Source organism: Lysinibacillus zambalensis (assembly GCF_040183165.1).
Lineage (GTDB): Bacteria > Bacillota > Bacilli > Bacillales_A > Planococcaceae > Lysinibacillus > Lysinibacillus zambalensis.
On the sequence record NZ_JBEGDG010000002.1, the window covers coordinates 115,344 to 173,014 of the forward strand.

58 protein-coding genes and 3 pseudogenes (2 of these 61 cut by a window edge) are annotated in these 57,671 nt (G+C 34.8%); 4 read left to right on the forward strand and 57 right to left on the reverse strand.

Features of this window, described 5'->3' with window-relative positions:
• The 14 genes from ABNX05_RS03420 to ABNX05_RS03485 all read right to left on the reverse strand — a co-directional run.
• Positions 1 to 293 carry the 5' portion of a TetR/AcrR family transcriptional regulator gene (locus ABNX05_RS03420; protein ID WP_349658426.1) on the reverse strand. Its footprint begins 301 nt before the window's first position, so the window shows 293 of its 594 coding nt (coding positions 1-293); the start codon lies at positions 291 to 293; the stop codon falls past the left edge of the window.
• Between the two features lie 280 nt (positions 294 to 573).
• Entirely contained in the window at positions 574 to 990 is a 417-nt protein-coding gene (gene yiaA / locus ABNX05_RS03425; protein WP_432760125.1) for an inner membrane protein YiaA, read from the reverse strand.
• A 446-nt stretch (positions 991 to 1,436) separates the two neighbouring features.
• Positions 1,437 to 1,655: a hypothetical protein gene (locus ABNX05_RS03430; RefSeq protein WP_349658428.1), complete on the reverse strand. Its 219-nt coding sequence runs from the start codon at positions 1,653 to 1,655 to the stop codon at positions 1,437 to 1,439.
• 369 nt (positions 1,656 to 2,024) lie between these two features.
• Positions 2,025 to 2,594 carry a hypothetical protein gene (locus ABNX05_RS03435; protein ID WP_349658429.1) on the reverse strand — a complete coding sequence of 190 codons (570 nt, stop codon included), beginning with the start codon at positions 2,592 to 2,594 and terminating at the stop codon, positions 2,025 to 2,027.
• Positions 2,595 to 2,725: 131 nt separating this feature from the next.
• Entirely contained in the window at positions 2,726 to 3,985 is a 1,260-nt protein-coding gene (locus ABNX05_RS03440) for a DUF4179 domain-containing protein (RefSeq protein WP_349658430.1), read from the reverse strand.
• A complete protein-coding gene (locus ABNX05_RS03445) occupies positions 3,982 to 4,482 on the reverse strand; it encodes a sigma-70 family RNA polymerase sigma factor (RefSeq protein WP_349658431.1) in 501 nt (166 codons plus the stop codon). Before ABNX05_RS03445 ends, ABNX05_RS03440 begins: the two co-directional genes overlap by 4 nt.
• A gap of 330 nt (positions 4,483 to 4,812) precedes the next feature.
• Positions 4,813 to 5,979: a hypothetical protein gene (locus tag ABNX05_RS03450; protein WP_349658432.1), complete on the reverse strand. Its 1,167-nt coding sequence runs from the start codon at positions 5,977 to 5,979 to the stop codon at positions 4,813 to 4,815.
• Between the two features lie 12 nt (positions 5,980 to 5,991).
• Entirely contained in the window at positions 5,992 to 6,810 is an 819-nt protein-coding gene (locus ABNX05_RS03455) for a hypothetical protein (protein ID WP_349658433.1), read from the reverse strand.
• On the reverse strand, positions 6,807 to 7,496 hold the full coding sequence (locus tag ABNX05_RS03460; protein WP_349658434.1) for an ABC transporter ATP-binding protein: 690 nt from the start codon (positions 7,494 to 7,496) through the stop codon (positions 6,807 to 6,809). The genes ABNX05_RS03455 and ABNX05_RS03460 overlap by 4 nt, the downstream gene beginning before the upstream one ends.
• Positions 7,493 to 7,882, reverse strand: a complete 390-nt coding sequence (locus ABNX05_RS03465) for a GntR family transcriptional regulator (RefSeq protein ID WP_349658435.1) — start codon at positions 7,880 to 7,882, stop codon at positions 7,493 to 7,495. The genes ABNX05_RS03460 and ABNX05_RS03465 overlap by 4 nt, the downstream gene beginning before the upstream one ends.
• Positions 7,883 to 8,255: 373 nt before the next feature.
• Positions 8,256 to 8,729: a GNAT family N-acetyltransferase gene (locus ABNX05_RS03470; protein ID WP_349658436.1), complete on the reverse strand. Its 474-nt coding sequence runs from the start codon at positions 8,727 to 8,729 to the stop codon at positions 8,256 to 8,258.
• A gap of 506 nt (positions 8,730 to 9,235) precedes the next feature.
• Complete coding sequence (locus ABNX05_RS03475; RefSeq protein ID WP_349658437.1) at positions 9,236 to 11,062, reverse strand: ABC transporter ATP-binding protein; 1,827 nt, start codon at positions 11,060 to 11,062, stop codon at positions 9,236 to 9,238.
• A complete protein-coding gene (locus ABNX05_RS03480; RefSeq protein WP_349658438.1) occupies positions 11,055 to 12,818 on the reverse strand; it encodes an ABC transporter ATP-binding protein in 1,764 nt (587 codons plus the stop codon). The genes ABNX05_RS03475 and ABNX05_RS03480 overlap by 8 nt, the downstream gene beginning before the upstream one ends.
• Positions 12,819 to 12,890: 72 nt before the next feature.
• Positions 12,891 to 13,334, reverse strand: a complete 444-nt coding sequence (locus tag ABNX05_RS03485; protein ID WP_349658439.1) for a MarR family winged helix-turn-helix transcriptional regulator — start codon at positions 13,332 to 13,334, stop codon at positions 12,891 to 12,893.
• A 382-nt stretch (positions 13,335 to 13,716) separates the two neighbouring features.
• On the opposite strand from ABNX05_RS03485, the gene ABNX05_RS03490 reads away from it, so the two are divergent.
• A complete protein-coding gene (locus ABNX05_RS03490; RefSeq protein ID WP_349658440.1) occupies positions 13,717 to 14,229 on the forward strand; it encodes a peroxiredoxin family protein in 513 nt (170 codons plus the stop codon).
• Between the two features lie 198 nt (positions 14,230 to 14,427).
• Here ABNX05_RS03490 and ABNX05_RS03495 read toward each other — a convergent pair whose 3' ends face one another.
• The 8 genes and pseudogenes from ABNX05_RS03495 to ABNX05_RS03530 all read right to left on the reverse strand — a co-directional run bounded on the left by ABNX05_RS03495 (position 14,428) and on the right by ABNX05_RS03530 (position 22,260).
• Entirely contained in the window at positions 14,428 to 15,270 is an 843-nt protein-coding gene (locus tag ABNX05_RS03495) for a nucleotidyltransferase (RefSeq protein ID WP_349658441.1), read from the reverse strand.
• A 296-nt stretch (positions 15,271 to 15,566) separates the two neighbouring features.
• Complete coding sequence (locus ABNX05_RS03500; RefSeq protein ID WP_349658442.1) at positions 15,567 to 17,696, reverse strand: type IA DNA topoisomerase; 2,130 nt, start codon at positions 17,694 to 17,696, stop codon at positions 15,567 to 15,569.
• A 175-nt stretch (positions 17,697 to 17,871) separates the two neighbouring features.
• Positions 17,872 to 18,215 (reverse strand): annotated as a pseudogene (locus ABNX05_RS03505) (IS110 family transposase); the annotation flags it as partial.
• A 662-nt stretch (positions 18,216 to 18,877) separates the two neighbouring features.
• Positions 18,878 to 19,516 (reverse strand): class I SAM-dependent methyltransferase, encoded by a 639-nt coding sequence (locus tag ABNX05_RS03510; protein WP_349658443.1) that lies wholly within the window; start codon positions 19,514 to 19,516, stop codon positions 18,878 to 18,880.
• Positions 19,517 to 19,644: 128 nt separating this feature from the next.
• Positions 19,645 to 19,854, reverse strand: coding sequence for a DMT family transporter (locus tag ABNX05_RS03515; RefSeq protein WP_432760119.1), 210 nt, complete (start codon positions 19,852 to 19,854; stop codon positions 19,645 to 19,647).
• A gap of 91 nt (positions 19,855 to 19,945) precedes the next feature.
• A complete protein-coding gene (locus ABNX05_RS03520) occupies positions 19,946 to 20,698 on the reverse strand; it encodes a hypothetical protein (protein ID WP_349658444.1) in 753 nt (250 codons plus the stop codon).
• Between the two features lie 47 nt (positions 20,699 to 20,745).
• Positions 20,746 to 21,318 (reverse strand): TetR/AcrR family transcriptional regulator, encoded by a 573-nt coding sequence (locus ABNX05_RS03525; RefSeq protein WP_349658445.1) that lies wholly within the window; start codon positions 21,316 to 21,318, stop codon positions 20,746 to 20,748.
• A 396-nt stretch (positions 21,319 to 21,714) separates the two neighbouring features.
• On the reverse strand, positions 21,715 to 22,260 hold the full coding sequence (locus ABNX05_RS03530) for a TetR/AcrR family transcriptional regulator (protein WP_349658446.1): 546 nt from the start codon (positions 22,258 to 22,260) through the stop codon (positions 21,715 to 21,717).
• 240 nt (positions 22,261 to 22,500) lie between these two features.
• On the opposite strand from ABNX05_RS03530, the gene ABNX05_RS03535 reads away from it, so the two are divergent.
• Positions 22,501 to 24,678 (forward strand): MMPL family transporter, encoded by a 2,178-nt coding sequence (locus tag ABNX05_RS03535; protein WP_349658447.1) that lies wholly within the window; start codon positions 22,501 to 22,503, stop codon positions 24,676 to 24,678.
• Here ABNX05_RS03535 and ABNX05_RS03540 read toward each other — a convergent pair whose 3' ends face one another.
• The 26 genes and pseudogenes from ABNX05_RS03540 to ABNX05_RS03665 form a co-directional block, all read right to left on the reverse strand.
• Positions 24,679 to 24,810: a GNAT family N-acetyltransferase gene (locus tag ABNX05_RS03540; protein ID WP_349658448.1), complete on the reverse strand. Its 132-nt coding sequence runs from the start codon at positions 24,808 to 24,810 to the stop codon at positions 24,679 to 24,681.
• 334 nt (positions 24,811 to 25,144) lie between these two features.
• A complete protein-coding gene (locus ABNX05_RS03545; RefSeq protein ID WP_349658449.1) occupies positions 25,145 to 26,500 on the reverse strand; it encodes an NAD(P)-binding domain-containing protein in 1,356 nt (451 codons plus the stop codon).
• A gap of 137 nt (positions 26,501 to 26,637) precedes the next feature.
• Positions 26,638 to 26,838: a hypothetical protein gene (locus tag ABNX05_RS03550; RefSeq protein ID WP_349658450.1), complete on the reverse strand. Its 201-nt coding sequence runs from the start codon at positions 26,836 to 26,838 to the stop codon at positions 26,638 to 26,640.
• A gap of 104 nt (positions 26,839 to 26,942) precedes the next feature.
• Positions 26,943 to 27,224 carry a Fe-S cluster assembly protein HesB gene (locus ABNX05_RS03555; RefSeq protein ID WP_036116964.1) on the reverse strand — a complete coding sequence of 94 codons (282 nt, stop codon included), beginning with the start codon at positions 27,222 to 27,224 and terminating at the stop codon, positions 26,943 to 26,945.
• Positions 27,221 to 28,990, reverse strand: coding sequence for an arsenical pump-driving ATPase (gene arsA, locus ABNX05_RS03560; RefSeq protein WP_349658451.1), 1,770 nt, complete (start codon positions 28,988 to 28,990; stop codon positions 27,221 to 27,223). The genes ABNX05_RS03555 and arsA overlap by 4 nt, the downstream gene beginning before the upstream one ends.
• Before the next feature lies 1 nt (position 28,991).
• On the reverse strand, positions 28,992 to 29,321 hold the full coding sequence (gene arsD / locus ABNX05_RS03565; RefSeq protein ID WP_349658452.1) for an arsenite efflux transporter metallochaperone ArsD: 330 nt from the start codon (positions 29,319 to 29,321) through the stop codon (positions 28,992 to 28,994).
• 20 nt (positions 29,322 to 29,341) lie between these two features.
• Positions 29,342 to 29,704, reverse strand: a pseudogene (locus tag ABNX05_RS03570) (arsenate reductase/protein-tyrosine-phosphatase family protein).
• Between the two features lie 62 nt (positions 29,705 to 29,766).
• Positions 29,767 to 30,825 carry an ACR3 family arsenite efflux transporter gene (gene arsB / locus ABNX05_RS03575; RefSeq protein ID WP_349658454.1) on the reverse strand — a complete coding sequence of 353 codons (1,059 nt, stop codon included), beginning with the start codon at positions 30,823 to 30,825 and terminating at the stop codon, positions 29,767 to 29,769.
• Entirely contained in the window at positions 30,825 to 31,151 is a 327-nt protein-coding gene (locus ABNX05_RS03580) for an ArsR/SmtB family transcription factor (RefSeq protein ID WP_349658455.1), read from the reverse strand. Before ABNX05_RS03580 ends, arsB begins: the two co-directional genes overlap by 1 nt.
• Positions 31,152 to 31,509: 358 nt before the next feature.
• A pseudogene (locus ABNX05_RS03585) lies at positions 31,510 to 31,611 on the reverse strand (aldo/keto reductase); the annotation flags it as partial.
• Between the two features lie 492 nt (positions 31,612 to 32,103).
• The gene (locus ABNX05_RS03590) at positions 32,104 to 32,430 is read right to left on the reverse strand and encodes a putative quinol monooxygenase (protein ID WP_349658456.1); all 327 of its coding nucleotides are present in this window, start codon (positions 32,428 to 32,430) and stop codon (positions 32,104 to 32,106) included.
• 35 nt (positions 32,431 to 32,465) lie between these two features.
• Complete coding sequence (locus ABNX05_RS03595; protein WP_349658457.1) at positions 32,466 to 33,635, reverse strand: class I SAM-dependent methyltransferase; 1,170 nt, start codon at positions 33,633 to 33,635, stop codon at positions 32,466 to 32,468.
• Between the two features lie 170 nt (positions 33,636 to 33,805).
• Positions 33,806 to 34,216 (reverse strand): SRPBCC family protein, encoded by a 411-nt coding sequence (locus ABNX05_RS03600; protein WP_349658458.1) that lies wholly within the window; start codon positions 34,214 to 34,216, stop codon positions 33,806 to 33,808.
• A 17-nt stretch (positions 34,217 to 34,233) separates the two neighbouring features.
• The gene (locus ABNX05_RS03605) at positions 34,234 to 35,247 is read right to left on the reverse strand and encodes an aldo/keto reductase (protein WP_349658459.1); all 1,014 of its coding nucleotides are present in this window, start codon (positions 35,245 to 35,247) and stop codon (positions 34,234 to 34,236) included.
• 939 nt (positions 35,248 to 36,186) lie between these two features.
• A complete protein-coding gene (locus ABNX05_RS03610) occupies positions 36,187 to 36,885 on the reverse strand; it encodes a hypothetical protein (RefSeq protein ID WP_349658460.1) in 699 nt (232 codons plus the stop codon).
• A gap of 371 nt (positions 36,886 to 37,256) precedes the next feature.
• Positions 37,257 to 38,081, reverse strand: coding sequence for a sugar phosphate isomerase/epimerase family protein (locus tag ABNX05_RS03615; protein WP_349658461.1), 825 nt, complete (start codon positions 38,079 to 38,081; stop codon positions 37,257 to 37,259).
• Positions 38,078 to 39,052: a DUF6005 family protein gene (locus ABNX05_RS03620; RefSeq protein WP_349658462.1), complete on the reverse strand. Its 975-nt coding sequence runs from the start codon at positions 39,050 to 39,052 to the stop codon at positions 38,078 to 38,080. Before ABNX05_RS03620 ends, ABNX05_RS03615 begins: the two co-directional genes overlap by 4 nt.
• A gap of 13 nt (positions 39,053 to 39,065) precedes the next feature.
• A complete protein-coding gene (gene asbD, locus ABNX05_RS03625) occupies positions 39,066 to 39,323 on the reverse strand; it encodes a petrobactin biosynthesis protein AsbD (RefSeq protein ID WP_049666019.1) in 258 nt (85 codons plus the stop codon).
• Positions 39,320 to 40,558 (reverse strand): AMP-binding protein, encoded by a 1,239-nt coding sequence (locus tag ABNX05_RS03630; RefSeq protein ID WP_349658463.1) that lies wholly within the window; start codon positions 40,556 to 40,558, stop codon positions 39,320 to 39,322. The genes asbD and ABNX05_RS03630 overlap by 4 nt, the downstream gene beginning before the upstream one ends.
• Complete coding sequence (locus ABNX05_RS03635; RefSeq protein ID WP_349658464.1) at positions 40,555 to 42,309, reverse strand: IucA/IucC family protein; 1,755 nt, start codon at positions 42,307 to 42,309, stop codon at positions 40,555 to 40,557. Before ABNX05_RS03635 ends, ABNX05_RS03630 begins: the two co-directional genes overlap by 4 nt.
• The gene (locus ABNX05_RS03640) at positions 42,281 to 44,104 is read right to left on the reverse strand and encodes an IucA/IucC family protein (protein ID WP_349658465.1); all 1,824 of its coding nucleotides are present in this window, start codon (positions 44,102 to 44,104) and stop codon (positions 42,281 to 42,283) included. Before ABNX05_RS03640 ends, ABNX05_RS03635 begins: the two co-directional genes overlap by 29 nt.
• A 432-nt stretch (positions 44,105 to 44,536) precedes the next feature.
• Entirely contained in the window at positions 44,537 to 45,133 is a 597-nt protein-coding gene (locus ABNX05_RS03645; RefSeq protein WP_349658466.1) for a hypothetical protein, read from the reverse strand.
• Positions 45,134 to 45,184: 51 nt separating this feature from the next.
• Positions 45,185 to 45,445, reverse strand: a complete 261-nt coding sequence (locus ABNX05_RS03650) for a hypothetical protein (protein ID WP_349658467.1) — start codon at positions 45,443 to 45,445, stop codon at positions 45,185 to 45,187.
• Positions 45,446 to 45,974: 529 nt separating this feature from the next.
• Entirely contained in the window at positions 45,975 to 47,453 is a 1,479-nt protein-coding gene (locus ABNX05_RS03655) for an Lsa family ABC-F type ribosomal protection protein (RefSeq protein WP_349658468.1), read from the reverse strand.
• 553 nt (positions 47,454 to 48,006) lie between these two features.
• Positions 48,007 to 48,363 carry a hypothetical protein gene (locus tag ABNX05_RS03660; RefSeq protein ID WP_349658469.1) on the reverse strand — a complete coding sequence of 119 codons (357 nt, stop codon included), beginning with the start codon at positions 48,361 to 48,363 and terminating at the stop codon, positions 48,007 to 48,009.
• A 194-nt stretch (positions 48,364 to 48,557) separates the two neighbouring features.
• Entirely contained in the window at positions 48,558 to 49,148 is a 591-nt protein-coding gene (locus ABNX05_RS03665) for an undecaprenyl-diphosphatase (protein ID WP_349658470.1), read from the reverse strand.
• A 301-nt stretch (positions 49,149 to 49,449) separates the two neighbouring features.
• On the opposite strand from ABNX05_RS03665, the gene ABNX05_RS03670 reads away from it, so the two are divergent.
• Positions 49,450 to 49,848: a glucosamine 6-phosphate synthetase gene (locus tag ABNX05_RS03670; RefSeq protein ID WP_349658471.1), complete on the forward strand. Its 399-nt coding sequence runs from the start codon at positions 49,450 to 49,452 to the stop codon at positions 49,846 to 49,848.
• Between the two features lie 171 nt (positions 49,849 to 50,019).
• Here ABNX05_RS03670 and ABNX05_RS03675 read toward each other — a convergent pair whose 3' ends face one another.
• The 4 genes from ABNX05_RS03675 to ABNX05_RS03690 all read right to left on the reverse strand — a co-directional run bounded on the left by ABNX05_RS03675 (position 50,020) and on the right by ABNX05_RS03690 (position 53,111).
• Positions 50,020 to 50,847, reverse strand: coding sequence for a DUF4097 family beta strand repeat-containing protein (locus ABNX05_RS03675; protein WP_349658472.1), 828 nt, complete (start codon positions 50,845 to 50,847; stop codon positions 50,020 to 50,022).
• Between the two features lie 245 nt (positions 50,848 to 51,092).
• The gene (locus ABNX05_RS03680; protein WP_349658473.1) at positions 51,093 to 51,302 is read right to left on the reverse strand and encodes a hypothetical protein; all 210 of its coding nucleotides are present in this window, start codon (positions 51,300 to 51,302) and stop codon (positions 51,093 to 51,095) included.
• Between the two features lie 310 nt (positions 51,303 to 51,612).
• On the reverse strand, positions 51,613 to 52,143 hold the full coding sequence (locus tag ABNX05_RS03685; protein ID WP_349658474.1) for a GNAT family N-acetyltransferase: 531 nt from the start codon (positions 52,141 to 52,143) through the stop codon (positions 51,613 to 51,615).
• 104 nt (positions 52,144 to 52,247) lie between these two features.
• Positions 52,248 to 53,111: a GNAT family N-acetyltransferase gene (locus tag ABNX05_RS03690; RefSeq protein WP_349658475.1), complete on the reverse strand. Its 864-nt coding sequence runs from the start codon at positions 53,109 to 53,111 to the stop codon at positions 52,248 to 52,250.
• Positions 53,112 to 53,583: 472 nt separating this feature from the next.
• Here ABNX05_RS03690 and ABNX05_RS03695 point away from each other — a divergent pair, with 472 nt between their 5' ends.
• A complete protein-coding gene (locus ABNX05_RS03695; protein WP_349658476.1) occupies positions 53,584 to 54,756 on the forward strand; it encodes a multidrug effflux MFS transporter in 1,173 nt (390 codons plus the stop codon).
• Positions 54,757 to 54,835: 79 nt separating this feature from the next.
• Here the strand turns inward: ABNX05_RS03695 and ABNX05_RS03700 are convergent, their stop codons facing one another.
• The 5 genes from ABNX05_RS03700 to ABNX05_RS03720 form a co-directional block, all read right to left on the reverse strand.
• Positions 54,836 to 55,342, reverse strand: a complete 507-nt coding sequence (locus ABNX05_RS03700; RefSeq protein WP_349658477.1) for a hypothetical protein — start codon at positions 55,340 to 55,342, stop codon at positions 54,836 to 54,838.
• Positions 55,343 to 55,542: 200 nt separating this feature from the next.
• On the reverse strand, positions 55,543 to 56,118 hold the full coding sequence (locus ABNX05_RS03705; RefSeq protein WP_349658478.1) for a suppressor of fused domain protein: 576 nt from the start codon (positions 56,116 to 56,118) through the stop codon (positions 55,543 to 55,545).
• A gap of 85 nt (positions 56,119 to 56,203) precedes the next feature.
• Positions 56,204 to 56,722: a hypothetical protein gene (locus ABNX05_RS03710; protein WP_349658479.1), complete on the reverse strand. Its 519-nt coding sequence runs from the start codon at positions 56,720 to 56,722 to the stop codon at positions 56,204 to 56,206.
• A gap of 192 nt (positions 56,723 to 56,914) precedes the next feature.
• Positions 56,915 to 57,358, reverse strand: a complete 444-nt coding sequence (locus ABNX05_RS03715; RefSeq protein WP_349658480.1) for a GNAT family N-acetyltransferase — start codon at positions 57,356 to 57,358, stop codon at positions 56,915 to 56,917.
• A 25-nt stretch (positions 57,359 to 57,383) separates the two neighbouring features.
• Positions 57,384 to 57,671, reverse strand: the 3' portion of a protein-coding gene (locus tag ABNX05_RS03720) for a MazG nucleotide pyrophosphohydrolase domain-containing protein (protein WP_349658849.1). 30 nt of this gene lie beyond the right edge of the window; 288 of the gene's 318 nt are visible here — the last part of the coding sequence; its start codon lies beyond the right edge, outside the window; its stop codon occupies positions 57,384 to 57,386.

The window sequence follows — 57,671 nt, forward strand, 5'->3', positions numbered from 1 at the left end:
AGCTGGATTATGGCAGTTTCAAAGCCGGACTTTTCGGGGCATTGTTCAATTCGCTCAATGAAATTTTCATAAATAGTATCTTGAATGTCATACAGAACTTCAAAAAAAAGTTCTTCCTTACTTGAATATAAATTATAAAAAGTACCTGTTGATATTTCTGCTTTTTTACACAAAGCGCCAATGCTTGTTTCTTTATAACCCGGAGAAATCCAAAATGCCATGCACTCATCTTTCAATTTACTTTTAATCAGACTTTTATCTTCCTCTGAAAAAACTTTTTTTCCCCTTGCCATAGATGATCTCCTTCTTTCGTGAATATTATTTATGAATATTCATAAAATATATTCATATGATAGCATTTAAACCAAATTTTAACAAGAGATTAAATTACAAATTATTTCAGACCGTCACCATTGCTTGTAATTTCATTAGATATAAAAAGCCAACGTTTTGAATAATGTACCTTCAAAACGTTGGCTTTTCTTTCATTTTTTAAATTTCCCCCACATATTCACAAGCTTTTGTCACGGTAAATGCTAAGGAAAATACTTCCTCCATTCCTTTCCATATAACTCAAGCTTTTTCTCTTGCCCGCTGCGTATCTCTTATATTCTTTTGAACTGTTATTGCTGCAAATAAACTAAGAACAAATGCCATCCCAAAAAATCCTTTTTCGCTTAAAACAACACTTCCTGCATTGTATAAACCGATGGCCATTAATGAAATAGATACGATAAGGGCGAACCAGCTAAGACCATAATAAATAGTAGTAACTGGTATTCCCTCATCTTTATCTCTAACTGCTTTTTGTAAAGATATTGCAGAATAAAGTCCGAATACTAAAACTGCAAAGTAAAATCCTTTTTCGTTCAATTGCATAGTTGCGTTAAACAAACCTATAAGATAAGACGCAACGCCTACTAATAGCGCTGCCCACGAAGCCCCTTTGAAGGCTGGAGTCGGTTCTCCCTCTTTCCGTTCTTCTTTCATTTTTAAATCATTTCGTTTTTCTTTATCTACAAAAACTTCATTATCATCATTCAATTTTCCGCCTCCATATTTTAGTCTAATAAAAATGGAGCACCAGGGACATTGTAGTGCACCCAGTACATAGACCTGCATAAAGAACCTGCCATTAAATTGAAGAAGAAAAAACGATCTTCGTAATTAAAGTATATGCTCATTGGCATGAAGAAGATAACTACACAAACTTTAGGTTTTCGCGCTTAATTATGCCGCCGCATAACTGTATCCGATATCGGCTTGTACTTAGGCCTGCAAAAGGTATTAGTGTACATCTTAAATAAGTTGAACTAGTTCTGGATTTAATACAACTTTATGAAACATCCAACAATCAGAGTATTCCGTACCAATTTCATGATCATGCAAGCAAACCCTGTTCATTCCATCACAGCCGTCAAGACCACAACAACCATTTAATCTACTGCTGTCTGAATGGTGGTTTGAATTGAAAAATCGTTGATGTTTATAATGATAGATCCTTTTAATATTTCATAAGCTGTTTCCTCTTGAATTAAATAGAAGCCTCTAGTAATATAATCTTGGCCATCGTTTTCATTAATCAAATTCAGGTCTTTTAATTCCGTTAATGGCTCAGAAATTTCTAAATTACATACTTTACAAATTAGTTTCAACTTGCCGTTTCCTCCTTTTATATGAATATGTGTTCCAGTCAATGCTAGAAATACCCGTTACAACATACAAGTTACCTTCTTTCATGAAGCAAGATGAAGTCTACTTTCTAAAATTCCCAAAATAATTACAGTATCACTTTTTAGATTATGTACGCCAACTATTTGTAAATGCTGAAGCAGTTGATCCACGAATTTCCACCTCTTTTTTATGTTTAAAATAATTGCCTTCTTCCACTATCCTACACTGCTAGTGAAAAATTGCATGCAGACAACTAGAGTTATTTACAATTACTTTATCATCAACAGTCTTACTTCCCATTTTTTTATTGTTTGTTCAACATTCTATTCGCCCCCGTTAGCTCAATAAGTTTAATCTACTTTCTTAGATGATTTGACTCTCTTTGAGTTCCATCTCCAAAATAAGATTAACGAAATGGCTATTATTAAAATCACAAGTTCAAAATCTAAATCCTTATCATGCTTGAACAACATTTTATAGCCTAAATTAACCTCTTTTTTCGGTTTTAGACCTTCCCCAAGTAAATGTTCATAATCATTATTTGATTCTACTAAAACAACTGGACTACAAGGACTATTAAAGTAGTTCCCTTTTTCTTCGTTCAAATAAATAATGTAGTTTTTCCCCTTTTCAAAGTTATAAGCCCATGTAAAATCAGCTTCAAAAATTAATTGGGAATTCACTTCTGTTTTCCAACTTTTCTCAATATCGATCAAGACATACTTTTTTGTCTCTATTAGTCCTGTGAATCCTTCTCGTACACTATCATTTTTCACATCTAAAACCGTCCCAACGATTGCAGTATCAAAATGGTTAATAGCTGGTCCTTCTAATTCAACACAACTCAAAGCATGGCTTTGAATTGGAAAAATTGTAGTTAGAGATATAGACATCATTATTATCAGTAGTATTAATCTCATATTCCCTCCACGTAGTTAAATTTAACCAATTAGACGTCTTTGTTTGACTTTACGTTTCAAGAGGTATTACCACAAATACGGAAATATTAAAAAGATGTTCAAAAAGGAGAGCCTTTTTGAACATCTTTACTTTATTTCAGTGGAATATTCAGTTCAATATTTTCTCCAATAGGATTGAAGAAATAGTTTAAATACATTTTTGCTTTACCATCATATTTTTCAAAGTTCTCCGTCTCAAATAGGTACTGCTCATCATCTGAGAACGAGCTACCTTTATATTTTAACGTCGTACCATCTGCTTTTACAGCACTATTTAGAAACGAATGCGCCCTTCGATCATCCCATTTCTTTGCAGCAATTGATACACTTTGCTCCGTTACGGATATATCCCAATCCAAATAATCGGGCTTCGTAAGTACTTCCTTTGTGCCAAAATCAACTTCGATAAAATCCTCACCCTTCGGAACGGCTTGAACAGCTCCAATTAATAGTTTGAGTGAATCTGAATCATGGAAATAATTACTTTGTAAATTAAGCGTGATTTTGCCGTCGCGAATATCACCGCCTAATGACAAGCCATATTTCATGCCTTCTCTTCGCTCCCCATTTTCCGTCTCGACCGCAAAATCATCAAGCGCTAAAATTTGCATCGTATTCGCTTCATCTAATTCAATATCGATTGCCGTTCTTAGTGGAGAACGGCGAATTTGTGTAATCGTAAATTTCTGACCACCGACGTCTACAGTACGATTCGCAGTAATAATTTTTTCCTTTGCGATTTCGTTTTGTAGTGAAAACGGTATCGTAATTTCAATGTTCCCCTTATCTTTTTCATAAAAACGAAAAACCACTTTAAAATCCTTTGAAGTATAAGCGAAAGGCTCTGAAAAACTATAATCTACCGAAGAAGAGAAACTTGTTTGATTTAATTGATTGCTTCTAAATGAACCTCCGCCTTCAATTTCTTCGCCTCCTTGGAACATTTGAACTTCCTCCAAGTGTAATTCCGACATATCAAATGATGCATCGGCGTCATAGTAAAGTACTAATCCCGTATTATCTGCAATTACGCCTTGCAATGTAAGCGATAGGCCATTTTTAGACTTGGTCGCATTGATTTCTTCATAGTAGTCATTGTCCACAATATCTTTTATCCCTTTATCTCTTACAACTGCAGATACAATTGCTTGAAAGCCAGGTATTTTTGCAACATGGCTAGCAATTGTAGGAGAAACGCGAATAGAAAATAAAAAGCTTAGGCACAGCAAAAAGGCTATTGCAACCGAAGAAATGCGCTTCTTTGTTCTTTTTTCTCGTTGAACTTTACGAAACATATCCATCCGTACTTGTTGAAGTTTCTCCTTTGGAACGTCAATCGGTAGTTTACTCATAGCCAGTCCTCCTTTTCTCCAGCGAAGTTTCTAAGCTTCTTTAGTATGTAATGAAGCTTAGACTTTACAGTCCCCTCCGGAATTTGATTGAGCTCAGCAATTTCTTTGTTTTTTAGTTGCTGAAAATATTTCATATAGACGAGTTGCTGCTCCGACAAAGATAAATGTTCCAATAACCGCTCCATATCAGAGTAGATAACCCATTCAACTTGGTGATGCTCCTTAATTGAAACGGTTGGTTGGCGTTTTCGCAAATGGTCTTTACAACAATTGATTAAGACGCGCACGAGCCATGTTCTGGCATATTCGTGCTGTTTAACGGTATGCATTTTTCTCAGTGCCTTATAAACTAGGTCCTGCATCACGTCTAAAGCGTCTTGCTCATTTTTCAGATATGTAAAAGCCATGCGATATAAAATTTCTTCATCCATTTCAATAAGTGAAAGTATCGCTTGATGATCCCCACGAATAGCACGCTGCACGATTTCACATTCCATCCTTTTCGCCTCCTTCCTCCATTAGACGGAGAGATGTTTCATTTCGTTCAAAATTTTGAAATTTTTTGAAACCTTCTATGAATTTACCTTTAATTTTTGCGTCAAAGATGTTCCCTTTGAATACATAAGTTTTTAATTCCTTAACTAACTTACTCCGTTAGCTTAATAAGAAAAGTTGCTTTTAACTTTCCCTTGTGACTAATTTCATTATCCGTATACTGTCATTAGTATTTCACAAATATCCACCGAAGGAACACAAAACGGCAGATATGAATCATAGAATTCATACCTGCCAAAGCTGCTTACTCTTATTTATTAAAATGAATGTTGTTATATATTTGCTATTTGCTCGATATAAAGTGAGTAATCTGCATCTAGTTTTTCTTTATTTTCAATAATAATTTTACCTTCATATAATGGTTCACCTGTACGTAAATCGCCGATAAGGAACAAATGACCATCCGAAACACGATCGAGTAAATATAGCTTACCATCTGTAATCTGTATAGAAGGTTTTTCTTTAGCATTAGCAATGCTAGGATATTTAAAGCTGAAAGGTTCTTCCCACTGATTCTTCTCTATATTATAACGGTTCAGTACTAACCCATTGGTTGAACGAACAGGAATAAATATATATGTTCCTTGAAGAATGATCGAGTGCTTATATGGTTTTAATTCGGCCGGAATTGTCCACTCCTTCTCTTCATTATTCAGATAGTTATACAGATACATTGGGCTAGAGATAGTTTTACGCTCACCATCTTCTAAATATTTGTATTTTTCAACCATATATAAGATATAATTTTCATTTTGTACTTTATTATATTCATTAAATATATAGATGCTGGCCCTGCTTTTCTCTTCTGACTCCATTTTTGCAATAATTGAGTCTTGTTCTAATTCCTTTTTGTTTTCATCAACTGTATATAAGTGCAGCTCTTCCTCATTATTGAGATTGCTTGTTGCTAATATTTTTATTTTTCCATTTTCTACATAGACATCACTCTCATTGATCCAGTCATATCTTATTTGGTCTGGCATATTGATTTCAAATGAAGAACTTTCATTTGTATGTTTATCAAGTATATCGATTTGCAGAGTGAAAGAATCTCGACCCTCTTTATTTGAAAAAATCGTGTAAATTAAACGGTCTTCATCTTCAAAATACTGACCAGGATTTGCTTCTTTTCCACGCATAAACTTACGGTGTTCTTGAATATATTTTTGAAACATCCCAGGGTAATATCGTCCCTTCAACTCTCCAATAAAAGACCCACTCTGATTACTCGTACCATCCTTTGATATATCCAACCTACTATAAATATCACGACTTTGATAAATTGCATGAATGATAAGATTATCTATTTCTCCCTTATTTCCGTTAGTAGTTTCAATTTTAAGAGATACATTATTTGCCATTACCTGTTGAATATAGTAAGAACCGATTGTCGTCACTATGATTAAACTAATCAATATCGTTTTCCAATATTTTTTCATTGTCATCCCCCCTTAAACCCTGATTTTACATTTTAGCAAATGATTTGCGATCCAAATGGCACTGACTAATACGATAATGCCCATTACCAGTTCCATTAAGAAGACTTCTAGTGAGTAAAAATAGCCATTTAATAACCTATTTACTAATAGTGGCGCAATAAATACTCCGAACGATAGCATTCCATAAACGATTGCGATAAAAATGCCTTTTAAACCGTAGCTTCGTTCAATTAAAATGGCCGTGAATAGAACTGCTACAAAGATTAGCCCGACTCCATAAATCAGGATAAATTCCGTTAAGGTATTCGGATAAAGCCTTTCTAAACTATATCCATCATTAAATGAAAAATGCGATTGTAAATCTGTTGGTATAATACTATTAACAATTTGCATTTCGATTGAGATTAATACTATTTGCAAGGCAACTAAACCAAGTACTAAAAGCATAATTGTCGTTAATTTTGAGAAATAAATAGTAATTCTTTCAGTTGGCAACATTAATAATCTATAAATAAATGTATTTTTTCCAAACCAGTCCCGATACCAAATAAAGAAAACATAAATCATCAATATGGCTATGCTAAAAAAGATTGGTAGCAGAAACCATTCAGAACCAACGAACTGATTAAAAGAAAATAACCCGTATTCTTCAGTATATTCGCTCATTGATAATTGATTTTTATACATCACTTGATCCACGTCATTCATATATCCTTTTGACACGACAACTGCCCCAATGAATTGACTTACTATGATCAATCCTATTAAAGTTAGGTATAGTTTGAAAAATCGATTTACTTCGAAATTAAGAAGTTTTAAATAGTTTTTCATCCACGATACACCTCTCTCATGACATCAACGACTGATTTCCCTTCCTTTTCACGCACTTCCTCTACGCTAAATTCCTTTAATACTTCACCGTTATCAATGAGCACTGCTCTATCAATCAAGTGTTCTATATCACTAATTTCATGGGTTGTAATAATCACACCACGGTCTTCAATTAAATGGCTTGTAAACACTTCGGCAATCTGCTCCCGAGAAAAAATATCAATACCAGAAAATGGTTCATCCATCAGTAAGTAATCCACATTCAGTGCCAGACCTAATATCATATTGACTTTAGCCATATTCCCCTTTGATAAATTGGCAATCCGTTCAGTAGGATCTAGTTTAAAAAATTGCAGCAACTCTTCTGCCCTTTTGGGATCCCAGTTTTTATAAAAATCGGCCATGAATGCAAAGGCTTCACAAATCTTCATTTGCGGCAACATCGTAATCGTATCTGGAATAAAGGTAACTTTTTCAAAGCTTTCTTTTCGGATTTTTTCCCCATCGATCAAAATTTCACCGCTATTAATCGGAGTGAGCGCCATAATAGCTTTCATGATCGTCGTCTTCCCTACTCCGTTAATACCGATTAAACAAGTAATTTCACCTTTTTCAGCAGTAAAAGAAAGACCTTTTAATACCCGTTTCCTGCCGTATTTTTTCTCGACATTTTTTACTTCGATCATTTCGATTCCTCCGCTTCTCCGCTTTCAGCATCATGCTTTTTCTTAACTAGCTCCAATACTTCGGATAACGGCACATCAATGGATTTAATAGAACTTAAAAATAAGTCAACCGCTTCGATAATCAATTCCTCACGGACACTTTTAAGGACCGCTTCATCTTTAGTAATACAGCTCGGCATATTCCCCTCAGTAAAAATCAATCCTTGTTCCCCCATTTCCTTATAAGCTCGTTGTGCAGTATTTGGGTTAATCTTCAGCTGGTTGGCTAGCTCTCTTCTTGATGGAATCTCCTGGCCAGGTTCAAAATACCCTTTGGCGATTTGCTCTTTAAAATGCCGGATAACCTGGACGTACACTGGATCCCGATTATTAAACTTTACAGTCAATTAACTCAACTCCTAGAAAATTATATTTTCGTGTATTAAGCACTTAATACAGTTTGAGCATAATGGTGGGCTAAGTACTTTTAAAGAACTACCCGAAATATTATATAGCCATTACCCCGCTAATCGATCTTGATGTATTAACAGCTTAATACACCATTCTCAAAAATACAAAAGTGTATTAAGCCTATAATACACCCTTCGTAATGTATTATAGGCTTAATACACTTCTCATGTCAATCTAATCCATGGAAATATATCTCAATGTTTAAAAAGACAACCATTTGTTAAGTTAATTTCCCACGAAAGTTTAAATAGAAAAAAGCTCTACTCCATATTGAAGTAAAGCATGCGTTTGTTTAATAAGAAACTAAATCTAATCTAAATTTTTTATAAATAAAACTCTGTCTTGCTTTGGCCCGTCATAGTCTGTATTGATTGATAGACCATCAACAATTCTCTCTCCATCTTCAATTTCAAAACCCATCTTAGTATGATAGGCAATCGAAACTTTATTAACAGGTGACGTTACACAACGAACAATACATCGATTATTTTGCTTTACCACATTAAAAAATTTATTGTATAAATGTTTCCCAATATTATGCTTTCTGTGTTCAGGATGAACCCCAACAAAATGAATATACGCCTCATTTGAATGAGTTTGAGAAAGAAATCCTATTAGAAAACCTACAAGTTTACCATCCTTTTCTGCAATGAAACTTGTTTGTGTAAAATGGTCGAAGAATAATTTTGGTAACATAGCAGACATATTCCTGCCACCCCACCACTCATTAATTAGAGATGAAATCACATAGTAGTCTGAACCTTTAACTGAACGAATTTCCATTTTAATCCTCCTATTTATGTAAAATTCTATTTAAACTAATAGTAACATTAAAGTAAATTTCATTTTATTCCCAACCTCTTGCGGCAATTTTACAATATTACTCCATTGATTTGCTTTATCATGCTGATAAAATACTGTTCATTTGAAACCTCCAATTCCTAATATTCAACTCTTTAGAGCCCTTACTCTACTAAATCTTTAACACACCTTTATTTTCTCTTAGTATAATGCTCAAAATAAATTTATCGAAACTTTTTATTGAATTATCGAAACAATTTTAAGATTTATCGAAACAATTTTAAGATTTATCGAAACAAATTCAATATTTATCGAAACAATTTTTAAATTTATCGCCTAACTTTGATTTATCACCCACCTTTTAAACTTTATCGCTTCAAGAGATCAAAATAAAAAAATCACCCCTAAGAAACGAGGTGATTTTTATCAAACACTTTTTATTAAACTACACACTGTTCAGTAGTCAAAACGAAAGTTGGCATTCAATTTTAAGAAACATCTTCAAACTGACTATTATATAGATCCGCATAAAATCCTTTTTCTGCAATCAGTTCTTCATGATTTCCACTTTCAATAATATCTCCGTCTTTCATCACTAAAATCAAGTCGGCGTTTTTAATAGTTGAAAGTCGATGGGCAATGACAAATGATGTTCTTCCCACCATCAATTTATCCATCGCTTCTTGGATAAGTGCTTCAGTACGTGTGTCAACGGAACTAGTAGCTTCATCTAAAATAAGCAACGGTGATTTTTTAACCATGGCCCTTGCAATGGTAATAAGCTGTTTTTGCCCAACAGATAAACTCGTTTTATCGTTTAAAATCGTGTCATAACCTTTTGGCAAAGTTCTAATAAAGTGGTGCAGACCGACTGCCTTACATGCCGAAATCACTTTTTCATCGGTTACATGCTCCTTGTTATACACGATATTTTCCTTAACGGTACCTTCGAATAGCCAAGTATCTTGTAGCACCATACAAAATAAATCGTGAACATTTTTACGAGAAATCGATTTAGTCGGTACGTCTCCAATCATGATTTCCCCGCTATCTACTTCATAGAAACGCATAAGAAGATTAACAAGCGTTGTTTTCCCAGCCCCGGTAGGTCCGACAATGGCAACTTTTTGACCTGCTTTTATTTGCGCAGAGAAATCTTTAATAATTAGCTTCTCTTTCGTATAGCCAAACTTAACATTTTTAAATTCCACATTGCCTGTAACATCTTTGGCATCTAAAGTGGCTTTCTTATTACTTTCGTCTTCAAGTTCCTCTTCATTTAAGAATTCAAATACACGTTCGCTTGCTGCGGCAGTTGACTGCAAGCTTGTAGCTGCTTGAGCTAACTGTGACAACGGCTGCGTAAATAAGCGGATATACACCATAAATGAAACGATTACACCAAATGTAATGGAACCTTTCACTGTAAGTGCAGCCCCTACGACACAAACAACAACATAACCTAAATTTCCAATAAAGATCATGAGAGGCATCATCATGCCGGACATAAACTGGGCGCGCCAAGCGCTATTAAAAAGACTTTCATTGATTTCATTAAATTCTTGCTTCGCTACTTTTTCACCGTTATACACCTTCATGACATCATGCCCTGAATAGATTTCTTCAATATGGCCGTTTATTCTACCAAGGTCTTGCTGCTGGCGTATGAAGTATTTTCGGGATCTTGAAATAATAAAGGTCATACATACAAACCCTACGAAAGTTGCAGCAATGGCGGAAAGTGTCATCGTCACATTAATTGAGAACATCATAATTAACGATCCAAAGAACATAACGACCGCTGTCACTAACGAACCAATACTTTGATTTAAGGACTGTCCTATCATATCCACATCATTCGTGACACGACTTAATACATCACCATAGGTTGTAGAATCAAAATATTTCAACGGTAATCTATCAATTTTGTTCGATATATCTTTCCGTAACTTTTTAGAAACTCGCTGCGTAATCGTAGCCATTATAAACGCCTGCAAATAATTGAAAATAAAACTCAATCCATACAAAATAGCAAGGAACAATCCTATTTTTCCAATCGCCGTAATATCAATCTCACCAGTAATGCCTTCCGTTATCAAATCAGTGATGTCACTAAGCATATTAGGTCCAACGATCGTGAAAATTGTTCCTACAGTTGCCAATACAAGTGCAAAGATCATCGCTGGTAAATAAGGTTTACAATAGGCAATCAACTTGCCCCAAGGCTTTTTAAAATTTTTTGGCTTTTCTCCAGGAGCTGCCATATGACCTGGGCCACCAGGACCTTTTTGGGGCTTATTTTGTGTATTAGGCATTGTCTAACTCCTCCTTCGATAACTGAGAATAAGCAATTTCCTGGTAAGTCTTACAAGTTTTCAACAATTCACTATGTTTTCCCATACCAACGATTTTTCCTTCATCAAGAACAATGATTTTATCAGCATCTTTAATCGTTCCAATTCGCTGCGCCACAATCAAAGTCGTTACACCTTTTGTTTCTTTTTTCAACGTAGAACGAAGTTGACGGTCTGTTTTATAATCTAAAGCGGAAAATGAATCATCAAAAATAAAGATTTCTGGATTTCGATTCACTGCTCTTGCAATAGAAAGACGTTGTTTCTGACCTCCAGAAAGATTTGTACCACCTTGAGCGACAGCCGCATCATATTGGTCATCCATGTTCTCCACAAATTCTTTCCCTTGAGCAATTTCCACCGCTTTTCTGATTTCCTCATCTGTTGGTGGGGTCTGGCCGTTACCACCATAGGCAACATTAGATTTTACTGTACCTGAAAATAGTACGACTTTTTGAGAAACGTACCCTATCTTATTATGAAGAGCTTCTTGTGCATACTCTTTCACATTAATGCCGTCGACTAATACTTCACCCTCAGTAGCATCGTAAAATCTTGGAAGTAAATTAATAAGTGTACTTTTACCACTACCAGTAGAACCAATGAAAGCGACAGTTTCGCCTTTATGTGCTGTAAAACTAATATTTTCTAAAACATAGTCCTCTGCATTCGGATATTTAAAGCTAACATTACGCAGTTCGATTTCACCTTCGATTCCTTTAGGTGACGATTGCAATTCTCCATCCATAATTGTTTGAGGTGTATTTAGCACTTCATTTATACGCGCTGCAGATACTGCCGCTCTTGGCAGCAAAATGAACGTCATTGATAACATCATAAATGCCATAACTACCTGCATTGCATAAGACGAAAATACGACCATATCACTGAACAAACCGATTCGATCCATACCTCCTGCATTATTAATCAAATAAGCACCAATCCAGTAGATAGAAAGAGTTAAACCTGACATGATCAGACCCATCCCAGGCTGCATAAGGGCCATAAGTCGGTTCACGAAAAGATTTGTATCCGTTAAATCTTTATTTACTTTTTCAAATTTCTCTTCCTGATATTGTTGTGCGTTATAAGCATGAACAACACGAATACCAGTTAAACCTTCTCTTGTTACTCGGTTCAGATGATCTGTCATTTTTTGAACGACTTTAAATTTCGGTAGTACAAAGATAATCAGATTGCCTATCAAAATAAGTAAAACGATGACAGCTACTCCTGTTGCCACTGACCACTCCCAGCTTTTCCCGGTAATCTTCAAAATAGCCCATACTGCAAGGATCGGCGCCTTAATCATAACTTGAAGCCCCATCGCAACCGTTTGCTGTATTTGCGTTATATCATTAGTAGAACGAGTAATTAGACTTGCGATTGAAAAACCATTAATCTCCTCCATAGAGAAAGATAGCGTTTTATCAAATACACCTTTTCGTAATTCCTTTGACAAAGATGTTGCTACCTTTGCCGCAAAATAGCCAACAATGACTGCCAATATCATACTGCCAAGGGCACATAATAACATCTTCCCTCCAGCTGTCCATATCTCGCTCGTTTTACTGCCCTCTGTTTGTACAAGAGTCGTAATTTTAGCCATATAATCCGGCAACTTTAAATCCAAATATACTTGCCCTACTATGAACACAATACTAGCAACAACGAGCGTCCATTCTTTCGGTTTTAAGTATTTAAATATTTTCAACATATTCGCAGTCCCCCTCGTTTTAGTTAGCACGCTAACTATATGGTCAAATAAAGCTTCAAAATACCCTCTTCTTCAAGATCCTATATTCTCTTTCATGGCATCCATCACTTCAAAAAAAACGTTAAGTTTCTCTTCCGGGATACCTGTTAGTAATTTTTGTTCAAGGATTTCTCTACGTGTCTTAATATCTTCATGTATTTTTAGCGCATCTTCTGTTAAGACAATTTTTTTCAGTCTTGAATCGTAGGAAACAGATTGCCTTGTAATCAAACCATTACTTTCCATAGATTTTAGTATTCTAGATGCTGTTGATTTACGAATAGAAAATGCTCTTTCAAAATCCTTTTGAAACACATCCTGATCTTGATTTTTGAAAAGATAACTAATCGTCCAACCATGCATGGCAGTAAGGTTATCTTTTTCCGTTAGCGTAGCACTTGTGATTTGATCCAATTGTCTTCTCATTAAAAGCGACAAAGTACGCAATTCTAATCCAACTGATCTCCTTTTGCCCAATTCTATTACCCCCGATTTATCAATGCTAAACTTTCGCATGTAAATAACTATTTTATAAGTATTTTTGGTCGAACATCTCCATAATAAAGATACTTACGTCCTTAGCTACCGATGAATCATGTTGAGATTTATCTTCGTATTCAGTTTGCCATATTGGCTTTAAATAATCCAACAATAAAGTATGCTTAAAAATGTCAAAATAACAATGACATTGGGCTTGGTTGCATAAATAAATTTCAATAAAGAACGAATGACATTAAAATTGTTGAGAAGAAGATTTACCAAGGCATTTTCATATATGTTTTTTTCATTTTACATATCTGATTTAAAATAGGAAATAATACAAGGTGGTTATTAGATTTTCAATTTTAGGAGGATAAGCATGTCTACATTTAATTTGCGCGATAAAGTACCTGATTTCACTCTTCCAGCAGTGAATGGAGAAGAATTCTCTTTTGTATCCCATCAAAGCCAGCATAAAAGTTGGCATCTTATTATCTTTTTCAGAGGATCATGGTGTCCTGTTTGCCTTCATGACTTAAAAGAGCTTGAAGAAAACAAAAGTTATTTTGAAAGCAAGAATGTACACCTAATTACCATCTCAACGGATCAGTTGGATAATTTAAAGAAAATGGTCGATGAGCATCGCCTTTCTTTTACCGTCTTAGCTGATGAAGAGTTAAAAACATTAAAAGCATACGATGTATTTTATCACGGTGAGGATGCGCCATATGAGGATCATGGCACGCACGGAGAGCCAGCCTATTTCCTAGTTGATGAAAATGGACAACTACTATATCAACAAAAACAAACAAGTCCATTTGGACGCCCATCATCTACTGAACTTCGCAAGATCGTCCAATATATTGGAAAAAATTTAAAGTCAAATCAATAAACAAAAGTGATTGGGCGCAATAGTAGAGCAGCAAAATGATCCATATCAAATGGATTTTTTTATAGTAAATACTTAAAAGGTGATCACATAGAGTTGTGATTACCTTTTTTCTTTACGTGGTATCAATTCGTCACTAGGCCATAAAAACAATACTAATTCCATTTGTGATAGCAAACGAGAATTTGATTTCGGAAGTTATTATATTTTCATATTTAATTCTCTATTAGGGTTATAGAATTTTAGCCATTTATCAGCTTCAATAATGATCCACGTTCCAAATTCATTTAAAAACGATAACAATAGGTTAGTAACTACTATAGGTGTAATGGCATATTCAAGTGCCTTTCTCATGTCACTTTCCTTTTCAGGGTAATATTTAGAAAACATTTTATAAGCAGGGTATAAATCCCTCGTATATGTGTTTTTTTTGGTTATGATTAGTGCAAGCCCTGCTCTTACTATAATTTTCATAATCCACTTGCAACAATCCTTAATATCCTCTATATCTGAATTATCTTGTAGATCATCACAGGCATTTTTAATTTGACCTTGTAAATGAATAAGATGGTCATTTGCTAAAGCTTCGTTCGCTTTATATTTTGGTAATTGAGGAATCAAGTCTTCTCCAAACACGCACATGCCATGGGTTTGGAGTATGAAACTAATGATAGAAAATGATGACGTATTTAAAACAGCTTCCATGCAGTGAACACTTAGTTCAATACCATCTACACAAGTATGTTTTTGAGTTAATTCTTGTTCTACGTCTTTTAGCCGCTTTAGCTGCAGATTATTAAGCTTTTGCTTAGTAATCGCTATTGTGTCTAAGTCAGCTACACCTACAATACCTATTCCTCTTGGAATGGATCCCCTTATGTATACACTATGTAAGTCATCTTGAAGATGGGTAGAATACGTATGAACTACATCGTTTATTACAGGAAGAAAAATCGGGTTGATGTTATTCCAATCTGAATGATTAATAATGTGTCCATCACTATCCGTGACACATAAGCTTCCAATTGCTCTAATAGTAGTCATCACATTACTCCTTTTATAAAATATAGTAACTCTACCTACTATGCTACGCCTCTCGCTGCGGGTTATATCTACTAACAAATAAAAACAAGTTTCAATAACGACATTGAATAGGCATTTTTTTGAATACCCACTTATTATATCTAATTCACATAAAAATAGGATAGCACGTTCTTTATCGAACATGCTATCCTACTTTCATTTTGGAAGTGATTTAGGCTGAGATAACCTTAAAAAACTATACTTAATTTTTAATCCTTTTTTCAGTAAACTCCATCTTCCAGCTGAAGTATTCGCCATTACTTTTCATTAAACTCAAATTCAATCTTTCCTTCTACCAAACGGAGTGACGCATTAAATTGTTTACCATTCTTTGATTTAAACCCTTTAAGCAGAGCTGTTTTACCAATCTTACATAAATCATTAATGTTCTTTTCAGTTAGTTTTTTTCCTAATAGCCTTCCTGGGAACGTTTGTTTACAACCATTTTTATAATTCGAGCAACCGTAAAAGCTTTTACGCAAACCTATTTTTCCTACTTTACATGTCGGACACGTCACAATATCTTTTACAGCAGTTGGTTTAAACTGCTCTGTGTCTATTGTAAGTGACTCTAACTGTATAGGTACCTCGGCTATTAATTGATTAACAAACTTGCCTATGCTTTCAATAAAATGTTTTGCAGACCCTTCTCCACAACCAATTTTATTTAAGTAAATTTCCCATTTTGCAGTCATAGATGGGCTTGAAAGTAATGTCCCTTCAATTGACCGACATAAAAGCTTCCCTTTATGCGTAATGCTCACTATGTTTTTTCGCACTTCAATAAATCCATGCTTTTTAATCGTCTCTATAATGCCACTTCGAGTTGCTTCTGTGCCAATACCATCAATCGATTTCAGCACCTCGATTTCCTCTTCATCCTCAACTGATTTACCGCATGTTTTCATCATCGTAATGAGTTGCCCTTCTGTATAAGGTTTAGGTGGCGTTGTCGTGCCTTCTAAAATAGAAATCTTACTTTGTACCATCTCATCTTGGAAAACGACAGGTAACGACTCTTCCCGCTCCTTTAACTCTTTTTCATTTGAAAATAATTCTTTCCAACCTTTTACAAGTTCTGTTTTCCCTACCGTTTTAAACTCTATATTTTTGACATTCGTTAAAATCGTTTTTTCATCGTATTCATAATCTTGATGGAACATAGCGAGTGTCGTATTGACTATTTCAAAATAAATATTTCGTTCATCCGCATTCATTGATTGTAACGCTTTTTCTGTCAGCACTTTTTTCGTTGGAATAATAGCATAGTGCTCCCCAACGTTGGCACTGTCGACGTAGCGTTTGTTATTCCCTCGATTTATCGCATTAAATGTCTTTCCCACGAGCTGCTGATATTTTGCCAATGATTCATTTAAATAAGCAAACTCATTATGTGTAATGAGCTGTGAATCGGTACGTGGGTAAGAAACAAGCTTTTTCTCATAAAGTGATTGCGTAAGTTTCAACACATGTGACGGACTGTATTTCCAACGTCTATTAGCGGCGGCTTGTAATGTTGATAACGCATGTAGTTTTGGTGGTGCAATACGCTTCGTTTTGTTCGTTACACTCGTAATTAGACCCGTATCCATCGGTTCAACCCCATGTTGTTGCAATAATTGCACAGCCTCTGCACGCTCTTTTGTTTTTAACTTTGCCTTCCCTTTATATACACCATTTTGTGCTTTAAAGACCCCTTCAATTTCATAAAATTTTTCAGGCTTGAAATGTTCGATTTCCTGTTGTCTTTTATAAATTAAATATACGGTTGGCGATTGCACACGACCGATAGAGATACTACCCTTAAAGCCCTTTTTTTGTAAAAGTAGCGTATATAGGCGACTACAGTTCATACCTACTAACCAATCGCTAATTTGACGTGTTTTTGCTTCTTGGTACATGAGCAGATCACGCTCATTACTTTGCATATTATTAAAGCCTTTTCGAATTTCCTCAACCTCTAATGAATTGATCCATAATCGTTTAACAGGCTTATTTACTTTCGTCATTTTTAAAAGTGAGTAGAAGATATTTGAACCTTCACGTTCACTATCGCAGCAGTTATAAATCATTGTTATTTGTGGATCACTAAAGATTTTTTTTACGGCATTAAATTGTGTATACATTTTAGAGACAACTTTATCTTCAAATTTTTGAGGAATGATTGGTAATGATCCAAGCGACCACTTCTCCCATTCCTTTTGATATTCTTTTGGTTCTTTTAATTCAACAAGATGACCAACTGCCCAAGTAATTACTGCACCTTCAGGAAAAGTAGAACAAGGTTCCAATTCAATAAATACTTTCTCTTTTTGTTTAATTTTAAATGCGTCTGCATAAGCTCTTGCTTGAGATGGTTTCTCTGCCAAAATGGCGATTTTCCCCATTAATCATCACATCTTCTTTAAAATATTTTAGTAGTTTTTTATATAAAAACATAAATTACTACTATTTTACTTTATACAATTTAAAATATCACTTACTAAAATCTATGTATCAGAATCACCCTTCAAATATTTTAAATTGCTAGTCGCAAGCCAATCGATTTCGTCTAACTTTGTGCAATTTTTCCTGAAGTTCTTTCGAACGTCTTACGTGCATTGTATTCACCATGACAAGTGGGATTCCGTATTGATCTAAGAAATAAGCTAAGTTCATCCAGTAGTGGCCTGTAGGCTCAATCCCTATTATTACTTCTCTTTTATTAGCTTCCTTCTTCGTTTGAAGAATCTTTTCATACAAGTTTTCGAAGCCTTTTTTCGATTGATGTACGGCAAAAGCTTTTTCTATTACTCGCCCGCGTTCATCGACAAAGCATGCGTAATGAATACGCTTGGCAATATCCATACCAACAACGAGTGTATTTTCAGTTACTGATTAATTTTATTATTCCATTTAGAATGCATAAAGGAGTCCCCCTTGTTTGATGATGGGTCAATGGTCGTTGACACTCATGCATCATACTAGAGGGCTCCTTTTCTTTCAAGACCTCGAACATCCTTCAAACAGGAATGCTGCCCCGTTAGTTGAAGAGCAACAATTTTCACGAAAACAGCCTTATTCTTTTATAAGTAACATTAAGACCACCCTTCATAGAGTGGTCTTAATGTTTTCTTAATACATGAGCTTTTTGACTGCTTTTTTGCTTTAAATAAATTCCGTGTTTCTATAATTAACTAAGCCAATATGAATTTGTCCTTAATTTGCTGTTGATTACTCAGCACTGGGATTAATAAAAAAGAACTTTCGGTGTATCGAATATCGAAACAAAAGATTCTTTTAAGGAGACATCGTAACTTTTTTAAAACGCTCTGCTATACTTTTGAATTTTTTTACTGAAACAGATAATAAGGTTGTTTTATTTTCATTTTAATAAATTTAAAGCCTTACTACATTTAGTATGTACTAAGGCTTTAAAAGTTGTTTAAAACTGAATTACTTTAAGAGAATTTTGTTGTTTAAAAAGATAATAATGTGTTTAATACCGTTCAACAAGCACCTCTAGTTCAACAATAAATTCCATTTCTTATGGAACGGTTCTTTACATTAGTAAAATTTACGGAATCCCTTACCGATGATCCCTTTTTGAATCAAGAATAAACATAGACGAATCATGTCCCATGAATATTTTACTTCCTGTATAAAAAGTTTCGAATTGTATATCCTTATACCCTATTTTAGTCATTATTTCGGTTAGCTCTTCTGGATTAAACCCGTTATGAACTATATCTGAAACTATTTTTTCATTTTTATTAAAATCTACGATTAGTAAATGTCCTCCTTCATTTAGAACATCAAATAATCTTGATAATACTAATTCAAAATCATGAATGTGGAGTAGAACCTGAGCCATAAAAATATAGTCAGCTTGTATATGTAAATCCGATAAACTTTCCTTTTCTATATCAAAGCATAATGTATCTACATTTTGAATATTAAAATCAGTTATTTTTTGGTTTATTTGATTAATCATGTTCTGTGATGTATCCAGAAAAAGCATAGAATTAAACTCGTTTAACAAGTTCATTCCGATCAGACCAGTTCCGCACCCAAAATCAATCGCATTCTTACTATTAGCGTCAATTAAAAAATTTTGGATGGCATCTGATGATACCTTTGCAATTTGGATTCTTTCAGGAGTGTCATATTTATTAGCTATCATTTCAAACTTATCAGTATTTCCTATTATAATCTCTCCAATCAACATTAATAAACAAGCCAGAACACTAAAAAACTTGTCCTTATTTAGGATACAATTCTGTATATCACAATTCAACAAATCTGAACCGTTAGTGAAAAGCGATTGCTCAAATTGAACAATCGCACCCCGTTAGTTTAATAAGAACAGCGACGCTTCTTCCACAATATAAGTCTAATGGGTGAACCACTAACTAATAGTGTAATAGTTAAAAATACTACTCCTACAGTGAATGAGGTCATTGAAGCTAAGAAAGGGGAAACCACGAACTTTCTTAATTGAGCGTTAATGGCTGTTTGTATAGCAAAAACAGCTCCAAAACTTATAGCTATAAATATTGCAAACATTAAAATTCACTTCCTGTTTAGCCTATTTCACTAAGGTATTGTCTAACTTCAACTTAAAAAGAAAATTAAAACAACTGTATTGTTTATATCTTTAATTCAAGGATGCTCTGTCGTTATTATTTTTTTGACCTTTTATCCACTGTAGCCAATAAGAAAATTCACATGCTAAATGCATTTGATGCGATTTAATAAGACTTGTGGGACTAAGTGCAGGAAATTCAACGGAGAGCTTAACTTTTATCCCCGTTTTAGTGTCTTTAATTTGGTGGCGAACTCCTCCGATAACTGTGCCATCTTTCAAACGAGCAACACCTACTGATTGATATTCATAAGAATGATCTCTAGGTGTTTGTATCCCTGTTTCATCATCGTAAGCAATAAAAAACTGAGCAGGGAAAGGAGAGTTTCCAGGCGCCTCAATTACTTCAAGTTCTTTTTCTCCTAATGGTCTTAATGCATAGTGGTCAGGACACGCCGATAAATTCACCCGATTGTTTTCATCTGATTGATTTAACATAAGATTATCTATGCCCTTTTTTGCTTCTTCAGCTGTAATTCCGTCTAAATAGATTTCTGTCCAAGAAAACTTCCTTCTATTTCCGGATAAAGCAGCACCCATACGCATCATCATTTCACTGAATTTCAATTTAGATTCCAATTTGTTATACATTTCTTGATAAGAGTAGTCCATTTTGAGATTGGTTAGCTTATCAATCATCCTATCCGGATTATTTATTTCAGCACTTTTATAACCTAATATTTTAAAAACTTTTTTAACACGTTCTCTTTTCCATTGTGTCAATTGATCTTTTGTAATGTCTTTTCCGTCAATATAAATTTTCATCTAAATTCTCCTTTGTCCTGACTCAGTTATTTTTAGATGTCTTCTTTCTAATTGTATTTTAGTGTGGTTAATACCAAATTAATCATTTCTTTCTTAATTTGATTATTCAGGTCTAATTTCTTCGAATGAGCAATGCTACTGAGTCCGTATAAAATAAATCCAGAGGCTAAAATTGGATTATCGATATTGAAAATCCTCGTTCTTACTCCATCTTCAATCACCTGTTGTATTAGTGGTTGCATTTGCATGAATACTTTCTGCTCGAGCTGAAAATGTTGTTCTGTTTGAAAAGAATCCTCGTTTTTATATGGTGCTAGTTTTTCAACAAATGCCCAAAATGTCTCTAAGGATTCTGTCATCTTTTGCATAACGGTCAATTTATCAGAATTAAGTATTTGTTGAATTTCCTCCATATTTTTTACAATATAATCATTTAAGATCTCATCAACGAACCCTTCTTTGGATTTAAAGTAGTAATAAAATAATCCCGTTGCTACTCCCGCTCGATTAACGACATCTTTTATGCTAAATCCTTTTACTCCACCTTTCATATATAACTCGAAACCAATATCCATTAACTCTTGGCGTCTTACATCTGGTTCTTTTGATATTCTCTTCATAGTCCATCTCCAACTGTATTATTTACGACTGAATCTAATTCAATAGTATATCACTGAACACAATTCAGTCAAATGTTATAAAAAAACCACTCACTTTGAAAAATAAATGCCTGGGGTTAATTTCATGTTTGTTACTCATTATATGGCCCGATTGTTGAACAACAAGTTAAACAAGACTCTTCAGCTAAACTGCAGCGTTAGTTCAACAAAGAAAAAAAGAGCTGCCTACGCAACTCAATGATCTTTAAGTAAAGCATCCGTTAATTTAAGTGAAACTCTTCACATTCCCTTAAAAAGTTTACCATCTCTTAAGCCAATTCGATATAGAATAATTTTACGCAAATTAGGTCTTTTTTATAGAAAATCTCTGAACAATTATTCAAAATAACAAATCGTTTATTGAGATGACATGACGTTCATACTTTCTAAGATTTGTACAACTTCTTCAGTTGGAATATTCATATCATCATTTATCCATTTTCGAATTACTTTAATGATCCCACCTGTCGAATAAGTGAAAAAATATTCTAAATGAGTCTCATTAGCATTTGGTAACTTTTTTTTAATTTCTGCAATTGTTATATCATGAGCAGAATTCAAAACTGTATTTAGTACATGAGAGCTATTTTTTTCATTAAAAATAATTTTACAGAGCTCCTTATTTATAAGTATCAATTTTAAAAGTTCATTTAGTATATTTTCTTCTCCCGAAATATTAATAGTATTCATCATTTTCTCTATCAACTCTTCTTCAATACTTCTCATTAAATCAAAGGGGTCATTATAATAAGAATAAAAAGTTCCGCGATTAATATCTGCTACTTTACAAATATTCGTAACAGTAATTTTATTTAAGTTTTTTTCTTGTAGCAGCAGTAAAAAAGCCTCTATAATTACCTTTTTACTATACAGTGTTCTTCGGTTTCCTTGTGTACCAACCACGTTTTTCCCCTCCCTTAGTAACCAATTCACTTTAATATGTTTTTAAATGGACAAAATATTAATAAATGATTATTTAATAACACCTGTTTTTATTTTGATTATTGTTACCTTCAATTAGCCTTAATATACTATGTCTATGCCATTAAATCAACAAGGTGTTCAATTAATAACCTTTTGTTTAAGCAATAACTAGTTGTTTTAATGTGTTGTATGTAAAATTAGGATGAAAGGAAGCTGTTAATGGCAAAGTATCTTTATAAATTAGGAAAATTGGCGGCAAACAATAGTAAAAAAATAATTGGAGGCTCAATATTAATTCTCCTTGTGATAGCAATTATTGCAATGAACCTGGGGTCAAATTTCTCTGAGGACATGTCTATACCTGGATCAGAATCAGAAAAAGCCCTTCACCTCATTAAAAAGGAGTTTCCCTCTAATACAAGTCAAGTACAGTTAGTATTTAATGCACTTGAAAATAAAACCTTAGTTTCTGAAGAGATTAGTAATATAATTACGGATACATTGAAAGTGATAAAAGAAAAAGATAGTCATATTGTTTCTGTAGCAAGCCCATTAGAGTTAGGGAATTTAAATAAAGATACGAATATTGGTTATGCAATTGTTACTTATAATGTAGCAGCAGACAAGGTATCGGAAAAATCAAAGGAAAATATTATAGAAAACATTGAAAATATTCGTGATGCTGGTATTCAAACAGAACTATCTGGTGATGTTTCATTTTCTGAAATGGAAATAGGAGGAATAACAGAAGTGATTGGGGTAGTTGTTGCTTTCGTTATATTAGCAATTACTTTTATTTCTTTATTAGCGGCTGGGTTGCCAATTATTACGGCGGTTATTGGACTTGCTATAGGAATTTTTTTAATTATGATTGGCACAAATTATTTGGATATTACCTCAGTTTCAATAACGTTAGCAGCAATGTTGGGATTGGCAGTAGGCATTGATTATGCTCTCTTTATTATGACCCGTTTTAGAGTGCAAAGGAAAGAAGGATATTCTGTCCAAGAGTCTGTAGCAATTGCAAATGGAACAGCCGGTAGTGCTGTAGTGTTTGCTGGGATAACCGTCATCATTGCGCTCTTAGGTTTATCTGTTGCAAAAATACCATTTTTAACAATGATGGGTCTTTCTGCTGCCCTTTGCGTATTATTCGCAATATTTATTGCAATAATTGTGGTTCCAGCTTTTTTAGGTTTGCTGGGACATAAAGTGGGGCCAGATAGAAAGAATAGTTTTATAAGCAAAATTATTAAAAGTGATAAAAAACAAACTACACCAGATAGATGGGGAAATTTCGTAGCAAAACGCCCGTGGAAGGTAGCAATTATTGGAATTGCACTTCTATCTATAATTGCTATCCCTATTTCCCATATGGAACTCACGTTACCAGATAACGGTTCGAAAAGTGAAGAGACAACAGAAAGAAGAGCATATGATTTACTTACCAAAGCCTATGGCCCAGGCCATCTTTCAACATTAATTGTAGCGGCTAAAACTTCAAGCGAAACAACCAATCCACAAGTAGCATTAAGTGATACTATAGAAGAGCTAAGTGGGTTATCCAATGTTAAAAATGTTAGCCCAGCAATTCCTGGACCTTCCGGAGAATTGTATCTTATTTCTATAACTCCAGAGACAGGAGCTGCCGATTCAGAAACAAAAGATCTTGTAAACGATATTAGAGAAAAGGCAAAGACCTTGGAAAAATCCAATCATATAAAATTAATGGTTACAGGTACTACGGCGGTAAACATTGATATATCACAAAAACTGAGTGATGCATTACCAATATTCGCTTTGTTAATTATTGGATTTTCATTCATCTTATTAGTACTAGTATTCAGGTCTATTCTAGTTCCATTAAAAGCAGTACTAGGATTTGTACTATCTTTAGGTGCAACTTTAGGATTCACTGTATTTGTTATACAAGATGGAAATTTAATTGATTTATTTGGATTTCCCATTGCCTATCCTATATTAAGCTTCTTACCAGTCATTGTGATAGGGATTTTATTTGGGTTAGCAATGGACTATGAGGTTTTTCTAGTTAGTAGAATGCGTGAAGTATATACACATACCGGTGATGCACGTAAAGCTGTTTTAGCCGGAATGAAAGATAGTGGTGGAGTAGTAACAGCTGCAGGGTTGATTATGATTTCAGTATTTACTGGATTCATGTTAGCTCCAGATCCAATAATTAAAGCAATGGGCTTTTCACTTACATTTGGCGTTATATTTGATGCTTTTGTAGTAAGAATGGGTATTGTACCAGCAGTAATGATCATAATGGGAAAAGCTTCTTGGTACTTGCCAAAGTGGTTAGATAAATTACTACCAAATTTAGATATTGAGGGAGAATCATTTATGAAAGAAATAGAAAGAAAAAGGAATTAATTAATGGGCTGTTTCATGATGCCCTTTATCCCATACTCGTTCGTTTGGTAGATTTGTTTCGAAGGTTGCCATCCCTGTTTCAATTCCTTCTTCATAAATTTTTAATACCTCTGCTAAATCTTTTTGTTCCATCCTACGAATAAATAATGTATCCGATCAAATCCCCCTTTACTATGTTACAAAAGACTGTTAGCTTTCACTAACAGTCTTAATTAAACTTAACAAAATTCCCCACAATGGGCGACCTATTTAAATTTCTAGTTATGCTTCTTCTTTCTTATCCAATATAATATATATAATAAATGCTATAGGTCCAGTAAAAAAACACCAATTAACCATATTAAAAGATATTGCTTACTAATTTTATTTCTCAGATATTCAAGTGTAATATATGAAAACATTAAAATAATTAATAAATATACTCCCACTATAAATAACTGATCTAACAAACATATCTCTCCCCCAATTAGCAACATAAATTCGATTTATTTACAAGATTAATACTACATACGCCTGTTTCAGGTAACTCTAACTCCACACGTTGGGAAGCTCCTTTATCCCCTGATAGATACGAAGTTATTGAACGAACTTGTTCATAACCTGTTGCCATTAAAAATGTTGGAGCACGTCCATAACTTTTTGCGCCTACAATATAGAAACCTTCTTCTGGCTGTCGTAGTATTTCTTCTCCATGTGCTCGAACTGTTCCACAACTATGCTCATTTGGATCAATTAGTGGTGCTAATGCTTGAACACTCTCTGTTGCAGTATCAATAGAAAGACGTAATTCGCTGTTAATTGTAAAATCTGGTCGATTTCCTGCATTTACAATGAGTTCATCGAATCCAGATAATACTTCCTGTTCTCCATTTAAAATACCAACAATATTTATTTTTTCATCTTTTTTCACCATTGAAATATAGAATGGTGTAACTACTTCAATCTTACCTGTATCTACTAATTCATGAATACGTGTACCCAGAGCTCCACGTGCCTCCAAGGCATCTTTTTCTTCGCCACCATATGCTTCTTCTACAGACTTTTTACGCATAATCCAAACAAGTTTCGTTGAAGGATTCTCTTTTTTTAATTCTGCTAAAGATAATAAGGTATTAATAGCTGAATGACCGCCTCCAATGACAGCAATCTTCTTATTCGCGTATTTTGTAGAGTTCACCTTTATATCTGGAATTCCATACTCGATATGATTTGCTAATACTTTTTCAGTTTGTAGCCAAACACCTGTAGAGTTTGCTGGATTCGGATTTTCCCACGTACCTGTTGCATCAATAACAGCTTTCGCCTCAATAATTTTTACGTTGTCTCCCTTTTCAACATAAATCTTAAAGGACTGATTTACTCGATTTTTTGATTTCATCTTATCATTCAATTGACGTGAGATCCCCACTACTTTTGAGTTTAGTTGAATGTGAGATTGTATTTGTGCTAACTCTGCCAAAGGCTTTAAATAGAGATCAATTAACTCATGTCCTGTCGGTATAGTTTCTAAATCGGGCTCTTTCCAATCCGTGTCCTCTAGTAAAGCTTTAGCAGCTTTATTGATGTTATATCCCCATGGAGAAAATAATGTGACATGACCCCAAGTACGAATATTATGAGCAATTTCTTTACCAGCCTCTAATAAAATAAAGGACTGATTTTGTTCCACTAAATGAGCAGCTGCAGCTAACCCGATTGGACCAGCGCCAATTATCACAGTAGGTAAATTCTTATTTAATTCATTAAAAGTTTCTTCTACCTCAATGTCCTTAGCAATAGTACAGCAAGAATCATTTTGTTTGATTACTTTAAGTGTTTTCATAAATAAACCCTTCTTCTCTATAAATTTTCAACATAAGCATTTTCTTATATACAGTGTATTTTTTACGTCTAGCATTAAGCTAGACGTAAATTTTATTTAAATAAGTTTTGTTATGAAGTAATTAACTTACTGCTATTTCATTCATTCTCAATTTCTTTTATAGCTTTCTCGAATGGGGACCATGTTGAAGAACCATAGCGTTCAATATCTCCTTTAAAGAAAAAATCCAGGGCAATTGATTTAGCTTGAGCTAATGTATATTCTCTACTAGTCATAATCAAAATCAAATAAGAAATGAAATATTCTTTTGTTAACACGCTAGCATGATTAACTGTCATCGCGTTTCATCCTCCTATTCAACGGCTTGAACAAATGTTTAGACAATGTAATTTCATTTACATTCACACGAATATCTTCTTCACTTTTCATTCAAAATTACTCTTTAGCAAGATTTTGGTGAATATCCTACTAACACTAAACCTAGTTCACCATTCTCTTCCTCTGCATGAATCGTAACATCTGTTAATTGTGGTGCAATATCAGGATGAATGGCAACTTCGATACCTTCAATTGTCTGTACAGCATCATCTTCTGTTGGTGCTTCTATGCCTACACCTAAATTAACTCCGCAGCATCCTGCAATACCGAAGAAACGAAGTGTTTTCACCTCTGAATCAGCTAATACCTGCTCAATATAATTTTTACCTTCTGGACTCATTTTCATTTGATTGTCTCTCCTTTAAGTTCATGTAACCCTTTTGTTCCAACTGGTGGCGTTTTTACCCATGGGATTGCCACGAATTGATTGTTGCTGATAGTCTTGACTTCTTGTAGCCACTTCGTTTCAGCTTGTTGTTTTTGTATTAATGTTGGACTTGTTGTTTCGATAGATGAAAATGTCTGATTGACAACCCACCAATCAACAGACAATCCAGCACGCTGTAAATCCTCCTGTAAACGTGTTGCTTCAAAAACAGGTGTTGCTTCAGGCAGTGTTACGATTGCTACACTTGTATAACTTGCATCACGTAACCGTGGTAACAAGTTTGAAACAGCTGGAGGGATGTCACCTTGCGAACGGCTTATTTCACGATGGTAAGCTTCTGTCGCATCAAGTAACAACAATGTATGACCTGTTGGTGCCGTATCTATAATAATTATCTCATCTTGATGATTTTCTACAACATTGGCAAATGCTCGGAATACAGCAATTTCCTCAGTACAAGGAGAAGCCAAGTCTTCTTTCACAAATGCTAATCCTTCTTCATTCATTGTTTCACTTGCTTTTGCGAGCACTTCTGCCTCATAATTTGCAACTTCTACCTTCGGATCAATACGACTTACCGTTACATTTTTAACTTTGTCATCACCGAACGTCCAATTTAAATGCGCTGCTGGATCAGTCGTAGTTAAATGCACGCGGATACCCTCTTCTGCTAAGCGTAGGGCAATATATGAAGCAACTGTTGTTTTTCCAACACCACCTTTACCCATTGTAAAAATAAGCTTCGGTTTACGCTCCAAATAATCAGCAATCATTTCTTCTACTTCAGGGATTGTCATACCATTGTCTGTTTCATTTTCATGTGTGACATCTTGATCTGTCATCCATGCTTGCATACGCTCTATACTTGATAATGAGTATGGTACAAACGGTAAGTAGTATTGTTCAAATTGCTTTAACTCTTTAGGAATTATCTCTAATGCCTCGGTTTGGCGGGCAATGAATGCCCTCTCAATTTCATCATTAGAACTTACATTTTTCATATATCCGTTAATTAGTAAAATCTGATTTTGAATGCCGATTTCAAACAGTTCATGAGAAGCACGTGCTGCTTCTTTTAATGGGTTTACGTCTGGACGTGTAACAAGCATTAGTGTTGTTTGATTGGCATTTTTTAACCGTTCAACAGCCTCTTTATAGATTTCACGTTGCGGCTCTAGTCCTTTTAATGGGCCTAAGCAAGATGTACCGGTAGTGTTATCATCTAAAAACGTAGACCATGCAGAAGGCAGTTGTAACAAGCGTAACGTATGTCCTGTTGGTGCCGTATCAAACACAACGGTATCAAATTTTTCAATCACTGAAGTATCAGTCAATAGTGTCGCAAATTCATTAAAGGCAGCAATTTCAACTGTACAAGCGCCTGAAAGTTGCTCCTCCATATTTTGTAGCACCACATCAGGCAGTTTCCCACGGTACGGACCAACCATTTGCTCTTTGTAATGTTGTGCTGCCTGCTCAGGGTCTAAATTTAATGCAAATAAATTGTCTATACCTTCAATTTTCGTCGGGCTATTAGATAGCGTTTGGCCAAAGATATCTTGTAAATTGGATGCTGGATCTGTACTAATTAAAAGTACTTTTTTCCCTTTATTTGCAATGGCTATTGATAGACTACAAGCAACTGATGTTTTTCCAACGCCCCCCTTCCCCGTGAAAAACAAGAACGGGGTGTCAGGGAAATGACTTCTTGTAAAGCGTTCCATTTTACGCATCTCCTTTTAGTGATATGCGTACTTTTGGTTTTTGTAATAGTTCTTCTTCTGAAAGTCCTGACCACTGCGAAAATTGTTCATTTGTAGGATACTTCCCTTTACAAAGTAATTCTCCATCAACAAACGTGGCAGGCAGAGCATCCATTCCTTCTGACATAAGAAGCTGATTGATGGCTTCGTTTTCTACAAAGGCATTTGGTTCATTTGTTAGATTAAATCGTTCAGCTTCTAAATCTGTTTTCTTTAAATTATTCATTACAAATGACATGCGTAATAACTCTGGGTCAATAGATGGCCCACATAAGCCACATTGCTGGCTCATAAATATGAATTTTTTTCAATTTACTTCAGCTCCTCAGCTACAAATTGTTCAATACGTTTTCCAATAGCATCACGTAAGTTTTGGAAAACTGCCCACTTTTCTTCTTCTGTACCTGACGCTTTCGCTGGATCTTCAAAGCCCCAATGCTCACGACGAACGTGAGGTGGCGTCATCGGACATTTATCTGCTGCATCTCCACAAAGAGTAACAACTAGTGTTGCATTATTTAATGTCTCAAAATCAATTAGATCAGATGTATGATTCGAAATATTAACTCCTACCTCAGTCATAGCTTTGATAGCTTTCGGATTTACACCATGTGCTTCAACACCAGCACTTTTAACTGTCCAATCTGTAGGCAATAATTTTCACCCTTCAGCCATTTGACTACGGCAAGAGTTCCCTATACATAAGAAATAAAGTGTGTTTGTCCTATTAGTGCTCCCTATAATTTAATAGTTTTGAAATATTTTTTCTGCCAGCGCAAGGCCACCCATACAAGTCCGATGAGTACCGGTACTTCGACAAGTGGACCAATAACAGCGGCAAATGCCACCCCACTATGAAGTCCGAAAACGCCTACAGCTACAGCAATTGCTAACTCAAAGTTGTTACTAGCGGCTGTAAAAGAAAGGGCTGCTGTAACAGGATAAGATGCACCTACTTTACGTGAAGAAAAGAATGAAACTGCAAACATTATCACAAAGTAAATAAATAATGGAATAGCAATTCGTACTACATCAAGTGGTAATTCCACTAATTTCTCACCCTTTAATGCAAACATCATCACAATTGTAAACAGTAGTGCAATTAAAGTAAGTGGTGAAATCTTTGGTAAGAACCTATCCTCATACCACTCTTTCCCTTTTGTTTTGATCCCTATTAAACGTGTTAGGAATCCAGCAGCAAATGGTATTCCTAAGTAAATAAGAACGCTTTTCGTAATTTCCCACATGGAAATCGATACATTAAAATTATCTAAGCCAAACCAACCAGGTAAGACATTTAAGAAGAAGAAAGCAAAAATCGAATATGTTAAGATCTGAAAAATAGAATTAAATGCAACTAGACCAGCTACATATTCTCGATCTCCACGAGCTAAATCATTCCACACAATAACCATTGCAATACATCGAGCTAAACCAATCATAATAAGCCCAGCCATATATTCTGGATAATCTCGTAAAAAGATGATCGCTAAAAAGAACATTAAAAATGGTCCAAGTAACCAGTTTTGAAAAAGTGATAGTAAAAGCACCTTCCAATCTTTAAATACTCGCCACATTTCCTCATATTTAACTTTCGCTAAAGGTGGATACATCATCACAATTAACCCTATGGCAATGGGTATAGATGTTGTACCAACTGACATGGATTCTAATGCTTCACCAATATTGGGCATTGTGATACTAAATAAGACACCTATTCCCATTGCAACAAAAATCCAAAGGGTAAGATATCGATCTAGAAAAGAAAGCTGTTTTGTTAAAGATTCATTATTCACTAATTTTCCTCCCCTATGTGTGTACATTCACAGTCAGAACTACAATCACATTCCTGTATCAGCTCAATTTGTTCTAAAATGCCTTTCATAAGTGGCGTTTGATTCTCAACTAAACGATAATGTTTCCAAGTACCAACCTTTCGTTCAGTAATAATACCTGCCTCCTTTAATTTTCGAAGATGCTGACTAACTGCTGGCTGTGAAATCCCTAGAACATCCACAAAATCACAAACACAAACCTCCCCATTTTTCATACATGCAAGTAATTTAATGCGGTTCAAGTCAGCTGCTGCTTTTAATTGTTTTTCAATTAGTGTGTTTTCCATATATCTGCTCCTCTTATATAATTGTTTGCTTATATTTTATTTCAAATAAAATCACCCACTAGTGTTACAGGTAATTAAATCATTATATAGCTATATACTTATATTATGCTTTTAAATTGTAATTGCAATAGATATTTTCCCATTCCAGAAAAATTTTTCTGCAACTTTCATTTCTATTTTTACATTCATTTTTGTAAGTCGTAATTTTTTGCAATCCTTGTCCCTCTTCTATTTATTTTAACATTTTAAACTGATAAGTGTTTCAATACCTCTTTCTATCATTACTTGAATCGCTAAAAGGTAAATTCCTTTCGACTCATGAATTTTTTGATGCGTTTATTCTGTTCGACCTTTTTAAAGCATCTATAGTTGCTATTGCTTCCTCTTCAGAAATATTACGATACATATTACTTATCGGTGCACTACCAAAGCCAAGTTTTCATTGCAATATATTTCTCATAACAATATACCCACCTACAATTTGTTCTACATCTAATTGAATAATTGAATAGTCATTATTTATTTTAACGAAATAGATTATGGAGCATCTAAAATAAAAAAAGTAAGTACTTTTTTGTAAACTTAGAACAAGGAAGTTACCTTTAGCTTACTTTATTCAGGTTGTGATAAAAGTAGTAAGTTAATTTATATCGTCCGATAGAGTTCTATATTTATTGCTTTCTTTCAATGTCTCTTACTTAGTTTTCCAAAATGAGGTTTACCGGCACGTCATGAGGAAAGGAAAAAAGCAAATAGTATCCATCATGCCTTGATAGACCTATATCTTTTGATATTGCTTTGCTTCTTTTTTTGATCAACTTTTTCAGTATTTGATGTTACATTTCCGATATCAAGATAGAACAGAAGTGGATGGCTCTCCGCTTCTGAAGAACCAATCCTCCATCCTACTTTAAACGAATAAATAAATAAGTCTCAATTAAAGAAGCACCATTCAGAATGTAAACGGTGCAACAGGAGTTCTAGTTAAAGAATTTAATATTTGTAAACGATGAACCTCTTGTTTTTCAAGTAGCGACTCTATTTGCTGACCACAATATTTATAATGTTCAGTATTAGTATGAAAAGTAAGCGCCTCTTCATCTTTCCATCTTTCATAAAAAACAAATGTATCTCTATTTTCAACAGATTCATGAAGAGTATATTGAATACAGCCATCTTCGACTCGAGATGCTTCAACTAAATTATATAACTCTTTTCTAAGCAGTTCACCTTTCCCTGATTTAGCTTTTAAAACTACATTGATTATAATTTCGTTCATTATTTTCCCTCTTCTTGTTAAGCCAAATTATTCTCTTATTCATACATATAAGAACGCGTCATAGGAATTGAATCATTAATGCCTTTTGTAAATACAAATTGATGTAAATCAATATTACCCGTAAAGAATGATGCCGCACAGGCATTTAAATATAAGCGCCACATACGAATGAATCTTTCATCTTTAGTCTGACGAATTTCCTTTAATGCATTTTCAAAATTTTGAGCCCAATGTTGTAGGGTTTTACCGTAATGTCTGCGTAAGCTTTCCACATCAACAATATAAAATTGTTGGTTTGTCATATTGGTGATTAATTCGTTGACAGCGGGAACATATCCGCCAGGGAATATATATTTATCAATCCAGCCATTGGTAGCACCATTCGTTGGAGAAGTTATACAATGAAGCAGAGATACCCCGCCGTTATTTAATAATTTATTAACTGTTTCGAAGTATTCCGTAATGTGGTCTTTTCCTACATGTTCTATCATGCCTACGCTAACAATTTTATCAAACTTACGATCTTGAATATCACGATAATCAAGTAAAGATACTTCAACTAACTCAGTAAGTCCCTCTTGCTTAATTCGCTCAGAAGTCTTTGTATATTGCTCCTCACTTAATGTTACGCCCATTGCTTTAACGCCATATTGCTTTGCGGCAGCCGTGATTAGTTCACCCCATCCGCAACCAATGTCCAGTAAAGTATCACCTTTCTGAAGATTTAACTTTTTTAAAATGTGATTTACTTTATTATGTTGAGCTTTTTTTAGAGAATCATTATCGCTTAGAAAGTATGCACAAGAATATGTCATTGTTTCATCGAGCCACAGTTTATAGAAATCGTTCCCGATATCATAATGGTGAGCAATATCTTCTTTATTTTTTTGTTTTGAGAAATTCCATTTACTTTTGAAATATTGCAATTTACTATTACCTAAAAAGCTATCCTGCTTTTTATATATAGATTGAATTGCTTTTTCAAGATCTCCTTGTATTTCAAGATTTCCATTCATATACGCTTCACCGAATGCTATAGAAGGGTCCTTAGCAACCTCTTTTTTTAATAGAGGCTTATGGAATGTTACATGAAATAGAGGTTTTCCTTCACCATATTGTAAGGTCTCTCCATTCCAAAGTGTAATTTGAACAGGGTCTGAAAAGAGATTTTTTAGTATATTTTTATAAAAAAATTCTTCAACCATATAAACATCTCCTATAAATAAGTTTAAAAACTACCTTGATTATCAATTCATTTAGAATTAACTAATTATGATTGAGTTGAAGGTCAGTAACAGTACGTACTAATATGAACAGCCAAGGCTTTTTTGAAAAAGCTCTTGGCTGCCGTAGATCTTCAGATTTACATAAATACTCAATATATATTTTGTAATGCTTCTAAGCCATCTTTATAGATGCCATGGAATAGATCTATAGCTTCTTGGTCACTAACACCTACAGGCGTGAAACTGCCAGACCACTCTACCAATGATGATTTACCATCAGTATCTGCTTTAACGTGGATTGTAGATAAATAATTAGTAACCGGAAACGGTGCTTTCATAATTGAATACGTGTAGTAGCGTTCCTTATGATTGAATACTTCTAAACGCTCTACAATCGTATCACCATCAGGATTAGCTAGACTACGTTCACGTCCACCCTCGCTTACTTTACTGCTTGGAATATAAGGTAACCAGTCTGGAAGGGAGTCAAAGCCACCGATTAACTGCCATACTTGGTCAGGTGAAGCTGGAATTTTAATAGATGTAATAGTATTTGCCATTTTGATTATTCTCCTTTTTATTTAACGTCGATTGGTAGTGGTGCATTCGGTGCAATCAATTTTTGTTCGATCATTTCTTCCCAGAATGCTGCTGGAATGACTGTTTTCAATGCAGCTTGGTCTTCTGCAATTCGCTCTGGTTTAGTCGCACCAGGAACGACAGCAGCAACCGCTGGATTCGCTAGTGAAAATTGTAACCCTGCCGCCTTTACGCTAATTTGATGACGATCTGCAATGTTTTTGATTTTCTCTACTTTTGCCATAATTTCTGGTGATGCTTTTTGATATTCGAAGTGAGCTCCTCCTGCAAGAACACCTGAGCTATAAGGACCACCAACGACAATATCCATATTGTGTTTTTTTGCTGCAGGCATTAGACGTTGTAACGCTCGTTCATGGTCTAGTAATGAATAACGACCAGCTAACAAGGAAACATCCGGCTTTGCTTCTTCCAAGTCCAGCATAAGTTCAATTGGTTCTACGCGGTTTACTCCGAGTCCCCACCCCTTAATTACTCCTTCTTCACGTAATTGTGTAAGCGTACGGAACGCTCCTGTTCGTGCTATTTCAAATTGTGCCAGCCACTCATCACCATAAAAATCCTGGGCTGGATCATGAACAAAAACAAAATCCAGACGATCCGTTTGTAAACGTTTTAAACTATCCTCGATAGAGCGAAGGGTTGCATCGGCGCTATAGTCAGGGATAATTTTATTCTTACGACCAAACTCGAATATTCCACCCTTTTCTCCAAAATCACGTGCAGACGGATCTTCTAGTTCATCTGAAATAATTCGACCTACTTTTGTACTTAAAAAGTAATCATCACGATTTCTTTTCGATAGGGCTTCACCAAGACGAATCTCTGCTAAGCCTGATCCATAAAGTGGAGCTGTGTCAAAATAACGGACTCCACTTTCCCAGGCCGCATCTACAGTTGCTAATGCTTCTTCTTCTGGAATATTACGATACATATTACCCAACGGTGCTGTACCAAAACCTAGTTGTTTTCCTTGCAGTAAATCTCGCATCTATAAAACACTCCTAATATAAGTATTAAAAATTGGTGCCAGTATGTTCAATGACTGGAGTCAACAAGTGTCATTTCTCTACCTGGCAAAACTGATTATGCAACACCTAAACATAAAAAAAAAGTACGCACTTTAAAGTAATATGGGCACTAATAAGTACCTATAACTGCTAAAGAATGCATATGAGTGTCCATAGAACCTCAGTTTTTATACAGTACCAGGATCAATTAAAAAAGCTCAGGCTCAAAATTAATTGAGTATCTGAGCTTTGTTACTATATTTTTTTAGTGTACCGTTTAAACATTGTTGCAATTAGTTCTCGCATTAGAAAGCTTGCGCTTGCTATATCTTCTTCTTAATTGGTAATCCTATTGCCTCGCACCTAAATTAGATTTATTGCCATTTGCCAAATAGGCCATTCAGCCAATAATAAACACCCCAACATATAGTAGGTTTATCAAAAAATATGCAGTTTTGAAAGTTACTCGCAATATTACAATTATATGAACTGTTTATATTCTCATTTAATTCCTTCCTATTCGAAGCATTTACTATTACTATGTGAGTAAAATGAATAGAGCTAATTCAAAAAATCGCTATGTACCTATTGGCACATAGCGATTTTCGTACGAGGGGAACATTTCATCAGCTATTGGAAGTGTAGTTTTTCCTAAAGTAAATGTTTCTCCATTGGGGGGAGAGTTTATATGAACCTCTATGAAGAGGAAGGTTTAGAAAGCTCACGTACAACTATTAATGTATTTTATTTAAGTTTGTTTTTTTTACTTCTTATTCTGATCTGCATCAAATTGGCTTATAGCTCCCGAGTGTACCTATTCGTGCTAGTTAAATAGCTTATACCTTCCCTTTAAATACCACTGGTTCTTGTACTTTGTTTTTAGAAATCTCATCTAAGTTCGCTGGTTTACTTACTAGTTGTTAATCTCCCTTCATTCCAAGAGCTTCATCAAGTTGTTTTGTTGCTTCTTCTTTCGTTAATGTACCTACTTCTGCTTGGTTTAAAACTACTTGTACTTTTTCTTTAGAAATCTCTTCTAAGTTAGCTGGTTTGCTTACTGTTTTTTTATCTCCCTTCATTCCAAGAGCTTCATCAAGTTGTTGTGTTGCTTCTTCTTTCGTTATTGTACCTACTTCTGCTTGTGTGAAAACTACTTGTACTTTTTCTTTAGAAATCTCTTCTAAGTTAGCTGGTTTGCTTACTGTTTTTTTATCTCCATTCATTCCAAGAACTTCATCAAGTTGTTTTGTTGTTTCTTCTTTCGTTAATTTACCTGCTTCTGCTTGTTTGAAAATTTCTTGTACTTTTTCTTTAGCAATTTCATCTAAGTTCGCTGGTTTACTTACTAGTTGTTTATCTCCCTTCATTCCAAGAGCTTCATCAAGTTGATTTATTGCTTCCTCTTTTGTTAATATACCTGCTTTTACTTGGTTAAAAATTTCTCGCACTTTTTCTTTAGAAATCTCATCAAAGTTAGCTGGTTTACTAACTTGCCCTTTCACAATTTCACTCCCTCCAATAATTTCGGTTGGGACTTCGGCAGCAAACGCAGCTCCAAAAGTCGAAAGTGCAAATACAGCACCTAAAGTTGTAGCAGCCAATTTCTTTCTCTTTTTCATAGTTTTTAATCTCCTTTTAAAGTAATTTGTCTTACAGTCTTGATTGTATAGGCGTTATCTGTAGTTACTGTGAAGACTATCTAAAGATTACCTGGAGATTTTGGGGCATATGGATTAATTTCCCTGAAATAGTTTATCTCTGATTTGAGTTCTAGCATTAAGATTAGGCTCAAAGAAAGAGAACTCATTATTTCCCGCGTCCCTAAAATAACGTCCTAACCATCTAGATCATTTCTGCTGCTGCCAACTTACACAATGTTCGCTTTAACCTATTAAAATAAGCTGACGTCTAGGATGGACCGTCAGCTTTTCAACTTATTTATCTATTACATAATCTATTCTTGTTATTCATGCATAGGTATTAAACAGCCCTATATTCGCACCAATTGCACTGCCTTCTTAACCTCCTGAACATCTTTTGCTAATACGCTCTTCACATTGGCTCCAAACCATTCCAATGATGCATCTACCTCCATGTTTGAACCTACTTCTGCTAGGAATTCACCATAATCAACCGTACCTTCAAACAATGGAACCATCCCTTCTCTAGACCCTGCTGCAGCATAAACATTGTTAGGAGCAAAAACATCAAGTTGTGCACGTGAGGCAATATTTTTAAAATGAAAATGTGAGATATAAGGACGAAGTTGCTTCATGGCGACAATAGGGTCCATCCCTGATTCCCATATATGTAAAACGTCAAAGTTCACTCGTAGGCTTGAGTGATTCGTTTCTTCGAGTAACTGCATTGTTGAAGGTAGATTATCTGTCAATGTGTTCGGATGAGTTTCAACAAGCAAATATTGTCCTTTCGACTCAAGATAATCACAGAGCATTCTAAGTCTAAAAATAAGTTCTTCCCTTTCTTTTGTACTCGTGTCTGAGCTGCCCTTCTTTCCTACAAATGTACGAATCTTATTTGTTCCCCAGCGCCTTGCAAGTGAAGATAACCTCTCTGTTTCAGCCATCATCACAGAAACTGGTGCTTCTAATGGCAAATAATCACTAAGCATGCTCGTTTCCAAACCGTAGGAGCTTAGCCAATCTGCTCCATAATGAAGTTCATCTGCCAAGTTCTTTGCATGAACACCCCAGAGCTCGATTCCTTGAAAACCTTGCGTTTTTGCAAATTGGGCTAATTGGTCAATCGAGTGGAGATGGTGCCGAAACGAGATTGTACAAATAGATAGTTTCATATTATAACCTCTTTCTTGTGCTGTATTGTTAACCATGCTTGAAAGCATTCTTGTAATCCTTGCTTAATCTTGAACTCAAGGAGATTTTGTTCTTCTAACTTCACAAAAATATCTTCCGCTAATAACAAATTTTCCGTCAGCGCAAGCTTCATCGCTCGATACTGAATCGTTGTATAGCCATTCACTAGACGCTCAATTTCATTACACCATGTGTCAAAGCCTTCCTCTTCGCGGCCAAGTGCTTCCCAAAAAAATGCAAACGCATGCTCATATGCATACTTTCTAATCGCTATTACCGGCAATTGTTTTAATACAGTCGGAAGTTTTGACATCCTTTCTTTTTCTTTTCCTTCGATATACTCTTTAATAATTTTGGTAATTGCATCTGTCAACGGATTACATTGAAGCTTTATACATGTATTAAAATAGGCTTCCACCGTCTCTGTAGTTGGAGGAATAATCGTCTTTGCATCAAAGTAATAACCACCTTCGACAGTTGGCTCTTGAATTGCTGCTAAAATTCTCTCTTTCGGTAAAATCCCTTCCCAGCGAAAATCAGGGTCATACATAAACCATTCTTCTTCATTTTCTGTCGATTCTAGCATCACATAATGAGGGAATGGACGTTGATGAAATTTATTCTCTCGCTCTGGAAGCATCGATAAATCCAGCATCACCATCACATGTTGTTGGGAAGATTTATTCTCTAATAATCCTAGCAGTTTGTTTATATTTTCTTGTTTTGGTTGCTTTTCGTCATACCATTTGTAAAGCTTGATTCCATAGAGCATTTCATACCATGTTTGAAAGAAATGATGATCAATTTGATCAGAGTGGTATGCGAGCATTCCATTTTCAAGCACATCAAAATCTGCGTCCCATACACCAAAATAGTAGGGCCTATGATCGACTCCTTTCGTTTTCTTAATAACCTCACAAACACAGCTTACAAAACAATGAACTTTTATCATTTTTAGCCTCCGATTATTCTACCTTCTGCTGTTTTTCTAAAAAGCTTGCTAGTGTTCCTACTGTTTTGAAATCTTTCGGAACGAGAACCTCATCAGGAATGGAAATGCCAAGATCCAACTCTATATGAAGAATCAGTTGAAGGACCATAATTGAATCCATATACAAATCCTCATTTAATCGGGCATCTTCATTAAAAGAGGACAATGTCTGCAACTCTAATGAATTTTCCATAATATCGTAGATGCTCTTGATCAATTGTTGGCGCGTCATACTGGTATGCCTCCAAGTTTTTTTCTACTTACTTTTCCGTTAGGTAGCTTTTCAATTTCATGAACAAACACAAACTCCATCGGAATTTGATGTGGCGCGAGAAATTTCCGGCACCATTCTCTAAGTTCCATATTATCGATTGGTTCAGTAGACACATATAGAGCGCATACTCGCTCTCCTGATAAGTTGTCTTGTTTCTTATATACGACTGCTTCGACTATTCTTGGCTCATCCATTAACACATCTTCAACTTCTTGCGGATACACATTCAAGCCTGCTACATTAATCGTGTCATCTATTCTTGCAAGAAAAGAAAGAACATTATCCTCAATATAGCCAAGATCTTTCGTATAAATCGTTTGTGTTGACGTTTCAATGATAATTTCGCTCGGTGTTTGTTTGTTACCAGCTGTCACCTTCACATGAGGAAGGGGACAACCCATTTCTTTCGGATCTTCCACACTAGGGTGAATCGCAACACACCCTGATTCAGAGCATCCATACTGCTGTAGTACTTGGTTAGATTTCTCTCTTAACGATGTCAACCAGCTATGTGGCATCACAGTGCCTGACGTCATCACGCGATCAAATTGTTGATCAATAGGTAATAATTTACTTAATGTATAAAGTAATGCTGGAGCCCCATAGAGTATGTGCTTAGGATATTCTTTTAGCTTTTTCAATATATATTTAGGATTACTATTCGTAATAATTACCGGCTTTGCTCCCCTTCTTATGCAAGCTAAGACACCACAAATGAATCCATAAGAATGAGTAACCGGACATGCAACAACAGAATTTGTCAAGGAGTCTACAGGTAATGTCTTCACATAACTTTCAATCTCTTCTTCCACTGAACTCCACGTTCGTTCAATACATTTCGGAGCTCCTGTTGTACCTGAGCTCATTTGAACTAATACACCTTCTTGGTTGTTGGAATGATTTGATAGTTCAATGAAAAAATCGATTGATTGGAACAACAAAAGATGACTACCTGCTGAAGAAGCAAGCCGTATAGACCCCTCTTTAGGCGTCGCAGGATGGATTGGGACAACTGATCCACCTTTTTCGCGAATGTATAAACAAAGAGCTATATATTGGAAAGTATCATCCGTACAAATAGCTAGTCTGCGATTGTTACACTCACTTAGATGAGGTAAGCTTTCAAATAGTTCAAATTGCTTCTCGATATCTTCTACTGTATAAAATTGATCGTTGACATAAAACATCATCATTTCCCCTTTTCATCCGCTTGCGCCAACGTATTGTTGACGTTATGTCGAAAATTACCTTCTTCTTGATTTTGAACTTTCTTTGTTAGCAAAGATTCAACATAAATATGTGTGCTAGTATGCTGAAGCTGTTCATTTCTTGAGCATAATGATGGAAAACGTTCAAAGTGCTTCTGTATTGCGTTCTTAACTAGACGCCAAAAACGTGTTTCTGCAAATCCATACTGCTCTTCTAGCAAATAAGATAATTCACTTAAATGAAACACGAATAGTGTATCCATAGCTAACTCTCGTAAAGCCTCTACAGAAGACATCCAATAATAATGATCGACAGGTGCACCTTTAAAATGTTCGTGTATCGTTTCAAAGTCTGGAACCAGGCTTCTGTCTGCAATGAATTCTTCCATATATTCAATACTGTCATGGAAATCCCTCAGTACAACTCGAGTTGGCCACCCATTTTGATGTAATAAAATCATATTTTGCGCATGTGCCTCAACAGCAATACCTTGAGCGACAAGCAAGTGCCACACAGGAATAACACTCACTTCGATCAATCGTTTTACCCACTCCTCCGTTCCATATTGGCATAGCCAATCATCAATAAATGGACGCCCATCTCTCTCCATCATCATTAGTACCGTAAACGGTACTGCTTCCTCTTCATCCTTCATATACGAGCGCACACTTTCTCGCCATATGGAGCCAAGCTGACCTTCTAGTTTTCTACTATGTTTTTTTGTTTTCGGTTCAAAAATAATCCCTGCATATTCTTCCAGTACTATAAGAGACGCTTCATTATGTAAATAGTCGTCTAATTGAATCACCCGTTTAAGCCATGCTGAAATATGAGGAGCGGCACAAACAGCATGAGAATGTAACTTTCGTAATGAAGAGGTATTCACCATATTCATCGAGCATTTTAATTGCGCCTTTTTTGGATTTGAAAAATTCCATAATGTTCGTACTGATTGGGTTGCCCTATAATAATCTCCTTTCACATTTAGAGGTATTAGATCTTTTTGCTCCATTAATGCAGCTAGTTCTTGCTTCATGTTATGCCATTGCCAAGGATGAACTGGTAAGAACGTATATTCTTCAAATGTTCCATCGAATACCGCAAGCGTTGCAAGAAGGTCTTCCCACAGCAAATGCCCTAGCTCTCTTTTCCAAAAGTTTTCTTCCTCTTCAAGAACAGAAATTCGTACGTAGCTTCTTCTCACTGCAACCCATTGAAGGGTAAAAGATTGCTTTGCCTCAGGGCCATATTCTTCATGGTCGTCGATCGTAAAACCGGTTCTGGATTTAAAACAAGGGTGATATGGATGTCCTTCAGTAATTTCTGATTCTAATTCTTCATAGCTCGAACTTCTTCTCGACATAGGCATTTGGAGATGTCGATCATTCCATTCACAAAGCTTACTCGTCAAATGAAGTTCTTTCAGTAACCGAACTTTGTCTTGGCGAGTCGAAAGTAATTCATCTACTAGATCCTCAAGACTTGCTTCTAGTAACGTTTCATCTTTTCCTATGAGAAAAATACTATCTCCCTTTATTCGGATGCGATCAAATGCCATTCTTCTTCCTTCACAACGATAGGTGCACTTCTGTCCAACAAGAGTAAAAATTGAAGTCCATTTATCTAGAGGTGTTTCTTCATATTTGATTAGTCCTTCAAAAATCATTGCTTCTACAAGCTGCCGCCTTACACGTAACTCTCCTTGTTTAGAAGCTAAAGGCTGTAGCTGCTGCATATTCTGCCTCCTCATGCTGAAGAACAAACGGATTTGGAATTTTCGTGTATACCGCTTGTTCAAGCTCGGCTTCTAGTTCATCAACATCATGAAACCTTGTTAATAAATTTGCTTTGAACGCAAGCTCATCTTGTTTTAAAATGTTACGAACAAATGCCTTCCCGAAACCTGTAAATTCTTTTTCTAATAAGTGCAGTTGATCGATAGACCACTTCAAAAGAATTTTTTCATCGATTAGCTGATCTGCTCCAAATCGAGATATAACGGGAAACAGTTGATTCATAAACAAATAATAAGTAAATCTATCATGAATAAGGGCATCTTCGTAAAATAGCTCAGCTGTTTCATGTAAAGAAGGCTCTATTGAAAGAAGTACTTCTTTATATGTTTTTGATAAGTAATAACCTTGGTTATCTCGATAAAAATAAGTAGTTGGATAACCAGAAGAAATGTTTAACAGACTATTTTGCTGGTGTGCCTCGAGAGCAATCCCATGCTCATCGTATAATCTTAGTAATGATTCAATAGCACATTTCCAATAGTCTTTAAACCAGTCTAAACTTACACTCTCTATTGAGCGGAATTTTGATTGAGATATTTTCATAATGAGCTGACACAATTTTGATTTTTCGTTTGGCAAGGGCTCTTGCACAAGAGTAGCGATCATGCATATTCCTTCATCATGCCCTTTAGGAAATACGTTTGAGCGAAAAATAACCTCAAACCCTGACTCCGTCTGATTTGGGAATTCTACAGTCATATAGGCTGGGTCATCAATCATCCGGAAAGATGGATAGTTCTGTAAGAAATCAATCTTATTCATTAACCGAGCCATAACAATTCCCGCTTTTAGTTCATGCGTTCTATTTACCCTCAATGAATTTGTTATTTTTACAGGAATTGAAAACTTATACATCATTTCTTCATTTGGGCTATATACCGTTCTAATTGAAGAGGTTGCTGTATAAAATGTCCCAAGCGCACCTTCGTATTTTATCACCCCTTCAGCAATCGCTTCTTTTACATACTGTTGCTGTAAAAGCCACTGTGCTTGAAGCGGGTGCATCGGAATGAGGCAATCCTTCTCTGACATAACAAAATCAGGTTGTGATTTTGTTAATGACTGAGTAATGAGTTCACTTGCACTTGTTTCTAATACAGAAGACTCTTTCACAATTTTACGGTCGACACGAAAATAGTGAAGTTGGAAAGAACCTTGTAGCTCTGGAGCAAAACTCGTTTGTTGCCAATCTGCCATCCCTTGTCTGCTTTTAGGTGTCGGATGAAGCCAATGGCCAAGTAAGAGAGACTGCTCAGCTTCAATAAACGTACAGTTCGCTCCATTTTGTTTCTTATCTTCCAAACTCTTTTCAATATAATTTGCCATCGTTTGATAGCTTTCTATTATGCGAAGAATGAGCTCATCAAAATGGGAAGAAAGTCCAAGACATCCATCCGCCTTAGCCATAAAATGTAGTTCCTGAATGAGCGTGATGAGTATCGTTAATTTATCTTCGACAAGCCATTGTTTTTGTTTCGTACAATACTTCAACGAGACACCAAATATATGTCTTCCAACTAGAGATTTGTATTCCATGCCAAATGCAAAACGTGTGTTTTGGATCGGCAACTCAATCTCTAACATATGCGCCTCTGTAATCAAGATAGATAGTCGCTGTTCTTTTATCCATTCCTCCTTTCTGACCCAATGACCACTACTCACCTCTCGTATATAACAATTCATAAACGCCTGAAACGTTGCATTTTCTGCAATCTGTTTAGCTATCTGTTGCATGTAATTAATCATCCTTTCACTAAGCCTTCTCCCTACCAAATGATAATAATTATCACTTACTGATAAAAATATTAGTCTCCCTAATTAGAAAGACTGATGATAAGAAGCAAATAGAAACAAATGTGGTGCTGATAACAATTGATAATGATTATCACTTTCAATTACATATTATAGGAAAGACGGAAATGACTCAACCGTCTAAAGACCTATATGGCAATATAAACCATCGAAATAGGTAAAAGTGTAGAAGAATATTTCGTTTCTTGTATCACTTGCGCAAGATTATTGATACAAGATACAGCCTGATAACGAAATATTACAAAGAACTAGAAAACGTCAAAAAATTTCACATCCTAACATGCAAAATTTTTTGACGTTTTTTAATTAATATTTATTTAGTTACTAGAAAAGATGCCCAATATAGACAGAGTATCAACGTATATAAAGCCCCTCAGTATTAGCTATCTTTTCAAATAGATCAAGATTTTGTTCACTATATATGATAAACGCTAATCCACCCCCTCTAAATACAATATTCTTTTCAGGTATAATGAAGAATACATCAAGATGATCCGAAACAGCTAATTTAATGAGAGAAAGTAACATAGAATAATCATCAATGTTTATTAAATTTGATTCTTCACGATTTTTTGGTAATATTTCATTCCATTCCCTCTCGTAGAATTTATAATACATTGTATCTTTATACAAAGTTAATGGTACATCATAAGAAGCATAAAATTCAGATGATCCTAACCATATCAGTTCAAAAAATTTCTCGAATTTTTCTAAGCTTTTAAAATACGAATGAAATTCCTGATTTTTTTGTTGGAAATCTTTACTTTCCAATTTATCAAAGAATACTTCTACTTGACTAAACTTTTCATTACTTTTTATTTGATAAGGATAAATATCCAGTATTTTAAGATTCTCATACTCACAAAGTTGATATAGTAATTCGTCTACTTTTTTACTATCTCTATTTTTAGCCTCTATGCCAATACGATTTACTAAATTTTCTAATGACATGCCATATACCTTCTTTCATTATTTTCTTAATACTTCACCTTTTTTTCTCCGCTAATTCCAATCATTGTACGTGTAATACTCTTCAGATATTGGCATGTAATTTGGGCAGAAATCAAGCAAATGTCGTCTTCTTTTTTCAAGGGACGTATGTGATGAAAAAACATCACATACATCACGTTTATCGTTGACTTCAATATCTTTAAGACAAAACACTTCATTATCGATATCAACAAATGGACAGAAGTTACCGTATCTACACGATTGGCAGGAAGCTATTTTTATAATCTGTAGAAGCACTTTTTGTAGATTCACAATAGCAACTTCTGTAGCATCCGATGACTTTGCTATATAACGTTAACTTTCTAAAGAAATTTCATAGTAGATACTTTCCAATTCGTCATTTTCTGATTGCTCATAAAATACTTTAGTTGGTATGACGGTAACCTTATCATCTATCAAATAATAAACGGACATTATTTTTCGATTACCAACAGTTGGTCATCCCCTTTCAATTTTCTATTCTAAATATCGAACTTCGACAAACGTTATGTATCGTAGATCTCTGTCATTTCATATGTAAATAAACCGATATTTTACAATAAATAAAAGAATCCATTTTTAAAAAAATTTGTTCAAAATGGATTCTTTTTTAAAAGGTTTTAGCTTTCATAAAGTGAAATTTTAATGAGTGGGGGTTTTCTTCATCCCCCACTCATTATTAGTTGAACGAATCGGGCATTTACGGGCAGTTTATCTCCCAACTAACTTCTTTGCTTTTACCGAATTTTGAGGTGGAGGCATAACTGCCCGTTAAAGCAGGATATACAAGTTTGATCATTTTTTACAGCGTTACCGTTTTTGTTGCAACTGTTTGTTGAAATGCTTGATCATGCTCAACAAACACCATTGTCGGATTAAATTTTTGAATAAGCTCTTCAATCTGCATGCGTGAATAAATATCAATAAAATTCAACGGTTCATCCCAAATATAGATATGCGCTTTTTCACATAAACTTTTGGCGATAAGCAGCTTTTTCTTTTGTCCACCCGAATAATGAGATATATCTTTTTCAAATTGAATTCGGTCAAAGTCCATCTTACGTAGGATAGATTTAAATAACGTTTCATCAATCCCATGCTCCTCAATAAAGTCCGATAACATTCCCTTCAAATGAGAAGTATCTTGTTGGACGTAGGAAATAATGAGGCCTGAACCTGCATACATCGAGCCTGTATGCTGTAACGGATCTCCTTGAATGAGTTTAAGGATACTACTTTTTCCGCTTCCATTCTTTCCATCAAGCACAATTCGGTCACCTTGTTCTAGTTTAAAGCTTATTGGCTTATTCACTATTTGGTTATCGTACTGAACAGACACATCTGCCAAAACAATCAATTCATTTGAATGAAACGCTAATGACTCTAATTTTAATGACTCGGTTTTTTCCACATTTTTTAGCAGTTTTGACTTTTCCTCAATAGCTTTTTGTTGCCTTGATTCAAGGTTTTTTGCTCTCTTCATCATCTTCGCTGCTTTATGCCCTACAAAACCTTTGTCTAACTTAGAGCCTGAATTCGTTGTTCCATTTTTGGAAGCTTCCACTTGATTAGACCAACCGGATGTACGCTTTGAAGACTGTTTTAATCGCCCTATGTCCTTTTGTAGACGCTCATTAGTTGCCTCTTCGTGTTCCTGCTGTCGATCAAAATTCAGCTTCCAAGAAGAATAATTACCACTTTGAACTTCAATATTTGCCCTATTTATAGATAAAATATGATCAACACAGCCATCTAAAAAGTTTCGGTCATGTGAAATTAAAATAAATCCTTTTTTCTTCCTTAAATATTCAGAGACTATCTTTCGCGCTTCCGTATCTAGATGGTTGGTTGGCTCATCAATTAATAGAAATTGTCCCTCTGTTAAAAAAAGTGCAGCAAGCAACACCTTTGTCTGTTCTCCATTTGATAATGTATTAAAAGGTCGATACATGACCTCGGCATCAACGTCTAAATAGGATATTTCACGAAGAATTTCCCAATCTTCTGCTTGGGGGCAAATTTCTTCCATGATTTCATGCGTATACTTGTTTTTATCCGAAACCGGATAAGGGAAATAATTAAATTCGACCGAAGAATTGATTTTCCCACTATACTCATAATTCCCTAATAATAAATTAAAGAATGTTGTTTTTCCCCGTCCATTTCTACCGATAAATCCAAGTTTCCAATCCGTATCTATTTGAAAGCTTACATTTTCAAAAATATTATCAAAGCTGCTTGGATAAGAAAAAGTTAAATTTTGAACTTGTATCATTGACATGATAAATCCTCCTTTGTATATCAACACTTTTTACTTTTTATACAAAGTCGGCATATCCATCCATTCTAAATTTCTCCGCATAAGTTTGATGGATATTAACGACTTGTACGGAGTAATACATGCGTAACCAGAGTATCTGAATCGCCCATCTCTCTCTCCCCTTATCGATTAGATTCTTTATGAGAGAATAAAAAAATCCTCCCAATTTGTAATTGGAAGGATTAGTCTTTCACTGATCGTAAATAGTTCCTTAATTGTCATCCGAAACATGACAAATAAAGTATAAACTGATTTATAAAAATGGACAGACTAATCCTATATTTTGTAATTTGAAGTTTGAAGTTGTTCATTTCAAATAAAAATATAGTTTAGTTAATCATCGTCCATTCATCAGTCCTCTCATAATTTGTATTTTTATTTTACCAAATTTTTTTATGAAATACAATTCTGCATCGATATCAATGCAAAATTGACTTCTAATGGTCAACTGACAGTAAAATTTAGTGAAGTCTCCCCAATCTATATACCTATCCCTTCAATCTTTTTTCGATTTTTAATGGCATTCGAATAACACCAAAATAGGAGTTCCCTTTTCGCCTTCCCAAAGCTCAACAAAAAAACAGTACCCTTTAGGGAAATCATTTAGATACGCTTCATCATCAAGGCTGATATTATATTTATATTTTGTATTCCATTCATACTTAATATCATTAATCGACAGTAGCTCTAATTTGCTTGTTTGTTCTGTTTGATAGTTACAGATAAATATCATTTCTACTAATCCATTAAAAACCATTTGTTCAAGTTCCTGTAACGTAGGAGTATTAGGGTAAACTTTACTTGAAACTATTGCATCATCGTTAAAAATCTGATTTTTGTCTTTGTCTATGAAATGGCCTTTTCTTCTCACAATATTCATCCCTTTTCGTTTGTTGTGCTTTCATTACTTCGCTATCGAACATTAAAGTCTAACCTACCCTATCTTTACACCAGTCTTTACTTCTAGCTCAAATTTTATATTATTAAAATAAGAGCATGCTTTTCTAGTAAATAAAAAACATACTCTTAAAAAATTTTAAAACAACTATTTTCCTGACACAGATCTTAATGGCCGAATTTTGCTAAAAAAGGGATACGTTTCGTTAGTCTATTATAGATATTAAATAGGATTTGTACGAACGGCTCCAATTTTTTTGAAGACTTCATAATGACTATACTTGCCCCAAATGACAAAAGGGCTCCGCCAATCACGTCCGCTGGGTAATGAACGCCGACATAGATACGGGAAATACCTACTAGGATAGCCCATACTAAAACAGGATACTTCCACGAGTCTTTTCGTAAAAGCAACGTACATGCTACAGCGAATACTAATACGGAATGATCGCTTACAAACGAAGAATCATTAGCATGTGGTACTAATTGATGAACACTATATGTGATGAATGGTCGTGCATGATAGTAGAACATGTGAATGAGTGCGTTTAGACCCAATCCAAGTAAACATGTAAATACAATGTATATAGCAGTATATTGTTTTTCTACCCTTTTTTCCTTGTTTGCAGTAAACCATAAAAACAACATAAATACGATTACGACATAAGGAACGCTATCGGTAATAAAAATCATCCCTTTATCCAGAAAAGGATAGCGCCCCGCTATATCATTAATCCATTGAAATAGTCCATAATTCATTTTGTAAATCTCCTTGCATTTAATTTCTCGGTGTTCATTTTGTCATGTAACAAGTTCTGTCTTTTCAGGTGCTTAATGCTGACATAATCCAAGTTGAATACCTACATACGCTCATAAAAGACGTCATTATAAGCCTCATAGTTTCCAATAAATATTTAGAAATAAAAAAACATTTATCAACAAACAACAGACAAAACGGCGTATTCTACAATAATAACTCTTAGACTAGAAAATATTATTGTAAGCTAGCAAAAATCAGTATAAAGATGATAAAATATTCTCATAAAGGGGGCTTTCAAATATGGGGAAATTAAGCAAAAGGAACATTCTGTGGATTGTGCCAATCGGGATTTTAGGGGTATTCTGGTATTTTTACGGTCCACAAAAGGACATTACAGATAATGAATATATTACATATGTTAAAAACTATTCATTCGAAAATAGTAATAAGACGTTAGAATCTGGCTTTGCCAACACTTGTAAAAATCCATATTGGGTATATTTTAAAACTCAAAAAGGACAGGACGTTGTAGAATTTAAAGGAGATTGTCCTGTCAATCAAAAAGTTGCAAAAGTGAATGTTCAATTTTTAGTTGATCGGGATATGACAAATGTGAGATACGGTGCAATGCTCGTTGAGAATAAAATGCAGGAAGAAGCGGATCGAGACAAGTTCATGCTCGCATTAATAAGTAAATAGTTCAATTATAAACTGAAAGAAAGTAAAAGCTCTCGTTTCATAAGAAAAGAGAGCTTCTTTTATTAAATTGAAGGATAGGATGGTCGATCTGACAGTTAGCACCTTTCCCTCCCAACTTCAAGGTGGCGTATTACAGCCCGTTAATTTGGGATAAAATATTATTGAAGCATCTCATTCAACAGTGAAATTCCCAGAATTAGTTTTAACATTTATTGTATTAATACCATCCCCAATAATCCCAATAGCACTATTTTTTCCTTTGTCTTCATACATAATATTTTTCAACTTTATAACTGGCTTCCCGGAATCTCCTTTAAAATCTATTTTGAGAGATTTAGGATCTTGTCTGAAAGTTGTTTGGATATCTCCGCTTGTTGTAACTACATCTAATGAATTCATCGTTTCTTCTATTATCATTGAAACATGTCCAGATTTTGTGTTTATCATCCCACTTGGTGAAAACAACTCATCTATTTCTACATTTCCACTATTAGATCTCATTGAAATTTGGTCATTAGCTTTGGCCCTTTTAATAACTTGATCTCCAGATGTAGTTTGTATATTAATACTATCAGCTATTACGCTTCCTATATCAATATCACCAGAAGTTGTATGTATCAACAATTCTCTATAAGCTCTTTCAGGTAAACTAACTTGTAAGGTAACATCCTTTTCACTTCCTAATTTGATACCTATACTGTTTACATTTGTTAAGTATGAAACTTTCAGCAATCCTCCTTCTTTTTCTATATTTAACTGATATTTATCTTTAAGATCCTTTTGAATTTCCCCTTCTAACTTCACTGTCATATCTTTTGTCGCGCTCGGTATAATTTTAATATCAGCAGCTGTAGTTTCGAAATTAATATCTTTAATAGTATCGATCTCAATCTCTTTTTCTTCTTGAACAGATGTTACTTTGGCAAAACAGGGTCCTATAAACGAGTAACCTATTATTGCAGCTATACAAATCAATATACCGCCAACAACTTTTTTCATTATTCTTACCTCCTAAAATAACATTTAAATACACAATCTCTAAGGTCATGTATTCTCCCCTTTTAAACTGCTTTAATTTTATCGATCAAAAGCGTCTTTTCTCTTACCTATTTCTTACAAAAACCTTAATTTTCCAATATAATTAAATAATCGGGTATGAAATGCATTTAATTCTGAAAAAAAGCTACTATTCGCAACAAAAAAACTCATGCAATTCATTACCTTTTGCATGAGTTTTATTTTGTTTATTTTACGGACTGGATAATGTTTAGCTCAAGTATTCGAATTTCCTTATTTAGCTTAGTAATAGCTGCTTCTATTTGTTCAAAGCTTTCTAAATGACTTTTATCGACATTTTGTGTGGGTAGCGCTCCCTTTAACGCTGCCTGCCCTGCATATAGAATTTCAAGTAAATCCAACTTTTCAAAATAAGCTGTGCTATATTGTATCTCCATTCTATCAAAGCCCCTTACTGTTACTTTTTCACTACTAATAACACGATGCCTTTATTAGCACTATAACCGAAAAAAGCAAGCACAAAACCACATCTTAGTCATCATTTACTAACCAATAAAATGCATATCAATAATGCAAATATATTTACATAGGTTAAAAGATTTATTATTAATAAAGCTGCACTTTAATCAGTAGGGTTTTCCTCATTCCCCAATCATTATCAATTGAACGAATCAGGCTTTTACGGGACGTTTATCCCCCACCCATTTTTTCGCTTTTGCCGAATTTTGAGGTGGAAGAAGTGATCCCTTAAATATTGTTTAAAATGGAATAGACAAATGTATCGTGTGCCAGCCCGTTTTGATACATATAATCTCTAAGAATTCCTTCCTTTTGAAAGCCTATTTTAGTTAGCAGCTTATTCGAGGCTTCATTTTCAATAAATACAACAGCACCTATACGAGTTAGCCCCATATTTTGAAAGCCATACGACACAATTTCGGTAACCGCTTCTTGCGTATATCCTTTTCGCCAATAATCAGGATGAATTTCATAACCGATTTCTGCTCGTCTATGTATAGGCGACCAGGCATGAAAACCAATTGTCCCGATTATACCCTTTTCTCCCTTCCTCTCAATGCCCCATCTTATTCCTCTTTTTGCGGCAAAGTTTTTTGAAAATAAGTCCACTAAATCTTCTGCTTGTTGTAACTCTATAAATGGTTCTTGTCCGTAATAGCGGGTAACTTCTTCATTAGAAAAGCAATTGAAGAGGCTTTGCGCATCATCCTGCGTCAGCTCTCTTAAAATAAGTCTTTCGGTCTCTAAATTTGGAAACACAAACTTCTCCCCCTTTAATTACATTTATTCTCCACACTCCCGTTAAAATCCTTTAATACAAAAAAAGCACACCATAAAACGTGTGCTCACTTTGTTTATATGTTTTATCCAAAAATTTGTGCAGCTATAGCAAATAGTGTATCATTTCTAGTCGGCATTTTTTCAGTATGTAGAATCATCACTGGAGGTTTATTTACCTCTGTAAAACCACTTTGCTCTAACCATTTTAGAAATTTAGCATGACCGGATGGTACATCAATTCTTAATTTTCCATTATGATCCTTCGCTAATGTATTAATGATGAGACTTGCTGTTAGAGAATCAGGCGCAATAATAGGGCCTAAAATTAGATTAAGTGGTCCTAAAATGGATAATCCAAAGCCTATAATTTCCCCATGAGAATCTTTCATAACGATACATTGCTTCGATTGTTTTATTCTATTCTGTAGAAAATTACTTCTTTTAACTCCAAAGGCTACTGCATCTAAGCTGACTATATCGGCAAAATTTTGCTCATGAAAATCTTCAATTGTATACTCGTTACAGGCTAGGTTTTTGTCACTGAAAAAGTTGTTACTCAGATATTTATGTACATAATCAACAGTGGCAAAGCCCATTTTCTTATATAACGGTACACCCTCTTCCGTTGCGACGAGCATAATTGCCGTATGTTCTGAAACACTTTCAATACATTTTTGAGTAGCTACTTTCCCAAGGCCAAGCCCTCTGTAATTTTCATGCACAATAACCATGCCTATAGAAGCTACATTTGAATCATATCTGATAATGGCCGCACTTGAAACAATTTCCCCCTCAGCATTTTTATGCCCAAATATTTCACCAGACTTCATCACTGTTCTAATTTCAAATTCATCGTAATCCCACCCGACAGAGTTAGATAGTGCGATTAATCCTGTAATATCATTTTCTTCGAATACTACTAAATGTAATTGATTAAATGTAGTCATTTTCCCTCTCCCAATAAAGAACGTTTGTTTCTATTTTATATGTATACCCTTTTATGCACAAGTTTAAATTTTTTAAAAATTTAGATTCGTCAACAAAAGTTAGAAATGACATTTTTAAACGTTGTAATTTGAAAAGGTCAAGGAAGCTTTATTCTGTTTGAAAGCAAAGCGGCAGCGAATGTTTTATCTGTGCGAAAGCGTAGCGACAGCAACGACAAAGCGCCCAGCCGGAACGGAAATCAACCACAAGGTATGGTATAGAACCTAAATATTGAAATTATTTCTATATATGCCTTTTAAAAATTACAATTAACTATATAATAGAAGCTAGACTATGCACTCCTACTTTTAGCATATATAGGTGATTGAATATGACATCTTATGAACGAATACTTATAATGGTCCCGCCGTTTCCCTAGCTACGTCTACTCTTTTCTAAAGAAGTAGAATTTGCTTGTAGGAGGGCAATAAGTTGAAAAAACATGTAGCACCATCTTTGTTATTAATGATTGTTCTTGTAGCTTTTCCACAGATTAGCGAGACAATCTATACACCATCTCTACCTGATATTTCAGATGCATTAAATGCTTCAAATCGCTCTGTACAGTTAACTTTAAGTATTTATTTTATAGGGTTTGCTATCGGTGTCTTTTGTTGGGGATGGCTTTCTGATTTTATTGGACGAAGACCGGCCATGCTAGGCGGTTTAATATTTTATGGTATTGGAAGTTTCATGTGTTTTTACGCAGAAACGATCACTTTTCTATTAGTAAGTAGATTTATTCAAGCTTTTGGGGCATCGACAGGCTCCATTATTACGCAAACCATTTTGCGAGAAAGTGTATCCGGCAGTAAAAGACATGCGATGTTTGCGCAAATTTCTGCAGTCATTGCATTTACTCCTGCTGTAGGGCCGCTGATTGGTGGTTGGGTCGATCAAGCACTTGGTTTTAGAGCTGTTTTCTTTGTACTCGTTGCGATGAGTATTTTGTTGTTTATCTATGCTTATTTCAGACTTCCTGAAACAACAGAACAATCAACTAGAAAAAGAACGGCTATTTTTCCAGTTGTAAAACGAATGATTTCATCTCCACGGGTTCTTGTCTTTGGGTTACTAATTGGTGGGATAAATGGTGTGTTATTCAGTTACTATGCTGAAGCTCCTTTTATCTTTATTGACCACTTCAATTTATTCCCTGGACTTTATGGATTTCTTGGTATAATTGTGGCTCTCGCCTCTATTATCGGTGCCATGATTTCTAAACGACTAGTCAACAAATATCAGCCAGAAAAAGTTATTCATCTCGGTTGTTTGGTCATGACTGTCGGCGCTTTATTACTACTAATCGTTAGTACATTACCATTGCCTACTATCGTCTTACTAATAGGCATGTTAGTGACCATTTTTATTACATTATTAGGATCAGGAATTGCTCTACCTAATTGCCTAAGCCTTGCGCTTGTCAACTTTCAGGACGTTATCGGGACAGCTGGCGCGATTTTCAGCTTAGGCTATTACTTACTCGTAAGCTGCATAACATCAGGTATGAGTTTCCTGCATACTGGTTCTTTGATAATTATGCCACTATATTTCTTCATCTTAACGATGATTCTTTTCATATTCGGAAGAAAATTTATTGATTAAACTATTGTAGCGGGAATATATAAATCAATAGCGCTTCCTTTACTGGCCACCCTATATATCTATTAGGGTGGCCTTTTATTTACTGAAAATAATAATTGACTACCTCTTCAGCCGAATGAAAAATAATATTGCTTTGCGTTTTATAAATAAACTTTGGTGAAGTACAAGCTTTTTCAAGACTTTTTGCGTACTTTAATGTATCGGTCATTTGCTCGATAATCTCAGAATAGCCATCAAGGTTATTAGAGATCTTTGGCATCATTGTATCGGAAACGTCTAAAACAAGGGAAACTTGATCCTCCGCATAACTATTCAAATTAATGAAAAAGCACTCTTCCAAATCTTTCGAATGCTTGTCAACATTAATAACTGCTTCATTATAATTTGCGATTAGTCCAGTAGATGTCACTGTAATGGTAAAGCCTTGTTCAGTTAATTTTTTATTAATGGCATCTAACAATGTATTGACTTCCGCATCCATTTTAGGTGTTACAGTTGTCTGTATTAAATTATCACAATTTTGATGAAGCGTATCAATTTCTGCCTGCTTATCTACAAGTAATTTAAAGTTTGATATCGAATACACACTAAATCTCCCCTTTATTATAAGGTTGACATTAGCGCGTTTTTTTAGTCATCATTCAACCATATATTTTTCAGATCAATCATCTGAAAGAAGAGATTACAAATGCCCTTAAATTCTTTAATAATGGGTGTTTTTTCAAATTATTGCTTCTGGTTTGTCTATCTTATTCAAATAAAGCTCCACGTTAGTTCAATTAGAATTTAAATTATTGAATTTCGCTCTAAGTCAAACACGTTGATTTGTTTCTCTTCGAATATATCTTCTAAAGTCTTAACTCCAAATTTATCTGCATAACTTTTTTCTTCTTCTGAGATGGGGATAATCATTAACCATGTAACTTGTTTTTTTTCGAAATTTACTGTTTGCAATTTATCTTTCCATAAAAATGGACTTGTAAATAAAATATGTTTCATAGAACTATTTGGCATATACATATTAACTACGTCTTTATATATTGCACCAGGATGGCATTCAAATTTAGAATTAATTATATTAAACGCACACGTACCAAGTATGTTAGGAAAGCATTCAAAATCACTTGCACCTACCAATTCAACTCTTAACGGTAGTTCATTGTTTTCATAACCAATCGAAAAATCAGAAAGACCAATTGTAGAAAATGACATTACATCATCAGCAAATTTAATGTATTTAGATGAAAGAATATCTATTGAACTTTCGTTATTTTTATCCCAATATTTAAAAACTTTAGATTTACCCCCAAATGCTTTCAGTGCTAATTGAGCAATTTGTTTGTTTTCTATTGATATGCTCACCAAAATCCCCTAATTCTTTATGTTTTTCCCACTTTATTGCACATTCTTATTCAACTTACCTGCACCGTTCGTTGAAAAACACTCCTCAATGGTGTGACCTTTCATAAAAAGTCACAAACAAATCAAAGTTATGTATATATTCTACGTATAGATTATGAAATTGAATTTTCAGTTCCTGTCTGGACAAGTACTTGTCATTTTTTAATTGAGTAATATTATCTTCTAATGATAATAGAGTTTTTATATTATTAACCAAATAATCTCTTTCTTCACTTGTATAATTCACTTGAACAACAAGTTCTAACAAAACCTCTCGAACTTGTTTTACATCTAAAAGCATCTTGTCTAATTTCATTGCATCAAATGGGATAGAATCTTTACTCATTAACCAATCTTGTTCAAAAATAGGCAGTACATATTGTGTTCGGTTTATCGTAAGATTTGGATATTCGTTATCTATATCTGCATTTAAATCTTTTTGATAGGATTCTTTAAACTCACTGAGGATTGCTTCATAGCTTTTACCGCTATATAAAACCCTATCTGGATGGTAGGCATAACTTTTTTTTACACTGAAAGAGGAGTATGGATAAAACCAAGTCATTAAAGAAATAAAACCAATAGTTATTACAACGAATCCTCCTAATACCCAACTGATTCTTTTACCTTTTATACTAATATAAACCCGCTCCCTATTTTCTATAATTTCTATGCTTCGTTAGCTTATAACAAACCTTGCAATCTTTATGTATTCAAGGGGGCTCTTTTTCATTTGACACCCCCCATATTAAAGAAGTTAAATCAGTGTTTTTACCATGGTAAAATAGCTACTGCCAGGAGGATAATCTTTTATTTCTCCTACTACTTGATAACCCCTTGCTTCATAAAACGTACGTGCTTGAAAATCATAGGTAGTTAACAATGCCTTCGTAGCCCCCATTTGCTTGGCTGTTTCTTCAGCTTTCGCTAGTAGCTGTCCTCCAATACCTTTTCCACGGAATTCTTGACTAAACCAAAACTTATTGATTTCTACCCACCCCCAATAAACCTCAGCAGTGATACCGCCAATCCATTGCTGTTGAAAATCGGTTACGATTATATTCAACGGACGAACAGAACCTTTTTTTCTACTTTCTTTATGATACGGTGAATGTTCATCGTTGTACTCTCTAATCTTTGTATTTAAAAACGTAGTAAAATCATCGTTATTTTCTAATAAAATCTCTACTTGATAATCCATATCTTTCCCCTTTCCATATGTATCTCTATGCTTTATAACGCTCCATTAGCTTATCCTGATGAGCTGAAAAAATTTCTTCAAGTGAAATATCATATTTATTAGCAATCACGATAATATTCCCTAAAACATCTCCAAGCTCCTCTACTAATTCTTGCTTATTTTCTTCATAGGATTGAATCTTTTCATCTGGTCGATCCCTACCAATTTCCAACGCTCGTATAGCTCTTGCTACTTCCCCAGTTTCTTCAGCTAGAAAGCCAATACGCGTAAAAATACTTAAATCAGACCAACCACGAGCATCATAGTAATCTTT

Excerpts from the sequence above, each read along its gene's own strand:
- yiaA (WP_432760125.1), bottom strand. The coding sequence starts at position 990 with ATGAAAGAAGAACGGAAAGAGGGAGAACCGACTCCAGCCTTCAAAGGG.
- ABNX05_RS03435 (WP_349658429.1), bottom strand. The coding sequence starts at position 2,594 with ATGAGATTAATACTACTGATAATAATGATGTCTATATCTCTAACTACA.
- ABNX05_RS03440 (WP_349658430.1), bottom strand. The coding sequence starts at position 3,985 with ATGAGTAAACTACCGATTGACGTTCCAAAGGAGAAACTTCAACAAGTA.
- ABNX05_RS03445 (WP_349658431.1), bottom strand. The coding sequence starts at position 4,482 with ATGGAATGTGAAATCGTGCAGCGTGCTATTCGTGGGGATCATCAAGCG.
- ABNX05_RS03450 (WP_349658432.1), bottom strand. The coding sequence starts at position 5,979 with ATGAAAAAATATTGGAAAACGATATTGATTAGTTTAATCATAGTGACG.
- ABNX05_RS03455 (WP_349658433.1), bottom strand. The coding sequence starts at position 6,810 with ATGAAAAACTATTTAAAACTTCTTAATTTCGAAGTAAATCGATTTTTC.
- ABNX05_RS03460 (WP_349658434.1), bottom strand. The coding sequence starts at position 7,496 with ATGATCGAAGTAAAAAATGTCGAGAAAAAATACGGCAGGAAACGGGTA.
- ABNX05_RS03470 (WP_349658436.1), bottom strand. The coding sequence starts at position 8,729 with ATGGAAATTCGTTCAGTTAAAGGTTCAGACTACTATGTGATTTCATCT.
- ABNX05_RS03475 (WP_349658437.1), bottom strand. The coding sequence starts at position 11,062 with ATGCCTAATACACAAAATAAGCCCCAAAAAGGTCCTGGTGGCCCAGGT.
- ABNX05_RS03480 (WP_349658438.1), bottom strand. The coding sequence starts at position 12,818 with ATGTTGAAAATATTTAAATACTTAAAACCGAAAGAATGGACGCTCGTT.
- ABNX05_RS03490 (WP_349658440.1), top strand. The coding sequence starts at position 13,717 with ATGTCTACATTTAATTTGCGCGATAAAGTACCTGATTTCACTCTTCCA.
- ABNX05_RS03495 (WP_349658441.1), bottom strand. The coding sequence starts at position 15,270 with ATGACTACTATTAGAGCAATTGGAAGCTTATGTGTCACGGATAGTGAT.
- ABNX05_RS03500 (WP_349658442.1), bottom strand. The coding sequence starts at position 17,696 with ATGGGGAAAATCGCCATTTTGGCAGAGAAACCATCTCAAGCAAGAGCT.
- ABNX05_RS03510 (WP_349658443.1), bottom strand. The coding sequence starts at position 19,516 with ATGTTGATTGGAGAGATTATAATAGGAAATACTGATAAGTTTGAAATG.
- ABNX05_RS03515 (WP_432760119.1), bottom strand. The coding sequence starts at position 19,854 with ATGTTTGCAATATTTATAGCTATAAGTTTTGGAGCTGTTTTTGCTATA.
- ABNX05_RS03520 (WP_349658444.1), bottom strand. The coding sequence starts at position 20,698 with ATGAAAATTTATATTGACGGAAAAGACATTACAAAAGATCAATTGACA.
- ABNX05_RS03525 (WP_349658445.1), bottom strand. The coding sequence starts at position 21,318 with ATGAAGAGAATATCAAAAGAACCAGATGTAAGACGCCAAGAGTTAATG.
- ABNX05_RS03535 (WP_349658447.1), top strand. The coding sequence starts at position 22,501 with ATGGCAAAGTATCTTTATAAATTAGGAAAATTGGCGGCAAACAATAGT.
- ABNX05_RS03540 (WP_349658448.1), bottom strand. The coding sequence starts at position 24,810 with ATGGAACAAAAAGATTTAGCAGAGGTATTAAAAATTTATGAAGAAGGA.
- ABNX05_RS03545 (WP_349658449.1), bottom strand. The coding sequence starts at position 26,500 with ATGAAAACACTTAAAGTAATCAAACAAAATGATTCTTGCTGTACTATT.
- ABNX05_RS03550 (WP_349658450.1), bottom strand. The coding sequence starts at position 26,838 with ATGACAGTTAATCATGCTAGCGTGTTAACAAAAGAATATTTCATTTCT.
- ABNX05_RS03555 (WP_036116964.1), bottom strand. The coding sequence starts at position 27,224 with ATGAAAATGAGTCCAGAAGGTAAAAATTATATTGAGCAGGTATTAGCT.
- arsA (WP_349658451.1), bottom strand. The coding sequence starts at position 28,990 with ATGGAACGCTTTACAAGAAGTCATTTCCCTGACACCCCGTTCTTGTTT.
- arsD (WP_349658452.1), bottom strand. The coding sequence starts at position 29,321 with ATGAGCCAGCAATGTGGCTTATGTGGGCCATCTATTGACCCAGAGTTA.
- ABNX05_RS03580 (WP_349658455.1), bottom strand. The coding sequence starts at position 31,151 with ATGGAAAACACACTAATTGAAAAACAATTAAAAGCAGCAGCTGACTTG.
- ABNX05_RS03590 (WP_349658456.1), bottom strand. The coding sequence starts at position 32,430 with ATGAACGAAATTATAATCAATGTAGTTTTAAAAGCTAAATCAGGGAAA.
- ABNX05_RS03595 (WP_349658457.1), bottom strand. The coding sequence starts at position 33,635 with ATGGTTGAAGAATTTTTTTATAAAAATATACTAAAAAATCTCTTTTCA.
- ABNX05_RS03600 (WP_349658458.1), bottom strand. The coding sequence starts at position 34,216 with ATGGCAAATACTATTACATCTATTAAAATTCCAGCTTCACCTGACCAA.
- ABNX05_RS03605 (WP_349658459.1), bottom strand. The coding sequence starts at position 35,247 with ATGCGAGATTTACTGCAAGGAAAACAACTAGGTTTTGGTACAGCACCG.
- ABNX05_RS03610 (WP_349658460.1), bottom strand. The coding sequence starts at position 36,885 with ATGAAAAAGAGAAAGAAATTGGCTGCTACAACTTTAGGTGCTGTATTT.
- ABNX05_RS03615 (WP_349658461.1), bottom strand. The coding sequence starts at position 38,081 with ATGAAACTATCTATTTGTACAATCTCGTTTCGGCACCATCTCCACTCG.
- ABNX05_RS03620 (WP_349658462.1), bottom strand. The coding sequence starts at position 39,052 with ATGATAAAAGTTCATTGTTTTGTAAGCTGTGTTTGTGAGGTTATTAAG.
- asbD (WP_049666019.1), bottom strand. The coding sequence starts at position 39,323 with ATGACGCGCCAACAATTGATCAAGAGCATCTACGATATTATGGAAAAT.
- ABNX05_RS03630 (WP_349658463.1), bottom strand. The coding sequence starts at position 40,558 with ATGATGATGTTTTATGTCAACGATCAATTTTATACAGTAGAAGATATC.
- ABNX05_RS03635 (WP_349658464.1), bottom strand. The coding sequence starts at position 42,309 with ATGCAGCAGCTACAGCCTTTAGCTTCTAAACAAGGAGAGTTACGTGTA.
- ABNX05_RS03640 (WP_349658465.1), bottom strand. The coding sequence starts at position 44,104 with ATGCAACAGATAGCTAAACAGATTGCAGAAAATGCAACGTTTCAGGCG.
- ABNX05_RS03645 (WP_349658466.1), bottom strand. The coding sequence starts at position 45,133 with ATGTCATTAGAAAATTTAGTAAATCGTATTGGCATAGAGGCTAAAAAT.
- ABNX05_RS03655 (WP_349658468.1), bottom strand. The coding sequence starts at position 47,453 with ATGTCAATGATACAAGTTCAAAATTTAACTTTTTCTTATCCAAGCAGC.
- ABNX05_RS03665 (WP_349658470.1), bottom strand. The coding sequence starts at position 49,148 with ATGAATTATGGACTATTTCAATGGATTAATGATATAGCGGGGCGCTAT.
- ABNX05_RS03670 (WP_349658471.1), top strand. The coding sequence starts at position 49,450 with ATGGGGAAATTAAGCAAAAGGAACATTCTGTGGATTGTGCCAATCGGG.
- ABNX05_RS03675 (WP_349658472.1), bottom strand. The coding sequence starts at position 50,847 with ATGAAAAAAGTTGTTGGCGGTATATTGATTTGTATAGCTGCAATAATA.
- ABNX05_RS03680 (WP_349658473.1), bottom strand. The coding sequence starts at position 51,302 with ATGGAGATACAATATAGCACAGCTTATTTTGAAAAGTTGGATTTACTT.
- ABNX05_RS03690 (WP_349658475.1), bottom strand. The coding sequence starts at position 53,111 with ATGACTACATTTAATCAATTACATTTAGTAGTATTCGAAGAAAATGAT.
- ABNX05_RS03710 (WP_349658479.1), bottom strand. The coding sequence starts at position 56,722 with ATGACTTGGTTTTATCCATACTCCTCTTTCAGTGTAAAAAAAAGTTAT.
- ABNX05_RS03715 (WP_349658480.1), bottom strand. The coding sequence starts at position 57,358 with ATGGATTATCAAGTAGAGATTTTATTAGAAAATAACGATGATTTTACT.